This window comes from Christensenella intestinihominis (assembly GCF_001678845.1).
GTDB lineage: Bacteria > Bacillota > Clostridia > Christensenellales > Christensenellaceae > Christensenella > Christensenella intestinihominis.
This window is the reverse complement of record NZ_MAIQ01000005.1, coordinates 62,596-120,266: the sequence shown is the minus strand read 5'-3', so window position 1 is coordinate 120,266 and position 57,671 is coordinate 62,596. Positions and strand designations below refer to the sequence as shown.

The following is a 57,671-nucleotide window of genomic DNA, read 5'->3' as shown; positions in this document are numbered from 1 at the left end:
TGGCTTCTTCCCCGCCGTCCGCAGCGGGTCCTTCCGCTCCGCTTGCATCCTGCGAAGGAGCGTCCCCGGGTTTTTCCTGTCCATCATCGGGCAGCGGCATCCCCGTATCGGGCTCCATCTCGTCTTCCGAAAACTCCGTTTCCCCGCCTCCGGGCAGCGGGAAGTCCGGTTCTCCCTCGGGCGCCGGTGCTACAATGTCCGGTTCCATCTCGTCCGTGACCTCGAAGCCGCTGCGGTCCGCCAAAGCTCCCTGCCCAGAAACGCCGGAAGAGGTTTTTACCGCCTGCCCCGGCTCGTTTCCCGGCTTTGCACCAACGACGTCCGGCACCGCTCCCTCCGGGACCTGGTATCCGCCGTCTTCCTCCGGCTCCGAAAAGAAATCATTCGGCCGGTCTGCGTCGCCGCTGTCCGCAAAAGGCAATTCGTTTCCTATATCGCCGCCGTCTTCAAAGGGCGGCGCATCGCCCGGTTCGTTTCCTTCCGCCTTCTCCGGAAGTCCTAAATCCGACGCGCTGAGCACCCCGCTGTCCGTGAGGTTCTGCAATTCTTCCTTTGCCCAGTCCGGCACCCCGGCGAGGTCCGCCTCCGGCGGTGCGATTGCCTGCGCGTTTCCTTCCGGCGCGGGCAGCTTGCCAAAGGCCCGGCTGGCCACCACATACATCTTCAATCTTGTCGCAGGCTCGGATTCCTCCAGCCCTTCCAATACCGCCGCGCGGTCCGCGCCCGGATTATAATCATCCGCCGCTTTGATAAAGTAGTCCGCCAATTGTCCCAGCGTAACTACGCCGTTTTTTGTACCGCTTCCCGCGGCGGCAGGCGCCCTGCCCGCATCCTTATTTTGGAATGCGCAGGCCGTCAGCAGCATGACTGCCACCACCGCCGCGATCAATTTTATCATTGTTTTTTTACCCATTTCTGTCTCCTTTCAAGCATGCGCCGCTCCAGGGGCGGCGCAGGTACTATGGTTAGGATAACAGACGCTATGTTAGATTCTCGTTAGTTTTTTATACTTCCCAGGATATTATTCGGCGACGGGTATCCTGATTATATTTTGGCAACAGCGCTGTATGTGCACAGTAACAAAATTTCTCCAATACTGCGCTATGTGTATCAATTGTCCTTATGCCTTAAAACCGACTGCTTACAAAAAAATTTTTACAGAAGCGCCCTGTTGGTTGTGCTATCATAACGGTTGTGCTATCATAATAATAGTATTTATTCCGCACTGTCGCGCATATTCTTGTAAGCCCAGTATGGTTTTACAGAAATATGCGTTTTTCGTTGCGGGAAGATACGGTGAGCTGTTAGGGAAACATTCTGTTTTATTGTTCTCCGGATGGCTTAAAGATTATTTTTTTGGGGAGACAATAAATGCAAGCAACACCTTTTAAAGACCTTGGTATCTCAGATGATATCCAAACAAGCCTTCGTAACATGAATTTTGAAAAACCCACGCCGGTGCAGGAGCTGACGATCGGGTGTTTTCTGGAAGGAAACGATCTGCTGGTACAGGCGCCGACCGGAACGGGCAAAACGGGCGCGTTCGGCGTTCCTATCGTTCAGCAGATCGACCGGACGCAGCAAATTTCCCAGGCGCTTATCCTTTGCCCGACCAGGGAATTGGCGGTACAGGTTGCAGACGTACTTCGTAATCTTGCAAAAAGCAAACCCGGCATACGTATCGTCACTCTATATGGCGGCGAAAATATCAGGAAGCAGCTTGACCTGCTGCGCAAAACGCCGCATATCATTGTGGCCACACCCGGCCGCCTGATGGACCATATGCACCGTCAAACCGTTCAGCTCAAGAATATCCGCACCGTTGTGCTGGACGAAGCCGACCGTATGCTGGATATGGGTTTTCGCAAGGATATGGAAAAAATATTGCGCGCTACGCCGAAAGACAGGCAGACCGTCTTTTTTTCCGCGACCATCCCGCAAGAGATATATATGATCGCAAACCAATTCTTAAAAAAGGACGCGCGTGAAATCCGGGTTGAGCAGGAATCCCTGGCGGTGGAAACGGTCAAGCAATACTATACGATCATTCCTACCGGCTATAAAAACGATATTCTGGTGACACTGTTAAAGAACAATGATTTTCCTCTGACACTGATCTTTGTGAACATGAAACACAGGGCGGATAAGCTGGCGGCTCAATTACGCAAAAAGGGATTTAAGGCGGCCGCCCTGCATGGGGATATGAACCAGAACCAGCGTGACCGGGTGATGAAAGAATATCGATCGGGCAAGCTTGACATCCTCGTTGCTACAGACATCGCCGCCCGCGGCATTGATGTCAAGAATATCGACGCCGTCATCAATTATGACGCGCCTTTGGATGACGAAACTTATGTACACCGTATTGGACGCACGGGCCGCGCCGAGCAGGAAGGCATCGCCTATACGTTTATCAACCAGGATGAGGACGAAATCGACCGGCTGCGAAAGATGATCAAGAATTTGAATATCGATATATCCCCAACGGCAGATTCGCCCGCCCTTCCCGAACCCGTCAAGCGGGTATCGCATGGCCGGGTAAGCGGCCAATCGTTCCACAGCATCAATACCCGCCGCAGGGGGCGTGGCCGCAGGTGACAGGCAAAAGGTTTTGAGTGCAACGGAACTTGTCAATAGCGAACTGAATAAAGCCTCAAAACAAAAAGGGATTAATCCCGGGGTAAATCAAATTTTCAAGCAACTAAAGACTGCTGCATTTTCGATAGATAATACAGCGGTTTTTGTATAAGCGCATAGGCAAATGGGACCTCACCGAGAAGCCCAATGAAGTGAAACGGAATGGGTTCGGTGAGAAAAAGGATGCATGAACTTCCAATAGCGCAAGCGAAAGCGCGACGTCATTGGTAAAGTGAAGTATGCAGGGCTGGAGCAAGCGCGCGGATAGAGTTTTTCTTGCAAAGAAAAACGGAACAAAGCAAGCTTTGTTCCGACTAAAGATGAACCAAAATTGCTCCGCAATTTAGTTCTCCTCCCGTTTTCGCCATAATAAAAATGCCACGCTAACGCGTGAATCAACTTAAAACAGGGAGTTCTTTTTGCTTTGCAAAAAGAACCGCTGAACTGCAAAAAATCCACTGTCGCCTATGGCTCGGTGGATTTTCGCATTTCATGCGTGGTGGAGATGAGGGGAGTCCCGCGCTTCGCGCGGGCTAAAGACGAACCGAAATTGCTCCGCAATTTAGTTCTCCTCCCGTTTTCGCCATAATAAAAATGCCACGCTAACGCGCAGCATTTTTATTATGGTGGAGATGAGGGGAGTCGAACCCCTGTCCGAAAGCCTGCCCGGGCAACTTTCTACAAGCTTATTGGCCTTTGTTTATTTCCCTCTTCAAGGCCCCTGGCCACAAAAACCGGAAAAAGGTAGCTTCATAAATTCCGCGATTGCCGCAAAGCTTTGGCAAAGCAGTAGCCTGTTTTAAATTGGCTCCCGGTCCCCTCCCAAACAGGGAAAGAGAGGTCGGAAGGCTGCTATTTTAAATTAAGCAGCGAGCAGAGCGGGAGAACCCACCTCTGCCGTTTTGTTTGTTTTTGCGTTTATATTTAGATGAATCTTTTTAACGCAGAGTATTCAACTGCGGCTTGCTTATTACCCTCACAAATGCCCCCGTCGAAACCAGTACATCCCCATATTCAATTTTTGTCCGGCACCATAATGAATGCCGGCGCTTATATTAAAACGGATTCATATCCTCCGTTCCATATCACGTTTAATGGCCTTTTCCTTCAGGTCCTGCCGCTTGTCATACAGATGCTTGCCGCGGCACACGCCTACCTCAAGCTTCACCTTCCCGTGCTTCAGATACATCCTCAGCGGAATCAGCGTATAGCCTTTTTGCGCAGTCAGCCCAAGCAGTTTTGTAATCTCCTTCTTGTGTAGGAGCAACTTGCGGACGCGCAGCGGATCGCGGTTAAAGATATTTCCTTTTTCATACGGGCTGATGTGCATATTATTAACAAACGCTTCCGCATTCCTGATCTGCACATACGAATCGCGCAGGTTCACCTTCGCCATGCGGCACGATTTCACTTCCGTGCCCACGAGTTCGATTCCCGCCTCGTAAGAATCTTCTATGAAATATTCATGCCGCGCCTTTTTATTTTGCGCAAGCAGCTTTTCACCAGCCATACCGTTTCCCTTACTACTTCCTGTAAACACTATTATACTTTAATTATCCGCAAAGGTAAATTCAATTTTTGCAAGGGCGACATCCGCCGCCACAACCTTCACCTTTACCTTGTCCCCAAGCGTAATCCGTTTTTTCGTGTGTTCGCCGATCACGCAATATTCCTTCTCGTAATATACATAATAATCATCATCAAGCTGCGCCAGCGGAATCATCCCTTCGATGGTGTTATCGAGCTCGGCAAAGATGCCGAATTTTGTTACGCCCGATACCACGGCGGGAAACGTTTCCCCAATATGCTTCGACATATATTCCGTCATCTTAAGGTCCTGCACCGCCCGTTCCGCTTCAATCGCGTTCCGTTCCCGTGCGCTTGCCCGCGCCGCTACCTCCGGCAGTATTTTTTCCAGGTGCCGCTGGTAGCCGTCATCCATACGGCCGTCTAAAAGCGCCTTGATAATCCGATGCACCTGCAAGTCCGGGTAACGCCGTATAGGGGACGTGAAGTGGCAATACTGATCTGCCGCGAGTCCGAAATGCGAAATCGGCTCCGTCGCATACCGCGCCTTTTTCAGCGCGCGCAGCGTAACCGTATTAACGATCGTTTCCTCCGTAGTCCCGGCCACCTTTTCAAGTATTTCCTGGATTGCGTGCGGATGGACGTTCTGGAACCCTTTCAGGTGTATCCCGAAATTTCCAAGGAAAATTGCCAGTTCCTTCATGCGGTCCGCATCGGGCTGCTCGTGTATCCGGTATAAAAACGGCAATTCCATGAAATAATACTGCTCCGCTACCGTGATATTGGCACGAAGCATAAATTCTTCGATCAGCTTTTCCGCCTCACCCCGTTTCCGGACGGCTACCTCTACGGGGACGCCCTTCCTGTCGAGCATAATTTCCGGTTCGTCGATGTTGAAATCAATACTGCCCCTTTCAAACCGGCGCTTCCGCAATATTTTGGCAAGCTTGTTCATTTCCGCGAGCGTATCCGCAATGTCCGCATATTGCCTGCGCTCTTCCGCACCGCCTTCCAGCAAACGGTTCACGCCGTCGTAGGTCAGCCTGTGGGCAGACCGGATTACCGTATTTTCCACCCTCTGGGCCGCCACGTTTCCCTGCGCGTCAATTTCCATAATGCAGGAAAGCGTCAGCTTGTCTTCCCCGGCATTCAGCGAACAAAGGTTGTTGGAAAGCTCTTCAGGGAGCATCGGCACCACCCGGTCCACCATATAAACGCTCGTTCCCCGGTGAAGCGCTTCCTGATCGAGCGGCGAGCCCTCGCGCACATAATGGCTCACATCCGCAATATGAACGCCAAGTTCGTAATTCCCATTTTCCAGCATGCGGAGCGATACCGCGTCGTCAAGGTCCTTCGCGTCTGCTCCATCGATAGTGAACACCGTCTGGCTGCGCAGGTCAAGGCGCCCTTCAAAATCCGGCGTATCCTGCCCGAGGGCCTGCACCTGCCGCCTGCATGCGTCCGGGAACTCGGAAACAAGCCCAAAGCGCCGCGCATAAGCAAGGATGTCCACACCCGCTTCCCCGGCCCTTCCGAGGACTTCCATGACCTCTCCCTCCGGGCTTTTCCCTTTATAAGCGCGCTGCGTAACATTAACCACAACCTTCTGCCCGTTTTTTGCACCGCGCGCACGCTTCTTCGGAATATAAATATCGTCCATACCGGGCGAATCGCTGATAACGAACACCGTTCCGTTTTTCGCCTGCACCGTTCCCACCGTTTCCACCGGAAGCGGCGACAAAACCTTTATCACCTTACCTTCCAGATGTTTTCCGTCCTGCTGCCTCTTCGACAGCCTGACAAGGACATCCTCCCCGTTGAAGGCGCCGCCCTTGTGGGAAGGCGGGACAAATATATCTTCCATATCCTCCGGCGTACGCAAAAACGCGAAGCCGCCCTGTTTGCAGTCGAGCGTTCCCCGAAACAACCCCAGCGTGGACGCAAGCGCATATTTCCCACTTTTGGTCCGTGCCACACGGTATTCCCTTTCGAGCTCGTCAAGAACGCCCTTCAGCGCTCCCCTGGGCATATCCACCGCTTCCGCAAGCTCGTCGATATCAATATAAATCCGGTCCCCGACCACTTGTAAAACCTGTTCCGTTTTATCCAAATAAATTCTCCTGTCTTTCATAAAAAAAACACCCGCATATGTGTGGGTGTTTTTCCATTCTAAATCCGTATTTGCCTACATCCAATATTTTTGCATGATGACAAGCAGAACCGCGAGTACCATGAAACCGATTGCCGCAACCCTTGTAAGCCGCACCAAGGTCGCTTCCATACCACGCGCCTTTTTCTTTCCCCACATTGCTTCCGCGCCGCCGCCCACCGCGCCGGGCACGCCTGTCTTCGCACCGGACTGGAGCAGCACCACGACAATCAGGAAGCCTGAAAAAACAACCAATACTATTTTAATAATGAGAGCTAATATCTCCATAATAACCTCCGATTAAAATACATAACAGAAATATGATAGCATGTCACGCCGCAAATTGCAACCTATTTTTTCTGTAAACAGGACAGCAAGAGCTCCTCAAGCTGTGCATAGGTCTCCACCCTTACAACCTGCGCGCGCAGCTGCGCCGCCCCGGCCATGCCTTTTATGTAATGCGGGGCGTGCCCCCTCATCTGCTTTATGGCAAGCGTCTCCCCTTTCCTCTTTACGGCGATTTTCGCCTGCCTGAGGCACATGGAAATCCGTTCTTCCACCGTGGGGAACGTCTGCACGCTCCCCGTCCGCAGCAATTCATCGATTTGGGTAAACAGGAACGGATTGCCCTGCGCCCCCCGCGCGACCATCACGGCGTCGCATCCGGTCTCCCGGAACATATTTGCCGCATCCTGCGGGGTAAAAATATCTCCATTGCCGATCACCTTGACTTTCACAGCCTGTTTTACTTCGGCGATGATTCCCATATCCGCTTTTCCGCTGTAATATTGTTCGCGCGTCCTGCCGTGCACCGTAATTGCATCCGCGCCTGCGTCTTCCATCACCCGCGCGAAAGCGGCCGCGTTTTTGTCCCGTTCCGTGAAGCCTGCACGGAATTTGACGCTCACCGGGACGTTGACCGCTTTCTTAACCGCCGAAATGATCCTGCCTGCAAGCGCGGGTTCCCGCATAAGCGCGCTCCCCTCGCCGTTATTTACAATTTTAGGCGCGGGGCATCCCATGTTCACATCTATAATAAACAAACGGTTCTCCAATAAATCGCATATTTTTTCCGCCGTATCGGCAAGAATCTGCGGGTCGCGCCCAAAAAGCTGTACCCCGGCTTTTTCCTCCGCATCCGAAAGCTCGAGCAGCTCATGGGTGCGCACGTTTTGATAAGCGATTCCTTTGGCGCTTACCATTTCGGTAAAGGTCATCTGCGCGCCGCACGAAACGCAAACCTCGCGCATTGCCGCATCCGTCACCCCCGCCATCGGGGCCAGGTAAATCTTTGGTTCATCCATTCCTGTCTTCTTCCTTCAGCCAGCGCTTGTGCGTCGGACTGCTTATCCTTTACGCTTCCGGGCACACAGAGGGCAAGGGTTCGCCGGAACCGCCTCCCGCTTTCCATCCCCTTCAAAAAAAAGCGCGCTTCGCGGCGCGCTTTTTTCCTATTCTTCCGCTTCCGGGCTTCCCGCTGCATCCGACTGTGCCGCGGTTTCACCGGCTCCTGCGGATTCCTCTGCGGCCGGTGTTTCCGACGCTTCCGGCGGGGCCGCTTTCACAAGCTTCATCCCGTCAATCATCCAAACGTCCCCCACCTTCACCATGGAAAGCTCATATGTGCCGCTCATCCATTCCGGCGGTTTTTCATCGCTCTGGACGGTTCCTCCGCTTTCATCCACCGTGACCTTGTGCCCCGCAATTTCGGTGATAATATCATCCGCCGGTACGGTGACCTCCGTTTGCCACGGCCATACGATCGGGGGATTGATATCCGCCCGCTGATAATAATTCGTAATCTGGAAATTGCTGTAGGTCGTTCCCGTTAAAGCCGGATCGACCGCAAGAAAATGCTCTGTAAAAAAGCCCTGCAGCTGTGATGAATCCACCTTTTCTTCATCATGCACAAGCACGACCTCCGCGCGCAGCGAAAGCGCGTCCTTGGCCACCATCCGGATATTCATCGTATTCATCGCGGCATAAAAAGCGACGATTACGAGCGCGACAACGACAACAACGATTGCAAGCCGCGATAGTACGTATAAAATACCTCTGGCTGGCTTATTTCCGCCTTCTTTTGCCACCATAATTACCTCGTTTTAAGGATCAGAGCGTGTCCTTCGGCTTCATCGTGGGAAACAAAAGCACATCCCGGATGGAGAAGCAATCCGTGAGGAGCATGACCATACGGTCTACCCCGATGCCCATGCCGCCCGTCGGAGGCATTGCATACTCGAGCGCCGTGACAAAGTCTTCATCCATCATATTGGCTTCATCGTCGCCTTCCGCACGCTTCCTCGCCTGCTCCATAAAGCGTTCCCGCTGGTCGTCCGGATCATTGAGCTCGGAAAACGCATTCGCGAGTTCCCTGCCCGTGATAAACAGCTCAAACCGTTCCACCATCGAATCCGAGCCGGGCTTCTTCTTGGCAAGCGGCGAAACCTCGATGGGATAGTCGTAAATAAATGTCGGCTGGATCAGGTTTTCTTCCACCTTCTGCTCAAACGCCTCGTTAAGAAGCTCTCCGCGCGTCGGCTGGCCTTCAAAATGAATTCCCGCCGCTTTTGCCGCTTCGCGCGCCTGTTCGTCTGTCGCGCACGCGCCAAAGTCGGCGCCGGAATATTCCTTTACGGCCTCAATCATCGTCATCCGTTTCCAGGGCGAACCAAGATCAATCTCCGTTCCCTGGTAAGTGATTACATCACTGCCGTTTACCTGGCGCGAGCAATAACGGAACATCTTTTCACACAGGTCCATCATTCCCTTATAATCCGTATACGCCTGGTACAACTCCACCGTTGTAAACTCCGGGTTATGCTTGGGGTCCATTCCCTCGTTGCGGAAAATCCTGCCTATCTCGTAGACCCGCTCGAAGCCGCCCACAATAAGGCGCTTTAAGTGGAGTTCCGTCGCGATACGCAGGTACATATCGATATCGAGCGTGTTGTGGTGCGTCACAAACGGCCGCGCCGCCGCGCCGCCCGCGCTCGTCTGCAAAACAGGGGTTTCCACTTCAATAAAGCCCTGTTCGTCTAAAAAGTCACGAATGCCCCTGATGATCTTAGACCGCGCGTAAAACGTATCTTTAACGTCCGGGTTGACAATCAGGTCCACGTACCGCTGGCGGTAGCGTAAATCCGTATCCTTAAGGCCGTGCCATTTTTCAGGCAGCGGAAGGAGGGATTTTGACAGCAGGACCACTTCGTGGCTTTTTACGGAAATTTCCCCGGCATTCGTTTTGAATACCTCTCCCGTAACGCCTACAATATCCCCGATGTCAAATTTCTTATACTCCGCGTAAGGCTCGTCGCCCATTACGTCGCGGCGGGCATAAACCTGCAATTTTCCTTTTCCGTCAAGGATATGAAAAAAACTCGCCTTGCCCATCACACGCTTGGAAATAATCCTGCCGGCAACCGATACGGTGCTTCCTTCCATTTCATCGAAATGGTTCAGGATTTCATCCGAATTGTGCGTCTTCTCAAACGTCGTAATCTCATACGGGTCGCGGCCCGCTTCCTTCAGCGCCGCAAGCTTTTCCCTGCGTACCCGCAGAACCTCGCTTAACTCCTGCTGCTGTTCCTTCGTAGTGTTTGTGTTCTCGGCCATGCCCGCCTCCTTACCTGTGGATGTCCAGGATTTTCAGTTTCACAATCCCCCCGGGCGTTTCCACCTTGACAAGGTTGCCGACTTTTTTGCCGAGCAGGGCCCGGCCGACAGGCGATTCATTCGAGATTTTGTTTGTGCTGAGGTCCGCTTCCGCAGAACCGACGATCTTGTACTCGATCTCCTCGTCATATTCCTTATCCAGTACCTTTACCGTCGTGCCCACGTTCACGCGCTGTACGTCCACGTCTTCCTGGTCTACGACCGTTGCGTTCCTGAGCATGCTTTCGAGCATTACGATTTCGCCTTCGATCTTGGCCTGTTCGTTTTTCGCCTCGTCATACTCCGCATTCTCCGAAAGGTCTCCGAATGCCCTTGCCGTCTTAATTTCCTCTGCAATCTCAAGCCGCCTTACGGTCTTCAAATATTCAAGTTTCTGTTCCAGTTCCTTAACACCCTGATGTGTTAATACTACATCCTCGTTCGCCATTCGTTTACTCCTCGCTGTGCGCATGTGCGCACTCTTCCAATTTACATGTCATTTATTATATAGAAAATACGCGTTTTGTCAAGGCAAAGGCCTTATTTTCGGGCTTTTCGGCCTGCCCCGCCGCTGCTATCCACGCGCCCCGTTCTTGGCTTCGAGAAACTTGTCAATTTTCCCCTTGGCCCTTTGCAGGGCGTTATCGATCGACTTTTCATGCCGCCCCATAATTTTCGCGATTTGCTGGTAGGAAAGGCCGTGCAGGTAATACGTGAGCACCTGGTTTTCAAGGCTGGAGAGCATTCTCGAAATCTCTTCCTCCATGCTCGCATAGTCTTCCTGGTCAATCACGATTTCTTCCGGATTGGAGACCTTTGACGCCGCAATAATATCCACCAGCGTACGCTCCGATTCTTCGTCGTATACCGGTTTGTTAAGGGATACGTATGAATTAAGCGGCTGGTGCTTTTGCCGCGTCGCCGTTTTGATCGCCGTGATAATCTGCCGCGTAACGCACAGCTCCGCAAAGGCCCGGAAGGAAGCTTTTTTTTCCGCGTCATAATCGCGCACCGCTTTATAAAGGCCAATCATACCTTCCTGCACAATATCCTCCCGGTCCGCGCCAATCAGGAAATAAGACCGTGCTTTTGCGCGCACAAAATTTTTATATTTGTGCAGGATGTATTCGAGCGCCGGGCTTCCTTCTTCTTCATTTGCCATAATGACGATTTGCTCGTCCGTCATAAGCGCATATTTTTCAAAACCCGCATGCACGATGATTTCCCGCTCTTCTTCCAAATCCAGTTTTTCCGGCAGCTTCTGCCGCTCCTCTTCCGTCAATTGCTTTCCTTTCCTACCGGACCAATTCCTGCCGCCGCTTCTCATAAATCAGGATGCTTGCCGCGCACGAGGCGTTGAGCGAGCTGGTCTTGCCCCCCATTTCGATTTTCACGACAAGGTCGCACAGTTCCCTGGTATGTTTTGCCACGCCTTCGCCTTCCCCGCCGATCACGAGCGCCATCGCGCCTGTGAGGTCTGTGGTGGAAAGGGGCTGGCCGTCCATATCGGCTGCCGTGGTCCACACGTTCCGTTTCTTCAGTTCCTCAATCGTCTGGTTGATATTTGTCACCTTGACGACCGGGAGGTATTGCGCGGCCCCGCACGACACCTTGAACGCCGATGCGGTCAGCGACGCGGACCGGCGTTTCCCGATGATAACCCCGTGCGCCCCGAGCGCTTCCGCGCTGCGGATTACCGCGCCCAAATTATGGGGGTCCTGCACATTCTCCAGGATTACAATAAAGGGCTCTTCCCCGCGTACCTGGGCAAGCTCGAAAATGTCCTCCAGCTCGCTGTAGCGGAATGCCGGGATTTGCGCCGCAATTCCCTGGTGGTTCCCCGGGCGTCCGTCCGGCCCCATTCCCGCGCACATGCCGTCCAGCTTGGCGCGCGGCACCTCCGTCACAACGAGGCTGTTCTGCCGCGCCAGCATCAAAAGCTCGCGGATGCTCCCGTCTGTAAGCCCCTGCTGGACGAAAATACGGTCGATCTGCTCCCCGCTCTTAATCGTTTCGCGTACGCTGTTGCGCCCGATCACATATTCCCGTTCATTCATGTCCGCAGCCCTCCTTCAGCGCCCGGTGCCGGGCGCGCACTTCGTCCGCCCTGCCGCAGCACATTTTTCCTTCGCTGCACGCCCCGCATACGCAGGACGGCCCGGCATTTTTGAAAAGGGCCGGCGCTTTTTCCATCACCAGCGCAAGCATCTGCCACGCAAGCTCACGAATTTCCCACTGAGCCCGGTTGCAGCAGCGCAGTGCAAAAAAGTGCAGGAGTTCGCGCGCGTTCATGGTAACGATCATTTTTGTCTCGCATGCGTTCGGGAGGACAAAACGCGCGTCCTCGTTCGATTTTTCCCCGGCGTTTCCCAGCGCTTCCACCCACTGCTCGTACCAGCCCTGCATGGTCCGCATCTGCTCCTCGAATTTTTGAACCGCCTCCTGCCCCAGCGCTTCGATGCTGGGCGGAATCACATAGGAAAATTCGCCTTTTTTAGCGCTCTGGTTCACATACCGCTGCGACTGTACGGAAAAACTCGCCAGGCGGTGCCGCGTGATCTGCGCAAGCAGCGCGCGCGATACGCCTTCAATGCCAAAGGAAAAAGACGCGTGCTCGATGGGCGAAAGATGCCCCATTTGCGTCAGCCTGTCAATAAACTCCGGGCTTTTGGCCGTTTTTTCAAGGTCGGCAATATCCGCCTTGGAATAGCATAGCTTCGCCCCCATGGAAACAATCAGCTCCGGGTCGGGCGTGGCTGCCAGCAGCACTGTTTTCAGCTTTGTCTTTGGCATCTTCTTTTCCTCCCGCAAATCATACTTCAAAATCGAGCGTCCCGAGTATTTCATCGATGCGCCCGTCCTGCCCCGTCAGGAACAGGTATCCGATTACCGCCTCGAGGGCGGTCGCATATTTATAATCCGCAATGCTCATATTTTTGGGCGGCGAAGGGCTCTTCGCGTTCCTTCCCCGCCGGAAAATATCCGCTTCCGCTTCCGTAAACCGCTCCATCCACCGGTGCGCAAACGCCGCCTGCGCACGCGCGTTCACAAGCCGGATGCTCATGGAATGCAGCGCGCCCGCATTTTTAGAACACCCAAGCACATATTTTGTGCGCACATAGAGGTCAAATACGCTGTCGCCGATATAGGCGAGCGTAAGCGGCGGCATCTGCGACGCCTTTTCCTCCGTGAGCACTAAGTTTTCAGTGAGTCCGTTTAACATCCCGCAAGTCTTTCCAAGTAATAGCTGACCGGTAATACGTAATAGAGAATGTGCACGCTCCGCATACCGGTCATATTCATCGGCGAAGCCGGTTCCTATTATCTATTGCCCGTTACTTATTGCTTTTATAATATTTAATCCCGTCCACAATGGCGGCGACCACTTTATCCTGATATTCCCCCTGCTGGAGCTTTTCCTCCTCCGCGGGATTCGTGAAGAAACCGCATTCCACCGTCACGCTGGGCTGGCCGCCCGGCGCAAGTAGCCGGTACCGCCCGAAATTCACCTTGCGCGGCGTCTCGATTTCAAGCTCCTCGTTCATCACCGTTTGAATGCTTTCCGCGAGCTTTTTGCCTTCTGCGGAATCCGTATAATAGAATATTTGCGGGCCGTACGCGTCCGCGCTTTCAAAGCTGTTCTGGTGAACTCCTATGTACATATCTGCGTTCGCATCCCGGATAATCTGCTCCCGCTTTTGCATATCCGCTTCCTTGCGTTTCGCGATGTCCGTTTCTTCCGCCGCGGCAACCGGTTCGTCCGATTCGCGCGTCATGATTACCGTGACGCCCTCTTTTTCAAGCGCTTCCCGCAATTTCAGGCCGATTTCAAGGTTCACTTCCTTCTCATACCGCCCCGTTGAAACCCCGATGGTTCCCACATCCGTATCGCCGTGCCCCGGATCGACAATGATTTTCATTCCCTCGAGGCTGGCGGAAGCGTACGGATTCTGTCCCTCTTTTTCTTCCCCGCAGGCACATAACGCAAACAGCATAAGTCCCGCAAGCAGGACAAACAACCATTTTTTCAGCCTCATTTATTTCTCCTTAAAGCTCCATCACCGGCTGCGCGTTGAGGTCCAGCCCTGCGCGTTTTCCCTTCAGGAATTCGTAATATGCGCACGACGCAATCATCACCGCGTTATCCGTACAATAGCGGAGTTCCGGAAAATAAAGGGCTGCGCCCGCTTCCTCCGCTTTTTTCTCAAACGCCGCGCGGATTTGTTCGTTCGCGGAAACCCCGCCCGCTACCGCAATCACCCCGGCATCCGTCCTGCGCGCCGCTTCAAACGTATTTTTCACGAGCGTGTCCGCAACGTTTTTCAAAAACGACGCGGCAACGTCCTCTTTTTTATATTCCTGCCCCTGCTGGTCAAATTTATGCAGCAGGTTGATGACCGCCGTTTTAAGCCCGCTGAACGAAAAATCCAGATGATCCTCGCCGCGGAAGCTGTGCGGGAATTTATATTTCATTTCGTCCCCGCGCTTTGCAAGCTCCTGCAAATTCGGCCCACCGGGGTACGGCAGCCCCAGGACCCGCGCCACCTTATCGATCGCCTCGCCCGCCGCGTCGTCCCGCGTACGCCCCAGCGTTTCATATTCCGTATAGTCCTTTGCCCATACAATCTGGGTATGCCCGCCCGACGCCACAAGGCACAGGAAGGGCGGCTCGAGCTCCGGATGGGAAACATAATTCGCGCAAATGTGCCCGGCAATATGGTGCACAGGCACAAGCGGCCTGCCAAGCGTATACGCAAGCCCCTTGGCATAGGAGACGCCCGTGAGGAGCGCCCCCACAAGCCCCGGCCCGTTCGTTACGGCAATCGCATCAATCCGTTCAAAGCCGCCCGCGTCGCGTACTGCGGCCTCCACGACATGCGGAAGCTTCTTCACATGGTTGCGCGAGGCAATCTCGGGCACCACACCTCCATATTCCCTATGGATTTCAATCTGCGTATAAAGCGCCTGCGAAACGACCCTGCGGCCATTTTGCACAACCGCCGCCGCCGTCTCGTCGCACGAGGTTTCAATTGCGAGTATATTAAGGTCTTCCATGCTTTTTCATCCTTTGGTAAACAATTCCGGCCGCCGCCGCGGTTCCCACCGCGATTGCAAGGAACCACGCCAGTATCCTCGCCACCATCCCGGCAAAGAACGTTTCCGCAAACATACGTATCATACGCGACACCGCCGGGTCGAGCAGCCACAAATCATTGGTGAAAAACACATGATGAAAGCTGACCCAGAAATTGTTGAAATCTGCCGCCGCCCAGACGCCGATGCAGGCAAAAAAAGCAAGCACGCCCAGGGTCGCCCAGAAATAGCTGCGCAGCACAGGGGCAAGTGCATGTTTTTTCTTCCATACAAAGCATCCGGCAATCAGCGCCCCGCCCACGCAAAACCCAACCGTCATAAACAGGACGGCGTTTTGGTACAGCGCCTTTACGTCGACCATGTGGTCCTTTTCACGCTGGCTGTAATATTCCTCCCCGTTTTCCATGGCGAGGTCAAGGGAAGGCGCGGCCCCCTGTAAATAATCAAGCAGCGTATCGGTCGCCTGTTCCAAAACGGGATCAGTAACGCCCACATACGCCGCCGTATCCATCTTCCGGTATTCTTCACGGTAAAAGCTCTTGTCAAACGCCGCCCCGCTGATGCAGGCTACCGCAGCCGAAAGAACAACCAGCACCGTTCCAACGGCGGCCATAAGCCGTATCCAGCCGGAGCCATGCTCCCGCAGGCCTGTTTCACTCATTCCTCGTCCCACTCCTGAATAAGACATGCACGAATCGGCGAGCCGTCCGTATCAATTTTTAAAGGCAGCGCGCACAAAATATAGCTTCCCGGTTCCGCCTTGTCCAGCTTTAAGGACTCCAGCACCACAATCCCTTCCGAAAGCAAAATTTTATGAACCGCATCGTTCCCGATTGACTGCGCGTCCGTGCCGATCAGGCGGATGCCCGCATCCGCAAGGCTGCGCGCGCTCTTTTCCGTCAGGCGGCCTTCCGCCTCTTCCGTGCCCTTCAGGATGACGCGCTTTGTCCCGCGCGGGAGGCGAAAGTCCTTCTTGTTCACAAGGATTGCCTCGCCGATCAATGTGGATAGCGGCACCTCTTTGGTGGTTTTCCCGCCGATCACAACATGTGCGGGCGCGTCGATATGGGTTCCGCTGTGCGAGCCCATCGTCAGCTTTGTCACGGCATAGCCGTAATTGTCCACCGTGTAAAACTGCTCGAGACGTACGTGTGGGTCTCCCTCGTATACCTTCGTTTCACTGTTCAGTTCATGGGTAATATCGATTATCTTAATTTCAACCACCTCATATCCAAAGTTTAGCCTTACAATTCCGTAGTGTCTATTATAGTGATTTTCATCTGCTTTTTCAACCGCCGCGGGGATTATTCATAAAATCGCTAAAACTTTGCGTTCCCCTCCGCAAGGGCAGAAAAAAGCCCCAAACGCTTCCTTCGCAATATTTGGGGCATTTTACTAAATCAAATATTATTTTTGCAGTTCCTTTTCCAGAAGTCCTGCCGCACATTCCACAAGCTCCGCGCAGGGGCGTTTTTGATAATAGGCTTCCGTGCGTTTTTCAGGATCAGGCCCGCTCGTATGCTCCGCGAGCCCCAAAAGCTCCCTGCATACGATGGAACCGTTTTCGCCCCGGAATTTTTCCGCAAGCTTCTGCACGCGGGCGTATTGCGCTGCCTTCCCGCGGATATCCGCCGGGGAATCATAGCCGTCCACAAGGCCCAGCACAAGGAACATACCGCTCACCGCGCCGCACACCTCGCGCAGCCGGCCCATTCCCCCGCCGAAGGAAGACCCGAGCAGCGCAGCCGTTTTCCCGTCAAGCCCGGCCTCCGGCGCAAACGCAAGCACCACAGACTGGCAGCAATTATATCCTTCCCTGAAGTAACGCCCGGCAAGCCGCGCCTTTTCGCTCATAGCTTTTCCACTTGCTCCGCCGCTTCCTTAAGCCATTCCCCGGGAAGCGCCTCAATCCTGCCGTCATCGGCCGCGCGGGCAATTTCCGGATCGACCGGCACCTTGCCAAGGACCTTAAGCCCAAATTTTGCGGCCGTTTCTTCTACGTGGCTCTCGCCGAAAACCGGGATTTTCCTGCCGCAGTCCGGGCAGTTCAGGTAGCTCATGTTTTCCACAAGCCCCACAACGGGCACGTTCATCATATTAGCCATCTTGACGGCCTTGCCCACAATCATCGACACCAATTCCTGCGGCGATGTCACCACAATGATGCCGTCCACAGGTATGGACTGGAACACCGTAAGCGGCACGTCGCCCGTGCCCGGCGGCATATCCACAAACATTACGTCCACATCGGACCAGATCACGTCCTTCCAGAACTGCGTCACGGTCCCGGCGATCACCGGCCCGCGCCACACCACCGGGTCGCTCTCGTCCGGAAGGAGAAGGTTTACAGACATAATTTGGATTCCATCCTTGGTATACACCGGGAAGATCGCATCCTCCGTCCCGCGCGCTTTTTCCGTTATGCCGAACATTTTAGGGATGGACGGGCCTGTAATATCCGCATCGAGAATCGCGGTGTTAAGCCCTTTGCGGCGCAGTAAAACAGCCAGCATCGAGGTCACGAGGGATTTGCCTACGCCGCCCTTCCCGCTGACCACGCCGATCACTTTCCTGATGGTGCTCGCCTCGTTCGGCGCTTCCAGGAAATCCGCCGGGTTTTGCTCCCGCGAGCTGCAGTTTTCGGCGCAGCTTCCGCAGTCATGTGTACAATCTTCACTCATCTCATTTACTCCGTTTCTTTCTCTTTATCTTGTATTTTTTCCTGCTGTTCCGAATCCCTGATTTCTTTATTGAGGAAATAGGAGATAACGGTGCGGATTGCCACGATTGCGGCAAGCCGCAGGATATCCTCGAAGGTCGGTTTTGCGATAGAGTCGATAATATCCGCCACGATCAGCACTTCCAGCGCCAGCAGGATATATCCGCCGAGGCCGTTTTTCACATCGGCAAGCTTCCTCATCCGCTCCGCCTTTTTCATCCGCCTGAAGTGCGGGGCCAAAAAGTCTTTGAGGCATAAAACAAAGCCCCATAGAAGTATGGCGACCGAAACAAGGTACAGGACCGTTGTGATTATATTCAGATATGGCGCAAAAAATTCCATGCCCTTCCCCGCTTTCCACAATTTTATGATACCCGTTCCGGCTCAATGCAAACAGCCCGGCGGCGCTTTTGCCGCCGGACTTTTATTCGCCCTTGTAAGTTCTTTGTGCGCCGATTACCTTTTCGGTAAGTTTTTGCGCGGATCGCGCAGGTATTCCTTAAACTTCACACGGAAAATAATGAAATAGGCCACCACGCATGCGAGGATATAAACAATGCTGATGATGCTCCAGATCGACATTGCCTTGTCCGCACTCGTATATTCCAGTACGGACAGCACCAGCAGCGGTACGCCCGTAATCCAGCAAAAGGTGCGCAGGAGTTTCCTGTGCTCCGCCTGCATTTCCTCCGGATAATCGTTCTCATACGCTTTGCCCGACCCCTTGATTGCGTAGTATAACAGGTATACCGCAATGAAGATGTCGAAGATGATCATAAAATTAAAAGCGCCTTCCATATCTTTCTGTTTTCCCCCTAGATTTTATTGATTTTAACGCCGTCCGGCGTATCTTTCAGTTCATAGCCGCGGGCTTTCAGCTCGTCCCGCAGGCGGTCTGCCTCGGCCCAGTTCTTTTGCGCGCGGGCGGCCTGCCGCTCTTCCGCCATCTTTTTGACATCCTCCGGGATGCTCTCGTCCGCTTCCGGAAGTATGCCGAGCACATCCATAAGCGTATCGAGCTCCGCAAGCGCCGCTTTTGCATCCTCCGCGCGCCCGCCGTTTTCAAAAAGGGTGTTGACCTCCTTGATATATTCAAAAATCCCGCCGATGGCGTCCGCCGTATTGAGGTCGTCGTCCATCGCGGCGTTGAATTTTTCACCTGCCGACGTAACCGCCGGGGCAATATCCACCGGCTCGTCCTTCGGATGCTCCATAATAAATTTCAGGTTTTCGCGGCAATTGAGTATGCGGTCATAGGCCGTTTCCGACTGCGTAAGAAGCTCGCGCGAAAAGTTGATCGGATTGCGGTAATGGGCGCTCAGCATGAAAAGGCGCACCGCCGGGCCGCGGAACTCCTTTAGAATATCGCGGACAGTAAAGAAGTTCCCTTCCGACTTCGACATTTTCTTGTTGTCTATGTTGATATAGCCATTGTGCATCCAGTAATTCGCAAACGGTTTCCCCGTCGCGGCTTCGCTCTGGGCAATCTCGTTTTCATGGTGCGGGAATTTCAAATCCTGCCCGCCCCCATGGATGTCAAGCGTATCGCCGAGGTATTTCATGCTCATCGCCGAGCATTCGATATGCCAGCCCGGGCGTCCCGGCCCCCACGGGCTGTCCCACGCGGGCTCGCCTTCCTTTTTTGCTTTCCAAAGCGCAAAATCCATCGGGTTTTTCTTTTCTTCATTGATGTCGATACGCGCGCCCATCTCAAGCTCGGAAATATCCTGGCCGGAAAGCTTGCCGTAACCGGGGAAGCTCTGCGTATCAAAATACACGTCGCCGTGAAGCTCATAAGCGTGCCCCGTATCGACCAGCTTCTTCACCAGCGCAATAATGTCGCCGATGTGCTCCGTCGCCTTGGGATGCACGGTGGCGGGGCGAATGTTAAGCGCTTGCGCGTCCTTGAAATATTCCTCAATATAGCGGTCCCCAAGTTCCCCTACCGTGATGCCTTCCTCGTTTGCCACGCGGATCATTTTATCGTCCACGTCGGTAAAATTCTGTACAAATTTCACTTTGTAACCGCGGTATTCCAGATACCTGCGGAGCGTATCGAACACGATAAACGGGCGGGCGTTTCCAATGTGGAAATAGTTGTATACCGTCGGCCCGCACGCGTAAATATTAAACTGTCCCGGATGAAGCGGGTTCAATTCCTCTTTTTGACCCGTCATCGAATTGTAAATCTTCAAAAACCAAAACCCCTTATTCCGTTAAATTACCATACTCAGTTATTATAATATAAGCCGGCTGAATTCACAAGTGAATTATCATTTTACCCCTGCATGACAAAAGCGTTTTTCACTTGGAAAAACGCTTTTGTATCGGGAGGGTCATTATACGCCGTAGCCGGCAACCGGATAGTAGGCCATGTCTTTTCTCCGGTCCAGCCTGCCGAACACGGCCACCACCGGGACGTTCGAGGTGAGGATCACCGCATACTGCCCCTTGGGAATGCTGTAACCCTCTTCGCCGATGGGAAAATCCATCCGGAAGCAATTGACCCGTTTTGCAGGGACGGCGAGCCTGATTCCCTCCTTCGGTTCCTTGTCCTCAAACAGCAGGTCGAGCGTGATTTCGGCGGGTTCGCCGCAGTTGTTTACGACCATCAGCGCTTCATGCCCCAGCGGCTCGCTTTGGCCCTGCGGAGGCAGGTCTCCGTCTGCAAACACCCAAACTTTCTTTCCTAGCTCCATTTTCGTCCTCCCCTGTTCCTTATAGGTCTTCCATAAAAATTGCGTCCATTTCAGGGCTCAGCGGCTCGCAGCCGTCCTTTGTAATCAGGTAGCCCGTCTCGACGCGCGCGCCGTGCAGCGTCGGATGCCCGAAAAAGCTGACGTCGATGCACACCGTCATTCCTTCCTCCAGCTTATCGTCGCTGTTCGGCCCATAGAAGGGCCCTTCCGCTTCCATCAGCCCGATGGTGTGCACAAACGGGCATACCAGATATTCGATCAGCCCTTTTTCCTCGAAAAGCCTGCGCGCCGGAACGTCCAGCTCCCTGCCGCTCATGCCCGGCTTCAGGATTTCTTTTGTAATGCGCAGCGCTTTTCTCAGGGTGTTGACCGCGTCGCGCTGCTCGGGCGTATATTCTCCCGAAACCGGAAGCGTTTCGCCCATCGTTCCCGCATATCCGTTTGTACGCGGCGCAATGCCGATCATAACCCATTCGCCTGCTTTCATTTCCTTGTTGATCGCCGTGGGGACAACCGCATCCGAGCGCTCCCCGCTGCCCACGATTGTGGTGTAGGCGAAGCTGTTCGCGCCGTGCTTGCGGCAGATATATTCGCCCTCCGCCGCGACCTCATGTTCAAATGCGCCGGGCTTCACCGCGGCTTTCATGGCTTTAAACGCCTCGTAGCACATTCCAAAGGATTCCCTCACGTTCTCCGCTTCCCACGCGGATTTATGCGCCCGCAGCGCTTCATACTCGCCGGTGATGTCAACCAGCTCCGCGTCCCCGAAGCCTTCCCTGAACTGCGTGTATACCTGGTAAGGGATTGCGCTCGTCCCGACAACACCAACCTTCCGAAGCACGCAGTCTTTGGCTTTCAGTTCTTCCGCCAACCCGGCGAAGTCCATAATCGTTGCGTTCGGGTACTCTTCATCCGGCACCATGAAGGCCGAGAAATTGCGCGTTTCCTTGATCGCGCTGCTCATTTTTGCGAAGGGCTCGCTTTCCGGCCCGCCCAAAAGGAGCGCTTCGCCTTCCGTCGGCAGGAGCACCGCCCCCTTCTCGAACTGCGGGCACCATCCCGTAAGATACCAGCCGTTTGCAATGTTCAGCTCGTCATAATAGATGAGAGCCGCGTCAAGTCCCTTGTCCTTCAGGATTTCCTTTACCTTTGCAATCCTGTTTTTTGTTTCCTGTTCGTTGTAGTAAGACATATCATTTCTCCTTTTCCGTTTTTCGTTTTATGCCCATAGCCACCCGAGCGCTTCCACGCCCGCATAGATCGGTTCGTTGTCCTCCCGGTCGGGATAAAGGGCATTTGTAAGAATGCGCTTCATCTCGTGGTACGGGAAGCAGCAGGATTTTACCCCGGCTTCGGTCATCGGATTCACATCGAAATAGCTGCTGCGGATGATCTCGAATTCCTTTTCATTCAGCAGGTACATTTCTTCCAGGTGCTTCCGGCGTTCCTCCGGCGTCGGCGCATGATCGTATGCAATGGACGCGAGCGCCATATCGTAAATAACCCTCAGCCGCCGCATTGCGACCTCCCATTTTTGGAAATGCAGGTCGAAGTGGGCCGTCTTTTCATCCGCGCGGACGGATTCGCGAATCCTGCCGATCCTTTCCATCATATCCGGGTATTCTTCAATGGCCCGCCTGATGCGCGGAATATCCTGCTTTTCCACCTTATTGCGCGTCATGGGGAATTCAGCCGTATATATTTTCATCTGGCTTTCATGGATTGTCAGCATGTTCTTCATGACATACCATACGTCGTCCGCCGCTTCGCCAAAAGTCGCCTCGAGGGAATAACGGTAGAACTCCCCGGCTTCCATCGTTCCGCCCCATCCATAATAGGAATGGGCAAAGAGCGCCATAAAAAAGCCATACCATTCAAACTGGTATCCGTTGATCCCTTTTACCTTCATTTCTACGGAGCCCCTGTGCTGGCGGATGTCCTCTTCCACAAACTGCGTAATCGTCTCTTCCTCCGCCCGCAGCCCGTTCCACCGGAACGGCCGCAGGAGCCTGCCGAAGCACGCCGCAAAGCCGATTGCCTCCGTATCACGTCCCCATATCCGTTCCCTGCCAAAGGCGGCTATCCATTTGTGGAATTCCTCATCCGGCACATACTGGCCGGGGGCCCAGAACAGCACAATATCTTCCGGGATGCTTTTCACCATGCTGTCAATCAGTTCCCGGCTGCGGATGAGCGGCGGCTGGCGCCACGCCCTCAGGCCAACCACGCAATGCTCGGAGGTTTTCCTGATTTCCTCATAGAGGATTTTCAAAAGCGCCGTATTGGCCGCGTGGAGCGCTTCCTCGGGCGTATTCGCATCTTTCCAGAATGTTTTCCGGCACTGGTCGCAGTTGCAATACCAGAAGGCTTCCTCGCTTTCCTCGAAATCGATCCCGTCAAATCCCTGCTCTACAATTTTACGGATGCTTGCCTTCAAATATTCGATGGTATCCGGCTCGCTCAGGCACAGGCTGTCGAAATCGTTGATGAATTTGCTCCCCTTTTCTTTCTTCATCCGCTTTTCCGGGTGCCTGCACGCATATCCGCCGCTGTAGCTGTTGAGCCCCGTATATGCGAAAAATTTGATTCCAAGCCCGTGCCCATATTCGATGAGCTCCTTGAGGAACGGCTTTTCCACATTCGGATGCGTGTATTCGACGGTAATCCAGCCGTCGCTCTCCGGGTCGTATACCTGCATTTTCAGCCCCCGGAATACGGTCTCGGGATATTCCGGAAATTCAAACGGCCAAAAGCCGTACAGTACCATGTTGAGCTGGTTGATCCGGTAGTCGGAGCAGATGTCCAGAAACTGCTTCCACTGCCCGAAATTCCAAAGCTGGGAATCGAAGCCGATCCGCCCGTATCCGGCATACCACGTGAGGGGAATGGATATGCCCCTTACTTCCACGGAGGGGTAATCCTCGATATGTGCGCAATGGATCACATATCCGTTTTCGGTATGGGAAATCAATTGCTTCAGCGCGGCGGCCGCATAGGCAAGGCCCTGCTTTGTCGCGGCGTAAACCTCCGCCCCGTCCTGCTGCACGTGAAGGACATAACCCTGTTCATAAAACAATTTTTCACCGTTTTCGCAGTCCAGGTTATCGTTTAAACGGACAGGATAGCTGTCCGGACCGTCCGACAGCACGCTTTCCATATTCCAGAACCGTGCCCGGAACAAGTCCTCCGCGCCTTCCATATTTTTACAGTTTGAGCAGACGCGGATTCCCGGAAAAGTCCCCGTCCCCGGCGGAAGGTCTTTCATGACCTTGGGCTGTGGCATAATTTTCTTCATAACCGACTCCTTTTTGCCTCCGCTTCAATTTCTTCCCACCTGATATCCGTGCATGCGGGATACAGCCGCTCCGGCGCCCTCCTAAAATCGATTTGAGAAAAATCGTTTGTGCTTTGCCCGGGCGTAAGCGCCACCACGGCCTGCTCCGATATTTCCCACAGCCGTGGGAACAGGTATCCCATCTTCAGCACAATAATGCGGTAATCGTGCGGCTGAATCCCCATTTTTTCAAAATGGCGCAAGGTCGTAAACGCCGCGCGGGCGTTCGTAACCAGGATATCGAGGCCGCCGCTTTCTACGACGACTCCTTCGCCTACCTCGTCCCCGGCCCAGCCGCATACAATTCCGGAGCTTTTTACGATAACGTCGAGCCCTGTCTCGATCTCCTGTGCAGTGTGCCTGCCCCTGCACAATACGATGTGCCGTTTCTCCCCCGGCTTGCTTTGTAAAAGCTCACCCGTGACCTCCGAGTCAAAAATTCCGCATATAAGAACGCCGGACGCATTCTTCTCCAGATATTTACGCAGCATAAGCGTCCCCGCGCCCCATGCCCCGGCTGTCGTATTATCTCCCGAGTCGTCCACAAAGACCAGCCCGTCCCGCTGCGCAAGCGAATATTCGATCGCCTCGTCCGTGGGCATCGCGCCCTCGAAGACCGCGCCTTCCTTGTGCTCCCAGAATATTTTTGCAAGCCGCATCGCCTCTTCAAACGCCGTTTCGCCGTCCATATCCGCTACCACGGCGCAGGCCCCCGTATGCGGCGCGTCATACCATGCGTGGCCGTTGAAAAACGCGCACGAGATGACATGGTCTTCCGCATCGAGCCTCCTAAGCTCCTTTGTGACGGAGAGATAGGGCTCGTTTGCCGTAACGGATGCGTCCGCCCCCAGGAACGGAACCCTGACGCGCTGCAGCCCCGGCGTGATTTTCCGTTTCATGCATTCGATCAGCGACCGCGCCGCGCGCCGCTCCGTATCGTCATGGTCCGTGTGCGGCGCCGTGCGGAATCCGTTGACGGCATTCACATTCCTGTAAAACCGGTCCGACAGCGTCGCATGGAAATCACAAGCGGCTGAAATCGGTATTTTATCCCCGATTTCCCTGCGGATCGCCGTCGTAAGGAGCTCTTCCCCGCAGCCGTGCCCTTCCACATACATAGAACCGTGGAAATAGATATAAATTCCGTCGTAATCCTCCTGCTCCCTGATTTTCTCAAGGAATATCCGTTCAAAATAGCAATAGGCGGAATACGCGACTTCCCCGCTCGGCAGGGCGCTGGCAAACACCAGCGGTACGGCCTCTATGCCGTTTTCTTCAAAATATCGTGTCGCGGCAAGCTTTTGCGCCGCGTCGTTTCCAAAATGAACCTCAAAATCGTTTTCCGTTGCCACATCATCGCAAAACGAATTTGATTCGCACTGAAAGGAACCTGTTAAAACTTTCATCGGGCTATCTCCCTTTCCGCCGCAGGCCGCGGGGAAAGGCTTGCTTTCCCCGCCCCACGGCATTCCGCTTTCGTACTACTGTCTCTTTTCAAGCCATACCTTTGCTTCTTCAGCCGTCTTAACCGGCATATATTCCGCAAGGATTTTGCCCTTGGGTTCATTGCCGTTCAGGATGCTCACCATTTCTTCTACAGCAAGCTTTGATTCCGTTTCAACGTCGTCCACAACCGTTGCCGCCATCGTTCCGTCGATTACCGCCTGCAGCGCTTCCGCATCGCCGTCGATGCCGATGATCTTGATTTCCGGGCGGTTCGCGCTGATGCATGCGTTCATTGCGCCAAGGGCCATGCCGTCGTTGTGGGCAATGATGGCGTCGATTTCCCCTGCCGGGTATTTCGCGAGCCATGCCTCCGTTACGGACATTGCCTTATCCTTGGTGAATTCGCCGCTCTGCGATTCAACCAGCTCGATATCCGGGTATTTTTCCAGTGTTTCCGCAATGCCCGCGCCCCTGTTGATCTGCGCGGAGTGCCCCATAACGCCCTGGATTTCAAATACTTTTCCTTTGCCGCCGAGCATATCGGCCACCATTTCGCCCGCAAGGAGCCCCGAGGCCTTTACGTCCGTCCCGACGAATGTGTCGTAATCTTCATTTTCAGTCAGCGAGACAAGCTCGACGAGCGGAATCCCCGCGTTTTTCGCCGCGACGACCGCCTGGCTGCTGCCTTCCACGCTGTCCGCATTCAGGATAATACCGTCCACTCCCTGCGCGATCAGCGTATCGACGTCGTTCAGCTGTTTTTCAACAGAATCTTCGCTGTCAACGATCACGAGCTCCACATCGGGCATTGATTCGTCGATTGCCTGCAGGGCGTTGACCATGTTCTTCAGGAACTCATGCTCCCAGGACTGCGTTGAAATGCCGATCTTCCACACCTTCCCCGCGTCTTCCGCGGGCTGTGCTGCGGATTCACTGCTTTCCGCCGCCTTGGACGGGTCCGCAGACGCGGACGGCTCCGCCGTTCCCGAGCATCCCACTGCCACCATTGCCACCAAAAGGATGGCGAGTACTACCGCTGTCAGTTTTTTCATTTCATTTTTCCTCCTTAATTCCCTTTCTTGGTTTTCATATCAAGCAGCACTGCGACTGCAATAATGATACCTTTGATAATCTGCTGGTAGTAGGACGACACCCCCAGCAAAACAAGTCCGTTATTGAGGACCCCGATAATCAATGCGCCGATAATTGTCCCGCTGATTTTTCCGCTTCCGCCCGCCATACTGGTCCCGCCGATAATAACCGCCGTTATCGCGTCGAGCTCATAGCCTGTCGCCGCGTTTGGCTGGCCGGACGTAATGCGGGCCGCAAGCATCATGCCCGCGACACCGCAAAGGGCGCCGTTCAGGACGTAGGTCCAGAATTTTACCTTTACAACGTTTACGCCGGACGCTTCGGCCGCATTTTCATTTCCGCCGACCGCATAGATATAGCGCCCAAATTTTGTATTATACAGGATTACCGCCGTGATGACGGCCACTACGATCAGGATCAGTACCAGCACCGGAAAGCCGACGCCGCCCGTCGCCGCCGGGTCCCACAGGTATCCGTTGCCGATCTCGCTGTAGGCCGTATCCTTGATGGTATGGGGAATCCCGTCCGCAACGACGAGCGCAACCCCGCGCGCGATGGTCATGGTGGAAAGGGAAGCGATAAATGCGGCGATCCTCATTTTTGCCACCAATACCGCCGTCCACATGCTCATAAGGGCAGCCGCGCCGATTCCCACAATCAGCGCCACGGCCAGCATGTTCGGGTTGTTTTCCAGTATCATTGCCGATACCACGCCGGTGATCGCCATCAGCGAACCCACGGAAAGGTCGATCCCGCCGGTAATAATCACAAGGGTCATCCCGAGGGCCAGGACGCCGTTGATTGCAATCTGCCTGAATACGCCGACGATATTCGTGGGTTGCAGGAATGTCGGGGATGCAATTGCAAAAACCGCGCAAACGCCTAAAAATATGATTACCAGGGCATAGCTTCTCAGGTATTGCTTAAAGTTTTTCTGCCCGCTTAACGCCCCTTCTTTATTTCCTCCAAATGCCATCATTACTTTTTACCTCCCAATGCACATTTCAAAATGTCGTCCTGTGAATATTCGCCGATCTTAAATTCACCCCTGATTTTTCCTTCGCCCATCACAATAATCCTGTCGCTCATCCCGATAATTTCCGGCAATTCGGACGAGATCATTATGATCGCCATTCCGGCCTTCGCAAAATCCCCCATCAGGGAATGGATTTCCGCTTTTGCCCCTACGTCGATGCCGCGCGTGGGCTCGTCGAGAATCAAGAGCCGGGGATTTTTCATCATCCATTTGCACAAAACCACCTTTTGCTGGTTCCCCCCGGATAAATTTCCCGCTTCCTGGGAAAGCCCGCTCATTTTCACCGTCAGTTTCCCCGCAATTTCATCGCACTTTTTGTTTTCCTTCTCTTTATCAAGAAACGCCGCCCGGCAAAAATCCCCGAGGCTTGGGAGCGCGATGTTTTCGCGGATCGACCGGCACAGGACAAGCCCCGTATCCTTCCGGTCCTCCGTGACAAGGGCAATTCCGTTCGCTATCGCATCCTGCGGCTTTTTTATCCTGATCCTGCGCCCGTCCATCCATATTTCCCCGCAGTCGGCGCGGTCAAGCCCGAACAAGGCGCGCATCACTTCGCTTCTCCCCGCGCCCACCAGGCCATAGAACCCTACGATTTCCCCGGCGCGCACATGGAAGCTGATGTCTTCAAATACTCCCTTCCGCGTAATATGTTTCACTTCCAGTACGGTGCCGCCAATCTCAACCTCTTTTTTGGGAAAGATATTATCCAGCCTGCGGCCAACCATCATATTAATCAGCGAATCCCTGTCAAGCTCTCCTGCCTTTTTGCTGTCAATATATTTCCCGTCCCGCAGGACCGTGACCGTATCCGCTATCTGGAAAATTTCCTCCAGCCGGTGCGAAATATAGATCACCGCGACGTTATTCCGCTTTAGGTCGTGTATTGTCTGGAACAGGATTGTAATTTCCTCATCCGTGAGCGATGAAGTCGGTTCATCCATAACAATCAGCCTGGCCCCGGAGGATACCGCTTTGATAATCTCTATCATTTGCATCTGCGCGATGGAAAGCCCGCGCATATGGGTTTTGGCCCGGACCGGCATACCGAATTCCTCCAGCAGTTTGTCGGCCTCCGCCTCGGCTTTGCCTTTGTCGACAAATACGCTGTTTCCCCTGGTATATTCGCGCCCAAGGAAAATATTGTCTGCGATTGTCATGTCTTTGATGGGATTCAGTTCCTGGTAGATCATTGCGATTCCAAGCCCGAGGGCTTCGGACGGGCTGTGTATTTCCACCTTTTTGCCATCAAACTCTATGCTCCCTTCGTCCGGTTCAAGCAAACCGTTGAGTATCTTCATAAAGGTCGACTTCCCCGCCCCGTTTTCCCCCATCAGCGCATGCACTTCCCCGGCCCGCACTTCAATCGCGGCCCCGTCCAGCGCTTTTACACCGGGAAAACTCTTTGATATTCCCTCCATTTTTAATATCGCTTTTTCCAAATTTTTCACCTGCTTTTATCATTTTTTCGTTGCAAAAAATTATTTTAATGTTTCTGCAAACGTTTGCAGAAAACTGTTTTTTCCAACTCTGCCATACGGTTCAAAATATGCCAGGGTTCCATTCAATCATTTTTTTGCTTTTTGAAATAAGAGAGGTCTTTAGATTGTAAACAATTACCGGATGAAACTTTACTTTTTTCTACAGCTTTGTTTGATTTCAAGATAAGGGTCTAGGAGAATTTTCTGGCATTTCGCCTTTTGCCTGCTTTTTTTGTTGCCCTTCTGCTTCAGGCGCTTAATAAGGAGCTCTCCCGTTTTGGTGCCGATCAGGCTTTCCGGCTGGCGTATGGTGGTGATTCCCGGAACCACAAGCCCCGTTTTGTCATGTACGTCGAAGCCGATCAGGGAAATATCCTCCGGGATACGCAGGCCCCTGTCGTTAATTGCCTTGATTGCGCCGAAGGTCATCATTTCGGACGTTACATATACGGCTGTAAACGGCACTTCCCCGATCTGGTCGAGCAGGGCGCACATACATTCATAGCCTTTGTTTTCCTTGTAGTTGCCATAGGCGATCAGCCGTTCGTCGACAGGTATTCCCGCTTCCTCAAGCGCGCTTTTATAGCCCATCATTCTGTCATACCCGGTGGTTTCTTCAATCGAGCCGATAATGACTGCAATTTCCCGATGGTTGAGCCCGATCAGATGGCGCACGGCTATCCGGCTTGCTTCCGCATTGTCGATCATCACTGCGTCAATTTCCTGTTCGATTACGGGCAGGTTGTCGATGAACACTACGGGAATATCATGATCCAAAAATTGCAGGATTTTTTTTCCCTTCAATTCGACGGTCGCCAGCACAAGGGCATCCACCCTTTTTTGAAACAGCATTTCCAAATCGCGCGCTTCGTTCGTTTTGCTTTCCCCGGAATCAGACACGATAATGGTATAACCGGCCGGCGAGACAACCTCGTCGATTCCTTTGATAATCTGCCCGAAAAACATTTCACAGATATCCGGGATAATCACCCCGATTGTTTTTGTGGATTGTGATTTCAGTGACCGGGCAATCTCGTTCGGGACATAATGATATTCTTTCAGCGCCTGCAATACCTTTTGCCGTGTTTCTTCCTTGACATAGGATTTGTTGTTCACTGCCCGCGAAACGGTGGAAACGGAAACATTCAGTTTTTCTGCGATATCTTTTAACGTATTTGAATTGACCATGCGAGCAGTCTCCCATCCCCATAGGTTCTGCAAACGTTTTCTGCAATCGTTTGCAATAATCATAATATTTTTCTGCCCTTTTGTCAATATGTGCAATGAAATTTTTTTATATCGAAAGGGATGTTTTAATATTTAATCCAGCGCAACCCATTCCTCAAGCAGCTTTTCATGCCGTTCTTTCAATTCTTCCATCTCCGCGCAGCACTTGCCGACCAGCTCAAAATCCGCCGGATTTTCTGCAATCAGCCTACCAAGCTCCTCTTCGCGCGCTTCCGCCGCGGCGATTTCCTTTTCCAGCCGCGAAATACGTTCCCGCCGTTTCGCCTCTTCCGCGCGCCGCTGCCTGGGGTTTTTCATTTCCTGCGTCTTGCGGCCGGACGTCTGCGGCGCATCCTTTTGTTCCCTTTCCTGCTGTTCCTCCTGCTCCTTTACCTGCCGGTATTCATCGAACGTGCCGTCAAACCCGCGCACCCTTTGGTCCGATATCTCGTAGATTCTTTCGGCAAGCGCGTTGATAAAATAGCGGTCGTGCGATACAAAAAGCAGCGTGCCTTCATATTCCCTGAGCGCCGCCTCGAGGCTTTCCCGCGCGGGCAGGTCGAGGTGGTTGGTAGGTTCGTCGAGGAGCAGCACATTATACCCGCCGCACATCAGCAGGGCAAGCCCCACCTTCGCGCGTTCCCCGCCCGAAAGGTCGCCAATGTGTTTATAGACTTCTTCGCCCGTAATGAGCACCCGCCCCAGCATGGACCGCGCCCCATATTCCAGCAGCGATGGAAATGCGTCCCACACCTCCTGCACCACCGTTTTTTCCGGCGTCATGTTCTTGTTTTCCTGGTCGTAATACCCTACAAGCGTATTCTTTCCAAAAACAATTCCATCCTCCGGTTCCCTTGAGGCCGCGACAAGCCTTTTAACCAGCGTTGATTTTCCTGTCCCATTGTCCCCGATCACCGCCGCCTTCGCGCCGCGCTTCAGTTCGATGTTCACATCCCTCGCAAGCACCTTCTGCTCCCGGCCGACCGTAAGGTCCAGGTCACGCACCATAAGCACGTCGCTTACCGGGCGCTGGGAAAACGTAAAGCTGAAGGACGGGGTCTGCGCCTCTGTTTTCGGCTTCCTGATGCGCGTAAGCTTGCTCAGTTGCTTTACCCGGCTCTGCGCGCTTTTCGCTGTGGACGCGCGCGCTAAATTGCGCGCCACATAATCCTCCATGTGCGCAATTTGCCGGGATTGCTTTTCATATTCCTTCATTTGCCACGAAACATATTCCGCCTTGAGCTGTTTATATTGCGTATAATTACCCGTATATTCGGTAAGCTCCCCTTCATCCAGCTCCCAGATTTTTTTTGCCAGCTTATCGAGGAAATACCGGTCGTGCGATACGATCAGCACCGCGCCCTTATATCCGTTTAAATAATCCTCCAGCCACATCAGCGTTTTAAAATCCAAGTGGTTGGTCGGCTCGTCAAGGATCAGGAGCTCCGGGTCCGAAAGCAGGAGCCGCGCGATTGCCAGGCGGGTCTTTTCCCCCCCGGATAACGTGGCGATGTCCGTTTCATAAGCCTTATCCGAAAAGCCCATGCCGTTGAGTATTTTCCTGATTTCCACCTCGAAATCATAGCCGCCGCCCGCCTCAAACACGTTCTGGGCATGCGCATATTCCTTTTGGAGGGCGGTGTCGTCCGGGGCCTGCTCCATTTTTTTGGCAATTTGCTGCATTCTTTCGCGGGCGTTAAGCGCTTTCCGGAATACGCTGCGCATTTCCCCGATAATCGTGCTCGACGCGTCAAGCCCGCTGTTTTGCTCGAGGTAACCAACCGAAAGGTCCGCCTTGTGGGCCACGGCGCCTTCTTCCGGCCGTATCCGTTTCACCAGTGTGTTAAGCAGCGTCGTCTTTCCCGCGCCATTGGGCCCGATCAGGCCGATCCTGTCCCCCGCGTTGATGTTTGCGGTAACATTTTTTAAGATTTCCGTTTCCCCGTATGCGACGGTCACGTCCGTAAATGATGCAAGCATTTCCTGTTCTCCCGTTTACTAATTTTATTATTATAGCATATCGAACGGGGTAAATAATACCGGATCGGATAAAAAACAGGCGGGCTGTCACGCACCTCGCCCTCGTGAAAAAATGCCGCCTCCGGAAGTCGTCCTTCCGCGGCGGCATTTTTATTCTCCTGTTTGTTTTACATTTCAATCAGCGTCCCGCTTTTCCCTTCCAGCGCCAGCGGCGCTTTTTCAAGCGAACCGATGATCGCCTTGCGTCCTTCGCGGCTTTTTGCAAATTCGCATGCCGCCTGTACCTTGGGAAGCATGCTGCCCGGCGCAAACTGGTCCTGGGCGATATATTCGGCCGCCTCGTCCGGCGTCATGTGCAGGATTTCCTCCTGGTCCGGTTTTCCAAAGTTGATTGCTACGCGGTCCACCGCCGTCAGGATGAACAGGTAATCCGCATGCACCAGCTCCGCCAGCTTTTCCGCGGCAAAATCCTTGTCCACCACCGCCGCAACGCCATGATAGCCCGTTTCCGTCTTAATAACCGGGATTCCCCCGCCCCCGCCGGCAATAATAACCTCGCGGGCGCTGATGAGCGTATCGAGCGTCATGTATTCGTAAATGCTGACCGGCTTTGGCGACGCCACCACCCTCCGCCAGCCGCGTCCGGAGTCCTCGACATATTTGCAGCCCGTCTCTTCCATCAGCTTTTTGGCGGTTGCTTCGTCATAAAATCCGCCGATCGGCTTGGTTGGGTTTTTAAAGGCAGGGTCGTTTTCATCCACGATAACCTGCGTAAGCATTGTAATAACCGGCGTATCGTCGTTTCCGTTGGCGACAAGCTCGGCATCTATCGCCTGCTGGAGGTGGTAGCCGATGTATCCCTGGCTCATCGCCGTACACTCCGCAAGCGGCATCAATGGCGTATATCCGCCCTCGTATCCTTTTTCAAACGCAAGGTTAATCATCCCCACCTGCGGGCCGTTCCCGTGGCATATGATGATATCGTTCCCAGCCAGAATCAGCGGAACGATCGCTTTCGCCGCATATCTTGCATGTTCGAGCTGCTCCTCAGGCGTGTTGCCAAGCGCATTCCCGCCGAGTGCAATTACCATTCTACACATTGTTTTTTACCGCCTTTTCCCGGTATTTCCCTTTTGGGGATAACAGCTTTTAAAGTAACAATAACCATAAAACGAATCAAATATCCGTTTCCCTGCCTGTTTTTTGTTTTCCAAGGTGAATTCCACGGCTTCTTCCCGGGCGGGACGCGCCCGCCCGGTACTGCCGTTTCGTCAATCGATTTGCCCGCCCCCCCGCGAAACCTTTCGCGCGGGGCCCTTTATTGTTTTGTTTACCGTTGTTTCATCCGTGCCCGTCTCATATCGGCAGGAGCAACGGCCTGCCGCAAAGCGTGCACAGGTTGATGCATCTGCCGGTAAAAGCAACGGCCTGCCACGAAGCATGCACAGGTTGGATGCACCTGCCGGTAAAAGCAACGACCTGCCCCAAAGCGTGCACAGGATGGATGCAGTTCAAGGCAGGGCGAGCGACCCGCGGAGGCGTATTTAACATACGCCGCACAAGGGGAGCCGATGCCCTAACGCAGAAATGCGCCATACTGTGTGCGCGTCATTTGCCGGATGGCTGCTGCTGCGTAATACAATGAATATTGCCGCCGCCAAGAAGGATTTCACGGGCGGGAATCTGGACGATTTCCCTGTCCGGGAAGCACTCCTTCAAGGTCTGTACCGCTTTTGCGTCATTCGGGTCGTCGAAGCCCGGAACCACAATGCCGCCGTTTGCAATGTAGAAGTTTACATAGGAAGCAGCCAGCCTGTCGCCCTCGAGCCGCGGGAGCGTCCCGTCGACGGCGTCTACGCCTTCTTCTTCCTCTTTTGTGATCGTCACGGGGGAAGGAACGTACATTTTCACAATTTCAAGCTTACGGCCCCTGGCGTCGGTTGCAGCCGAAAGGATGTCATAGTTCTCCTTTGAAATTGCATATTGCGGATCACTCTCGTCGTCCGTCCACGCAAGCAACACCTTGCCCGGCTTTACAAAGCAGCAGATGTTATCCACATGTCCGTTCGTCTCATCGAGATAAATCCCGTTTTTCAGCCAGATCACCTTGTCGGCGCCGAGGTAATCGCACAACACCTGCGTAATCTCTTCCTTCGTAAGCTGCGGGTTGCGTCCCTCGGAAAGCAGGCATTCCTCGGTGACCATAACGGTTCCTTCGCCGTCGGAATGGATGCTGCCGCCCTCGAGCACGAAATCGTTCAGGCGGTAACGGCCCTTATATTCGATATCGCACATTTTGCGCGCCACTTCATCGTCAAGGTTCCACGGAAAATACAGCCCGTCCACAAGGCCGCCCCACGAATTGAACGTCCAGTCCACGCCGCGCACCTCGCCCGTTTCGTCGTTTACGACAAACGTTGCGCCGCAATCGCGAATCCATGAGTCGTCGTTGGACATTTCCACGACGCGGATATCTTCCGGGAGCATCCCGCGCGCGTTTTCATACTGGTCTTCGTTTACGCCGACCGTAACCGGCTCGAATTTGTTGATTGCCTTTGCAACCTCGACAAAAACCTTTTGCGCGGGTTTCCCGCCCATGCGCCAGTTATCGGGGCGCTGCGGCCATAAAATCCAGCAGCCGTCATGGTGTTCAAATTCGCCGGGCATCCTAAAGCCGTCGGCCTTTGGTTTGGAAGTATAATTTTTCATTGTAAACACACCTTTCAATATCCATTTTTGCGGCGGCATTTCCGCCGCCGCATTTTACCTTATTCCTTTCGCGCCGTTTCCTTCGGCGCTTTCTTCGTCGTCACCGCGGCAATAATCTCGCCGAGCACTACGGAAATAATTACGCCGATGATGAGTATGATATCCGGCTCAAGCATCCCCGTATCCGCGTTGTACGGGAACAGCAGGAACACAATCGCCAGGATCAGCAGCGCAAACGGCACCCACGTCATAATGCCGATCATGCCTTTTCCGCCCGGCACCTTATACGGCCGCTCACGGTCCGCATCCACCTTCCGCAGCTTCTGGAATGCCGGGAACATGAAAATGTAGGAGGCGAGGAGCGTTACCACGTTGAGGGCAAAAAGCGTCCAGAAGGCGTCCACCGCGTCGGGGTTGACCTGCCCGAGTATTGCCGCAACAATTACAATCACCGTTGCGACAACGCCGTTGATAATGTTTGCGCTCGACGGAACCTCGTCCTTATTCTCTTTTTCAAACACCTTGGGCATCGCATGGTCGCGCGCCGCATACATTGCAACGTAGTTGACGCCGAACGACCACGAGGAAAGGTTCGCGATCAGCGAGAACATAAACAGGATGCCGATAATTGAGAGGATAATGCCCGGCGCCCCCATCAGCAGGATGCCCGCGGCGTCCATGAAGCCGCTGTCCACCGACAGCTCATTGTACGGAATCGCCGCCGAAACGCCGAATGCGCCAAACAGGTAGAAAATCGCAATCAGGATGCCGCCCACGACGATCGCCTTGGGAATTTCTTTTTTCGGGTTCTGCATATCGCCCGCAAAGGTCGTCACAACCTCAAAGCCCATAAAGTTGAAAAGGATAATCGATATGAACGAAATACCCATCAGCGGCGAAATATCCGCGAGAGACCCGGAATTTGCGAAGCCGTTCACGACCGCCCCGTAGATACCGAGGCCGCCCATTGCCACGATCAGGATTACTTTGACGATGGTGCCGATATTAATCAGCCATTTACTCTGGCTGACACGGTAATTGCTGATCAGGATTACGACCCAGATGAATGCAAGCTGGATCACAAGCGTCAGTATCCAGTTAATCTCCACGCCGGTAATCGCGAGCAGGATGTCGGTGAAGAGCACGGCGAGGGACGCCATCCACAGCGGGAAATTAACCCAGTAGTACCATGCGACGCGCGATCCGTTCCTGCGCCCGAAAGCGCGCTTCACCCAGTCGTACAGGCCGCCTTCATCGTCGTACGTGGTGCCGAGTTCCGCAGAGATCATGCCGTACGGCAGGAAAAACGCAACGAGCATAATCGCCCACCAGATATACTGCCACGGGCCGATTGCAGCCGCAGGGGCGACCGCCTCGACAACGAGGACGATACACACTGCCGCCAGCACGGCGTCGAACAGTTTAAACTTTTTCTTTGTAGCCATCTGCCATTCCTCCTCTTTCTCTTGATTAAACAGAATTATTCCATTTTGCATCGGCCGCCCGCCCCGGCGGGCGGGCATGGCCTCCGCATATGTTCAAAGGGCGGTACCGCCCCAATTGACAGGATTTTGGTCAGATCAGGCCTTTTTCCTTCATGTAAGCCTCAAGCCCTGCTTTGGAAGCATCGCGCTCCACAATGTCGACGGGTTTTTCAGGATACATGAAATATACGAGCAGCGCGCGCATGGCGGTAAGCCTGTTCTCCGCTTCGTCCGTGGTGATGGAGCGCGGCCCGTCGAGCACCTCGTCCGTCACTTCCTCGCCGCGCGTCGCGGGCAGGCAGTGCATAAATTTCACCTCCGGGGAAGCCTTTGCCAGCATCGCGTCGTCCACCTGGTATTTCGGATAGAAAATGCGCATGCGGTCTTCCTTGGAAAGCTCCGCTTCATAGAGACCGTACCATACGTCCGTATAAACGAAATCCGCATCCTTCATCGCTTCGTCTTCGTCTTCCGTAATCAGGAACGAACCGCCGGAAACCTTGCAGTTTTCTTCCGCAATCTTTTGGAAGTTTTCCTTGAGCTGGAAGCCCTTGGGCCCAAACTGTACAAAGCTCATGCCGAGCTTGGTCGTCAGCATCATCAGGGATGCGCATACCTGCGTCGCGTCGCCCACGAATACAACCTTCAGGTCCTCCATCTTTTTCCCTTTCGGAAGATGTTCCTTGATGGTAATCGCGTCGCCCATTTCCTGGGTCGGATGGTTATAGTCGCTCATGCCGTTGATAACCGGAATGGCGGCTCCCTTGGCCATATCCACAACGGTCTGGTGCCGCTCCACGCGGGCCATCAGGATATCGACCAGGCGCGAAAGCACGCGCACCGTGTCTCCCACGGATTCATGCTTTCCCATCTGAATCTGGCCCGGGGCCAAATACTGCGCATGGCCGCCCATCTGCGCCATTGCCGTTTCAAACGAAACCCTTGTGCGCGTCGAGGACTGCTCGAAAATCATCCCCAGAACCTTATTTTTCATCAGCTGCGGATAATACCCAAGTTTAATACATTTTTTGATTGCGATTCCGAGGTCGATGATCTCCATCAGTTCCTTTTTTGTAAAATCAGTCGTGTCGATAAAATCTTTGATACGGGCCATAGTGGCTTCCTCCTTGGAAATTAAAGTAATGGTTCAGACCGAATAAATTCGGCAAACGACATTTTGTTACAAAGTTGCTCTTTTAAATGTTCTCCGGATGCCTTTATCTTAATGAAACCGGAGACGCAAGTCCAGTGTTTAAAGCGTTTTTGAAAGAATCGTACCCCAGTTGACAGTTTGTTTCACTTATGTGAACAAACCGTCATTCCCCTTCGTTGTTTTTCCGGGCGAGGCGCGCCTGGCGGCGTTTGAGGGCCCGTTCATATTCCTGCTTTTCCGTTTCCGTCTGCGGCGTAAACGGCGGAACCTCGTGCGGCTTCCCGTCATATCCGAGCGCTACGAACACGAGATAAGCGGTATTGGTGCGTTTTTTGTCCGCGCAATTGGCTTTTTCGCTGTACACGTCCACCCGTACCTCGAGCGACGTGCGGCCCGTCCACGTTACCACGGCGCGCAGCGTTACGATTGCCCCCAGGGGCACCGGGTGCTTAAAATCCATGCTGTCGAGCGCCGCCGTTGTCACCGTGCTGTGCGCATGCCGCGTCGCCGCCACCGCGCCTATAATATCTACCCACTGCATCAGCGTTCCGCCGTGCAGGTTCCCAAGCTGGTTGATGTCCTCCGACATCACGATATGCGTCGTTTCCGCATATGCGGTTTTACATTGTTCCATCATACATTCCCCCTCGTATAACTATTGATACCCACAAAGTTTTTGATTAAGCAAAAAATATCCGGTTATGAGAAAAGCAGCAGTTTATCAATAGTTTTGACGTCAGGTAGTTCTCTCTTAACAGGAAACAGGGTTATGAAAAAGATTTCATTTATGCAGCTTATTTTCCTTACGATGGCCTATTTCGCTTCCGTAAGGCGTATTCCGAATATCGCGTATGCCGGCTGGGAATCCGTATTCTTTATGATTTTTGCCGTGCTGATGTTCGTGATACCAATTTCGTTTGTGTCGGCGGAGCTTGCGACGGCAATGCCCGAGGACGGCGGCCTTTCCGTATGGATCAGCCGCGCCCTTTCGCCGCGCTTCGGGTTCCTTGCCGCATGGCTCGTATGGATTCAAATGTGTTTTGGAATGGTGACCGTGGGGGCGGCCTTTGCCGATATGATCGCCACCATCGTGGGCGCAAAGAGCCTGCTTTCAAATGATTTTTTCATTGGCATCATTGTCATTTCCATCTTCTGGCTGATTACATTCCTGATCATTAAGGGGGTTCCCATTACCGCAATCAGCACCTACGGCACAATTATCGGCCTTTTTATTCCGCTGGCAGTCCTGCTCATTTTCGGAACGGTCTTTGCGTTTACGCATAATCCCGGGGTTTTTACACCGCCTACGGCGGATAAAATTTTCCCCGACCTTTCCGACCTCGGAACGCTTTCAAAGCTGTCCGGCATTATTTTCCTGTTCGCCGGGATGGAGCAGGCCTCAAACTTCGCCAACCGGATCGATAAACCGCGCAAAAATTATCCGCGCGCCATTATCCTTGCCACCTGCCTCACCGCCGGGCTGTTTACCTATGCCGGCCTCGTAACCGACGCGCTGGTCGCGGAAGGCAGCATCGCCCTTGCCGATCCGGCACAGGTTTTCTCCGTTATGTTCAGCGGATGGAATCTCCCGTGGGTCACCGCCGTGATCGCGGGCATGATCGCCCTTTCGTGCATCACCGAAATTTCGGCCTGGACCGTCGGCCCTTCCCGCGGCATGCTGCGCTGCGCGCGCGAGGGCACCCTTCCGCCCGTGTTCCAGAAAACGAACAGGCACGATATTCCCGTCGCGCTGATGATCCTGCAGGCGGTTATCGTGACGGGCATCGCCCTCATTTTCGTGTTTATCCCGGGCACCAACGGCGTGTTCAACACAATCCTCACAATGGCTGTCGCCCTGTATTGTATCGTATATATCTTTATTATTCTGTCCGGCATTATTTACCGCAAACGCCATCCCAATGAAAAACGCGCATTCCAGATTCCGGGAGGCAAATTCGGGATGTGGCTTACTTCAATCGTAGGGCTCGTCGGGATTGCCTTCGTCATTTTTACAAGCTTTATCCCGCCGGAATCCTTAAAGCCCTCCGAATATCCCACTTACATCCTGTTCATGCTGCTCGGCATCATCGTGCTGGTTGCCATTCCGTTGGTCATCTACCGGCTGCGCAAGCCTTCATGGAAGCAGGAAGCGCCCGCGCCCGCCGCCGGTACGGCGGCACAGGCGGGAACATCCGGCCGGTCGTCATAATCATCCGTACACAAAAAATCCATTCCGCGCGCGCGGGATGGATTTTTATTTGCCTTACAATTTACTTTATTACTTTCCCTGCTCCGGGTTCCTGGCCAGTATGGTCCTGAAATTATCGGCCACAAGCTGGAAGGTCTCTACAAGCACCGGGGAAAACGAATGGAATAATCCGTCGTGGATGCGCTCCACCGCCTGCTCGTGGGAATATCCCTTCGACACCACCAGCCGGTCGTAATCATGCGCCAGGGCCACCGCCTGTGCGCAGATTGGAATATCGTCCCCGACAAGCCTGTCCGGGAAGCCCGAGCCGTCCCATTTTTCGTGGTGATACCTGCAAATATTATAGCAATACCTGATATAGTCCTTATTTTCGATGTTCCTGAGGGGCTCGATCAGCTGGCAGCCTTTTACGGTATGCTGCTGCCAGACCAATTGCTCCTCGTCCGTCAGTTCACTTGAATTTTTTCGCAAAATTGCTTCCGGGATCAACAGCTCTCCAATATCGTGCAGCACGGACGCAATGCAAATCGTTTCAATCGTCTGCGGGGTCAGGCCGTTCTTGTCGTCGCTGTGCTCGTATACAAATTTGAGCAGCTCGCGCGTATATAGCCGGACGCGCTGGATATGCTCCCTCGACTCCGCGGTCTTCGTCTCGAGTACGGAGGTGAGAACCGCAACGATAATTTCGTTCACGTTGGACAGCGTTTCCGCTTTTTGCTCCAACACTTCCTCGAGTCCGTTTTGATAGCGGTACAATTCCACCACGTTTTTAACCCGCCGCTTGACAACGTCGGTTACATACGGCTTGCGCACAAAGTCCATCGCGCCCATCCGCAGGCACTTTTCTTCATCCTCGGCCGAATCCGCCGCCGTAACCATAATAACGGGCGTCCGTTTGAGGGTTCCGTTAAAATTCATGCTTTCGAGGACCTCATACCCGTTCATATCCGGCATCATAACATCGAGAAGCACCAACGCCAGATTATCGCGTTCACGATCCATGATTTCTATTGCTTCCCTGCCCCCGCAGGCGCAAACCGTATCATATTCGGGCGAAAGCAGTTCTTCCAGAACGGCACGGTTCAGCTCGGCGTCGTCGACAATCAGCACCTTTTCTTTCATTGCAGGCCTCTTTCTACTCCATGTCCCCAATCGCTTTAACCACGGCGTCATAACGGCTGTATATCGCATTCACATCAAAATCAGCCTCTTGGTTCCTGATCTTTTTGCACATTGCGTCACAGCTGTCCGCAAGGTCGTACATCCCCAGCGTCCCGCTCGTACCCTTCAGCGTATGAACCGCTTCATACACCCCTTCCATATCGCCTTCCGAAAGGCAGTCCTTCAGGCGGACGATGCTCTCGTCCTGCAGGAACTTTTTCAGGAATTTCCGATACAGCGCTTCATTGCCGCTCATGCGCCGCAGGCCATCCTTGTAGTTGATTCCGGCGCGGTTCAGCGTTTCCATTTCCATACCCTTTTCCCCCTATCATGATTTGTCCTTTTTATCATACAAAAATTTATATAATGCTGCAAATATTGCCTCCGGTTCAATCGGTTTTGCAAGATGCTCGTTCATCCCGCTTTTAATTGCCTCCGCGGCGTCTTCATAAAATGCATTTGCGGTCATTGCAATAATGGCGACCGTATGGGCGTCTTTCCGTTTCAGCCCCCTGATCGTACGCGCCGCCTGATTCCCGTTCATAATGGGCATGTGGACGTCCATCAGGATTGCGTCGTAATAGCCTTCCGGGGATTTCCGGAACATCTCGACCGCCTCTTTCCCATTGTATGCGTTTTCGACCTTAAAGCCCACATGCTCGCACAGCCCCTGCGCAACCTCCATATTAATCTCGTTATCTTCTGCAATCAGCACCCTTTTTCCGGTGAAATCATAACTTTTTGCCTTCTCTTCCCCGTTTGCCGCAGGGGAAAGCTCGCCGCTCAGGCGCTGCAGGATACGGTAAATATCCGCCCGCATAACCGGTTTGGTCAGGAAATCGTCCACGCCTGCCGCAAGCGCTTCCTGCTCGACGTTTTTATGGTCATAAGCCGACATAAGTACGATATAAACGTCTTTTCCCGCCTCCGACCGAATCCATTCGGCAGTATGGATGCCGTCCACATCAGGCATATAAAGGTCAAGCAGGCACAGGTCAAAGCGTTCCCCGGATTCCTTCATATACTTAACCGCTTCAATACCGGAGGACACCGCAACCGCCTCTACCCCAAGCTGGCTGCACTGGAGCTTCAGGTGCTCGCGCATCTCTTCGTCGTCCTCTACAATCAGCACATAGAGGCTTTTGACCTCGTCGGAGATTTTAATGGAAATTCCTTCCGCGTCCGCAATTTCGAGCCACAGGCTGAAGGAAAAAACGCTGCCCATATCCGGCACGCTTTCCACCTCAATTTCGCCGCCCATGGATTCCACAAGTGTCTTGGAAAGCGCCATCCCGAGGCCCGTTCCGCCATATTTGCGGTATGTGGAGCCCTGTTCCTGTTCGAACGGTTCAAACAAATGTTCCAAAAATTCCTCGTGCATCCCGATGCCGGTATCCCGGACTTCAAATTTCAGGCAGGCCTGGTTGCCCCTCCGGTCCATTTCTTCCACGGACATCCTGATTTTTCCATGTTCCGGCGTGAACTTGATCGCATTGGAAAGGAAATTCAAAAGCACCTGCTTGATCCGCATATCATCGCCCTTGACCATATCGCAGGTCGCATTTTTCAGCAGTACGTCAAACGCCTGCTTGCTTTCTTCCGCCTTGGGCTGCATAATATCCGTAATTTCGCTGAGCATGGCGTTCAAACTGAATTCCCGCACCTCGATTTTCATTTTTCCGCTTTCTATTTTCGACATATCGAGAATATCGTTAATCAGGTCCAGCAGGTGCATGGTAGACATATTAAGCTTGCGCAGATGCTCTTTCATTTTCTCTGGCTCGGTAATATCATAGCCCATATTGCGGATCATACCCGTCATTGCGTTCATAGGCGTACGGATTTCATGGCTCATACGCGACAGGAATTCCCGTTTTGCAGTATTTGCGTTTTCCGCGCGTTCGAGGGCGGAGCGCAGCATACTCTGCGCGCGGTTTACATCCGTAAGGTCGCTCGTCACGAATACAAACTTCGTTACCCTTCCGTTCTCCGTAATCGGATAACGCCTGCTGCAAAGCTCTTTTTCATGCCCTGTCTTCGGGTCGGTCATGATGAATTCGTATTGCTCGATTTCGCCGATATTCGGTTCCATGAAGCCCTTGGAAAGCCTTTGGAAGGTTTCGTCGTCAAGGTAAGCCCGCGCGATCCAAAGGTTATTTTTTAGGCTTTCCGCTGAAATTCCAAGGATGCGTTCCACATTATCGCTAATATATTCCACACGGTTTTCCAGGAGATCGTAAATCATAAATACATCGTCAACATTTTCCGAAATAATGTGGAACAGCGCATTGTTATGGAAAATATCTTCATTGCGCTTTGTGATCGCATGCACGCTGACGGTTGAAGCCAAAACGGCAAGCGCAAGCAGGGCCGAGCCCCATACGATTGCCATCATGTTGGTCTTTTCATTCAGTTCATGGGCCTGTTTCACATACCTATCGATCGCCGTACTCGAATTATTCGTAATTTCCCTCACAGTATCATCCGCCCGGAGATAGAGTGGGTAAGCGTCCTCATACAAAAGCGTCTTCGCTTCCTCCTGCTTTCCATCCCTGATCAGCTGGATACAGCGGTCATGGATCGACAGGAGTTCGTTTACATCCGAGACCAATTGGTCAACGGTTTCAGGGTTCCCCTCATATTGCGACTCCAGCGTTTCCTCAAGCACGGCTATGTTATCCCGCATTGCATACATCACATTCAGTTCCGCCGTCTGGCTTTCGGGATAGTCATCCCCCGAAAGCAGGTTGAGCATTGTGCTGCGCGCAAATAAAATCTGCGTACGCAGCTTCCACGCCGCATTATTCACAGAAAAAGGCCGCTTATAAATTTCGTCCGTATAAACGGCAAGGTTATCCGTATTCATAATTGTCACGCCGGCGAACGCCGCCACACCAATACAAATGACAACCACCACCACCGCAATCAGCAATGCATTGATGTTTTTTACCTTCCGGTCTTTTTTGCGCTTCATAGTGATCTGATTTCCTTTATCTCCAATCGGGAACCGTGAGAAAACAATTGCTGCCCCGGATGCGGCGCCGCATCGATCGCTTTTCCTCTTCCGGAGGTTTTACCAAAAAAATCGCACGACATAAACAAAAGCTGCCCACTAAGTATGCCGCCCTGCCTGCCGTGCCCGGTAATAATTTTTCATTCAATCCCCCTCTGCCAAAAGCCAAAAGTAATCCGCTTTATTAATAAACCGAAATACGGGAACAATAACTGCTTTTTCCCCACATTTTTATTCGTGAAAATTCGAGTTTCGCATAGTCGAAGAGGCGGGGCCTTTGCCCCGCCCCTTCCGGACAGATAGCTGCTCTTTTACGCGCATACGCGCGCTCCGCTCGGCGGAATTTCCCCAAAACAGGTCTCTCGGCCGGGTTCCAGAGGAATGGCGCGGCAGCAAAATGCGCCCTGGTTTCTTATTATACTATAAAATGACCCGCCCGGCTATTCTTCATCCACAATCGTGATTTCTTCGCGCACATCCCTGAGGTTCGCAAAGCGTTTACGATAGCTGATCTCCCGCGCAGATTTTCCCCCCGGAATTTTCCTGCCCGTTTTCATATCCTTCACCGCCTTTTCCGCATAGCGGAAAAAGTCCCGGATGCCCTCCTGCGTCGGCTGCGCCATGTAGAAAAGGCCGAGGATATCATTGTGGATCAGGAGGCCTTCGCCCGTGTGTCTGGCATAAAACAAAAGCGCCGTTCCATTATATTTCAAAAGGCGGCGCGCGGCATTGAGCGGCCCCGTTTTCCCGATTTCACCGGCAAACCCGCACTTCACGCATAAGAGCCTTCCGCCGGGGAAGCGGTTCTTTTGCGTGTTCGCGCCACACCGGGGACAAGCGGTGAAAATTCCCCGTGCGCTGACGAATACGGGCTTTTTCAGGCCCTTCATCTCCGCTTTATAGGCAACCATTGACACCAGGCGGTTAAACTGTCCCGCGGTAAGCTTTGCCGTTTCGCCGCCGCTGGTCAGTTTGTCCCCAATATTCCCCATCCGATAGGTTATGATAGCGCTTCGGTTTTTCCGCGCAATCTCCACAAGCTCGTTTGCCGCCGCATGCATCCCGTTTTTTGTGCAGGTATCCTGCCGGAAAGGAATTCCCCCTTCCGCCAGCGGCTTTCCCTTAAGGTCCGTCACCGCGTATCCCACCGCGTCCCTGAGGCTGCGGGTGATTCCCATATAGGTTTTGCTTTTTTCCGCCTGTTCGCATTCGCACGCCACGTTTACGGAAAGATAATATTCCCCTTTTTTCTTAAGCAGGCGCGCCGTTTTAAATATACGCGGGTTTTTAAGGCCCTCGCGGAGCACGGTTTCCTGTGTCTTGCCGAAGGAAAGCGGCACGACAATATACCGTTCGCGTTTATTGTCCTGCTCAAGCGGTTCATGTCCGTCCGAAACATACCGCAATTTCGCATTGCCGCGCGGGATTCCCCCGCGGCGGTTTTCGTCCCTGACGCTTAAAAGATAGAGCTTGGCATAAAACCTGCCGCGCTCTTCATCATACAGCAGGCAATAATCCCTGTTTTTTGCATATCGCCCAAAGAGCAGGGGTTTTCTTACCCTAAGGCCGTTATAAAGGCGTTCAATCCGCAGATGCAGCTCTTCCCGGCTGATTCCGCCCGCGTCAAACGCATCAAGGGCAGAGAAAAACTGCCCGTCAAAATTTTCTTCATCCAACAATTGCGGATAGCGAGCCCCCTTCTGCGCTTTGCGCAGGGACAGCCACGCGACCATCGCCATCGCATAATCCAGCTTCAGGGCGTCTTTAAACGGCTGTACGCCGAACCGGTTGAGCCGGTCCATCACATCTTTTCCGAGAAGTCCGGTAATGCGGCGCGTAAGATAGGCCCCGCCCTCCTGCATTTCCCGCATGATCGGTTCAACGTTCTCTTTGGTATGCTCAAACAAATAGGAAAGCGCACGGTTATAGCGGGAAACCGCCTGGTCGATCAGCTCCCGCTTTGCCGCCGAAGGTTTATGCAGTTTTAGAACAAGCGTCCTTACCACCATATCAGCAATACTCGATCTCCACGTCCTTGCCCATCTGCCGGAGAATTTTGGCAATATCCTTCACCATGCGCAATTTAAGGCTCAGGTCTATGGGAAGGTCCGGGTTCTGGTGCGCGGGATTGGCCGCGCGTCCCACGGTGAAATGCACGCTCGTACAGTCTTCCAGAAGCAACCGCGCCAGCCGCGACGCGCCGTCCTGCTTGAAGATATCGAACAATTCCTCCATGTCGCTTCCTTCCGACATATATTTCTGCATAATTTCATATGCCCTGGCCAGCGTCACAACGCCCTCGGTCACAAGGTCGATTCCTTCGATCATCCCCGTAGGCGGCACGCCCGTATCTTTATAATCGATCTTAACGCGGAGCTCCCTTCCCGAAACACGGCTCACGATCTGCGACGTCGTACCGCCGCACACCACCTTGATTCCCTCCGCATCCATCAGTTTGCCGACCAGCTCCTGATCGCGCGACGAATCCACCGGAGGCCCCACCATAATAAACGCCGGCTGCGCATGCCGTATTTTCGTCGTCACAAACGTCGTATCGTCGCCCGGGCGGCCGTCGTACAACGAATTGCACGCGGAAAGCAGCAGCTTCGTCATCGCGCGCGCGGGCATTTCCTTGCGGTAAGCGCGGCACGCATACTCCACGATATTATCCCGCTGCCATCCGAAATTCAGGGTCTGGCCCACGCCTGCGTGGATCGCCCCGTCCGAAAAGGCGACGCACATATCGTCCTCCTGCATAAAGAAACGGCTTTCTAAAACCTTTTTATCGCCAATTTCAATTTCTGTTTTTTTGACCGGGACTTCCCTTCCGCCGCGCAGGATAATGGCCTGCGGGTTATCGAATTCCACCATATGGGCCTTCCCGGCCGTATTAACGCGCAGGATGGTAAACGTGCAATACGCAAGCCCGCGTTCCGAACACACGGGCAGCGTGGACGCAACCGTCTCCACCGTTTCATAGATGTCCGCACCCTCTGAAAGCATAGTCGCGGCAATCTTACTGGTCAGCGTCGAAAGGATATTCGCCTTTACGCCGCTCCCGAGCCCATCCGCGAGGACGATCGTCGTCACATCCCCCTTGCGCACAATCTCCACCTTGTCCCCGCACAGTTCCTCCCCGTACTTGAACAGGCTCTCATTGTTCGTCTCAATAAATACGCTCATCTTCGCTCTCCTGGATATACTTTTTGAGGTTTGTGAGCGCAAGCTTTGTTTCCGCGGTCGTTTCCCCAAGCAGGCTTGCAATCTCCTGCGCCACGCGCATCTGTTTGTTGATGACCTCCTGCGTAACCTCCATGGTTTCCGCACGCATTTCGTTGATTCTTTTCTGCTGGTGTTCGTCCTCCGTAATATCCTTAATCAGCAGCAGGTACATTGAATTTTCTCTGATGAAAATCGTGGACTGCTTAACCGTGATTCCAAGGTCCTGATAGAACACCTTGCGGTCGAGGATATTTTCCCCCGTTTCCCGTACTTCGTCGATATCGTCACAATCGATAATCATCGACACCGGCCGTCCGACATAATTCCTTTCGTTCAAGTGGAACAGTTCCGCCGCCGCCTTGTTGTATTCCATCAGGTTGAAATCGCTGTCCAGGATAACAATTGCATTCGGCGTATTATCCAGCACCACATTGGAAATGCTCTCGGCCTTTTCGCGCATAAACGGCAGGCACATCCTGATATCCGCCTTGCCCTGCAAAACGGCGATCGCCTTGTCGCGGCAGGTCGGATATCCGCAGCCGCCGCAATTGAGGATTTTGTCCTCGCTTGTCTTGCCCATGCGCACAAACACCTGCTGTATTTCTTCGTCGCCGGGGATACGGCGGTGGAGGGAGCGGTCGCGGTACTGCCGCCCGATTCCCGTTTTCGCATCCTCCGTCAGGGGCGCTCCGCACGCGGTGCGGTTTTTCGCGTATTGCAGCGTACGGTCCTTGATGTGCAGGAACGGAATATCGATTTCCTTTGCGCCCGGCCCGCCGAGGCAGCTGCCCGGGCAGGCGTTCATTTCCAAAAAGAAATTTTCCAGCTCTCCCGATTTCAGCGAATCCAGCACCTCCGCGCAGCGGTCGATTCCATCCACGGCGACGCATTTATAGGACTGGCGGACAGGTTTGTCGATCGTCTGGATAATTCCGCCGGGAATCGGATACAGGCGGTTTACGGTCGCTTTCATTTCACGAACATCCGGGTCCTCTGCCTCGAGGTCCACACCCTCTTCCTTAAGCCACTGCATCAATTCGTCGAACAGCACCACCGCGTCGATGGCCCCGTCCGATTCCTGCGCTTCGTGTATTTTCGAGATACACGGACCGACAAAAACGGTTTTGATGCGCGGACCATATACCTCCTTCATCATTTTGCCGTGCGCCGTCATGGGCGCGTCCACCGGCGCAAGGTAAGGGATTAATTCGGGATAATATTTTTCCACCAGCAGCACGAGCGTCGGGCAACAGGTGGTAATGATATTTTTCATCTTATGCTCACGCATAAGCTCCATAAAATTCTGCGATACCTTCGCCGCACCAATCGAGGTTTCCTCCACGCCCGTGAAACCAAGCTTTTTCAGCGCCGAGGAAATTTTCGGGAAAGTTGCGTTCCGGTAGCAACTCGCAAAAGACGGCGCAACCGAAACATATACCTTGTCTCCATTTTTGATAAATCCCTTGACCTTGTCGAGGCTGCTGTTTACGTATTTCGCATTCTGGGGGCAGGCCAAAAAGCAATGCCCGCACAAAATGCATTCTTTTTCCGTAATCTCCGCCTGTTCGTTTTTGAAGGCGATTGATTTCACCTGGCAGCTTCTGATACATTTATAACAATTTTTACAGTTTGCTTCCTTAAACTGTATGATACTCATACCTTATAACGCTCCTTTCAGTCGCTTCGCGGGCGGACATTGCATTTCCCCCGCGCGCCCCCTTTGCTTAAAGTTGTTTCCCTTTCGGGCAAAACCTCGCTTACAGGCGGTTTCTCTCCCCCTACGAAACTCATTGCGCTTCGCAGCTTTGCATACCTTCGCTTTTGCCAATCGCATTCTGCTCCTGGAAGCTCAGGCATTCACTCGGGTTCCGCGGAGGGCCGTTTAAAATACACAGATGCGCAAAGCGCGCCGGCCTACGCCGCCGCGCTGATGCACGTTCATCATTCCAACCCGTTCCCGTCAAATTTTTGCCAGCACCTGGTTTTTGAAAAACTCCCCGACATTATCCGTATTTACGGAAAAAATTTCATCGCCAACCTGCACGGAAACCGCGTCTGTGCAGTGCCCGAGGCAAAATACGCCCGTAAGCTCCACTTGGTCGCCCAGCTTATTTTCCTCGATCATTTCCTGCAGCTCGCTTACCACGTTATAAGACCCCTTCAAATGGCACGCGCTTCCAATACAAATGTTGATTGTCATCATTTTGCGTTCTCCTCCCCTTTACTATAATCCACATGCAGCAACTCATGGATTTTATTCTTCAAAATCCCGCCGTAAAGGCCCATCATCACCGGGTTTTCCTCCGAGCGCTTCACCTGCGACAGCTTATCCGCATCGTAAAGCCCCTTCGCACGGTCTTCTTTTCCTTCCCGGCGCGTAAACGGCTGTCCCGCCCCGGCGATACATCCGCCCGGGCACGCCATGACCTCTACAAAATCATATTCCGCCTCGCCGATTTCAATCTGCTCGATCAATTTTTCCGCGTTCGCGAGGCCGTTTACCACGGCAATCTTCACGCGGCCGTCTCCATACGGGATGCTCGCTTCCTTAATGCCTTCCATACCGCGTACGCCCGTATATGCTATATTATGCAGCATATTATTGCTTTTGTCATCCACAACCCTGCGGATCACCGCTTCCGCCACGCCGCCCGTCACACCAAAAATCACGCCCGCGCCGGTCGTAATGCCAAACGGCATATCCGCGGCCTCGGGGTCGATGTCCTCGAACACGATGCCCGCCTGCTTCAGGATGCTTGCAAACTCCTGCGTGGTAATTACGCCGTCCGTATCCCGCGAGCCGTCCCCATGCAGGAATTCGGGGCGCACCTGCTCGTCCTTTTTCGCCGTACAGGGCATGATGGCAAACACAACCGTTTCCTTGCCGTCCACCTCCTGCACCTGTTTAAAATGTTCTTTGATGACCGCCGAAAAAATCTGCATCGGCGATTTACAGGTGGAAATTTGTTCTACCAGCTCCGGATGCGCATGCTCCGCATATTTCACCCAGGCCGGGCAGCACGACGTGAACAGCGGCAGCTTGGTCCCCGACTTGTATTTTTTGACAAATTCCTTGGATTCCTCCATCACGGTAAGGTCGGCGCCCATGGTGGTGTCGTAAACCTCGTCCACGCCCATTTTACGAAGCGCGCCTACAATTTTCCCCGCGACGTTGGTGCCCGGCTCGAGGCCGAACTCGTCGCCGAGGGCCACGCGCACGGCGGGCGCAAACTGCACCACCACACGCTTGGTGTCGTCGTAAATGGCGTCCCAGAATTTCTGCGTACAATTACGGATCACAATGGCCCCCGTCGGGCATACCGACGCGCACTGTCCGCAGTTCACGCAGTTCGTCTCCGTAAGGGGCTTGTTAAACGCCGTCGAAACCGTCATGTTCGATCCGCGGTACGCAAAATCAATCGCGCCCACATTCTGAATCTCGCTGCACATGCGCACGCAGTCGCCGCAAAGAATGCACTTGGAGGAATCACGAATGATGGAGAGCGCGGAGTCGTCGATCTCCTCCTGCTTTTTCGTGTTTTCAAAGCGTACGTTATCGATGCCGAAGCGAAGCGCCAATTCCTGCAGGCGGCATTTCCCGTTTTTCGCGCATGTCGTACAATCGCGGCAATGGCTCGCCAGCAGCAGCTCCAAAATCATTTTCCGGTAACGGAAAAGCTGCGGCGTATTGGTCTTTATTTTCATCTTGTCACGCGGGGGCGTGGAACACGAGGCGATAATGCCTCCCCATTCATCTTCCACCACGCACATACGGCACGCGCCGTAAATCGAAAGCTCCGAATAGTAACAGAAGGTGGGCAGGTCGATCCCCGCCTTGCGGATTACCGCGAGAATATTTTGTTCTTCGTCAAAATTGACGATCTGCCCGTCTATAATCATGTGTTTCTTATCAGTCATACCACTAAATTCCTTTCCTTAGAACTGCTCCGCGACCGCGCCAAAACTGCACGCCTCTTCGCAGGCGCCGCATTTGATACACTTTTCCGCATCGATCACAAACGGTTTTTTGATTTCCCCGCTGATTGCGTTCACCGGGCACTGGCGCGCGCACTTGCTGCACCCCTTGCATTTTTCCTCCACGATCACAAACTGCTTCATCGCCTGGCAGTTCTTCGCGGGGCATTTCTTGTCAACCACGTGCGCAAGGTATTCGTCCCGGAAATACTTCATCGTGCTGATGACGGGCGACGGAGCGGTTTTCCCGAGGCCGCACAGCGCGGTCTTGGAGATCATATCCGCAAGCTCCTCCAGCATATCGAGGTCCTCCTGCTCTCCCTTGCCCGCGACAATGCGTTCAAGGATTTCAAGCATGCGGAGCGTGCCTTCGCGGCACGGAACGCATTTCCCGCACGATTCGTTTTGCGTAAAATTCATAAAGAAGCGCGCCACCTCAACCATGCAGTTGTCTTCGTCCATCACCACAAGGCCGCCGGACCCGATCATCGCGCCTTTTTTCTTCAGGGAATCGAAATCCATCGGCATATCGAGGTGCTCTTCCGTCATGCATCCGCCCGACGGCCCGCCGATCTGTACCGCCTTGAATTTCTTGCCGTTTTTGATGCCGCCCCCGATGTCAAAAATAACCTCCCGCAGCGTCGTGCCCATCGGCACTTCGATGAGGCCGGTGTTGTTGACATTTCCCGTGAGGGCGAAGGCCTTGGTGCCCGGGCTGTTTTCCGTTCCCATGCTGCGGAACCAGCCCGAACCGTTCAATATAATCATCGGAATATTCGCATAGGTCTCCACGTTTGAAAGCACCGTCGGCTTGCCGAACAGCCCCTGTTCCACCGTACGCGGCGGTTTTACCCGCGGCATCCCGCGGTTGCCCTCGATGGAGGCGGTGAGCGCGCTGCCCTCGCCGCATACGAATGCGCCCGCGCCCTGGTTGATTTTCAGCGTGAAATCAAAGCCGCTGTCCAAAATATTGTCCCCCAGGAGTCCCTGCTTTTCCGCGGCGGCAATCGCCGTCTGCAAACGCTTGACGGCCAGCGGATATTCCGCACGGACATAGATATAGCCTTCATGCGCGCCCGTTGCGATACCCGCGATCATCATGCCTTCGATCATCTTGTGCGGATCGCCTTCCATGATGCTCCGGTCCATAAACGCGCCCGGGTCGCCCTCGTCGCCATTGCACACGACAAATTTCCTGACTTCCTTTTGTTTGGCCACCTGCTGGAGCTTCCTGCCCGTGGGGAAGCCGCCGCCCCCGCGCCCGCGGAGCCCGGAATCCATCACTTCCCCGACAATATCGTCCGTCTTCATATCAAACAGCGCCTTTGCAACGGCCTGGTAGCCGCCGCGCGCAATATATTCCTCGATTGCTTCCGCGTCCGTATGCCCGCAGTTTGAAAGGACCATACGCGTTTGCTTTTTGTAAAACGGGATTTCTTCCTCCGCGGCGTACGCCTTACCGTCTTGGTGGAATAAAAGGCGTTCCACCGGTTCGTCGCCCTTGAGGCTCTTTTCAAGGATTTCCTCGCAGTCCTCCGGCTTTACCTTCACATACAGCCAGCCAAACGGCTCGATCCGCAAGAGCGGCCCCATTTCGCAAAAGCCGTGGCATCCGCTCTTTTTGAAAGCGATTTCTTCATGCGGCTCTTCTTTCAGCTCCACCGATACGGGAAGCCCCGCCGCTTCCGCAAGCTCCTTCAGGCGGCTGAATATTTCAAGCGAGCCGCCCGCGACACAGCCGGTCCCCGCGCAGACCAATACTTTTTTGTACTGCGCTTCCATAGATTTCTTGTATTGATTCTTAAATTTATTTAATTCCTTTACGTTATGTATCATAATCCGTTCCTTCCGTAATTGATGGTAACAGCATCCGGGTCCACAAATCCATACAGGCAAGCCGACCTTGCCTTATTTCAGTGTGTCGATTAATTCGCATGCTGAATCAGGTGTCATCGTCGGGTATACTTTGTCGTTCACCGTAAGCACCGGGGCAAGCCCGCATGCCCCGAGGCATGAAACCGTCTCGACCGTGTAAAGCATATCGTCCGTCGTTTTCTTCTGTTCGGAAAGCCCGAGTTTCTTACGGAGGGCTTCAAGGATCGGGATCGACTTGCGGACATGGCATGCCGTCCCGTCACATATCTTAATTACATATTTCCCCTTCGGTTCAAGGGAAAAATTTTCGTAAAAAGTTGCGATGGAATATATTTTCGCTTCGCCGACATGCAGCTTTTCGGCCACATAGCAAAGCGCTTCTTCGGGAAGATAGCGGTATTCCTTCTGTACCGCCTGTAAAATAGGAATGATTTCCGATTTTTTGGGATGCTCCTTAAGAATCCCGTCCAAAGTCTGCTTCATCTCTTCGTTGTCCAAATCCAAGACCTCCTGATTTTCATTTCGCCCCCCGGCGCTGACATTGTTAAATATTTAACATGTTCTTTTATTGTACCGTTTTTCATATAAAATATCAATCTCTATTTGGGATTTTTTAAGAATATTTTGTAAAAAAACCATGAAGGAATAGGATATGGAAAAATCCTTTCTGTTAAACGCTTTTTAAGCCGTTTCCCGTTCCTGCCCGCGCCGCTCGTATTGTCCTTACAAACTGACAAATTGCACAAAACCGCCGCCGGTGTCCTGCATACGAAATCAAAAAACCTTCTGTTCCCGCCTTATTTTCCTTGACATATATAGACCGTCTATATATATTATATATAGATCATCTATATATAAAGGAGGATAAACCGATGACAGTCGATAAGGGCCTTTTGGCGGGCAGCACGGCAATGCTGGTTCTCAGGCTGCTGGAACAGGAAGATATGTATGGATACCAGATGATTGAAACCCTGAGGCGGGAATCCGAAAATGTATTTGAATTGAAAGCGGGGACGCTCTATCCCCTGCTCCATTCCCTCGAGCGGAAGGGATTGCTTGAATCTTACGAGCAGGAAGCGGGCGGTGCGCGCATCCGCAAATACTACAGGATCACACAAAAAGGAATTGGTTTTTACCGGGAAAAACACCGTGAATGGAAAAAATATTCCTCTGCCGTAAACCGCGTGATGGGAGGTGCCCATTGTGAAGCAACCTGATGCATTCAACCGGTATATTGACGAGGTCTGCGGCCAGGTGCGCTGCAAAAAGGCCCGGCCGGATATCGCCGGGGAGCTGGCCGCCCACATGGACGACCAGCAGGCGGCTTACGAGGTGATGGGGCTTTCCGAAACGGAAGCCCGGCGGGAAACCGTGCGGCAGATGGGCGATCCTGTAACCGTGGGAATGGCGCTCGACCGGACGCACCGGCCAACGCCCGACATTGCCACGCTCCTGGCCGTCATGGCGCTGGTATTGCTGGGCGTATACCTCCAATCCATCGTGCTTGGCGGCTCGTGGTCGGAATATCATTACCTCCCCCACTTTGCGGAAGCGGCGGCAGTCGGCGCCGCCGTCATGGCCGCGGCCTACCTGCTCGATTTTACCTTACTGGCAAAATATCCCCTGCGTTTTTACCTGATCGCCGCCTTGTTCTTTTTCCTGTGGCCGGCTGTCGCGTTTCCCGCGCACCAGCCGTGGTTTACCGGATACTTCGGCTATACCCTTCTTTTGTTCGTTCCCCTGTATTGCGGCGTGATCTATGCGTTCAAAGACAAGGGCCGCCGCGGCGTCCTTTGCTGCGGACTGCTTGCGTTGCTTCCGTCCGGGCTTGCGTTCCTCCAGCCCGCTCCCACGGCAATGCTGATCCTCGGCGGTTCCTGCTGTACTGTCCTTTGTGCCGCCGTCCTGCGCGGGTGGTTTGGGCGTCAGGATAAATATGCCTTCCTGCTTGCCGTCATACCGCTCGTCGGCGCGGCGGTGCTCTTCGCGGTTTTGCTGTGGTGGCAAAGCCTCCTGAACGCCGCCACCGCCACCGGAATCATGCCCGGCGACAGCAGGGCCATATTCCTCGACAGCATCATGCGCTATAACACGGTGTCCCACACCGGAATGAACGCGGAACTGAATTGGGAAAATATACAGGATGTATTCGCAAACGCGCGCCTGGCCGGGCAGATGTCCGTTCCGCCTTCCGGCATGCAGCCGGGCAATATCAATTTCTTCCAGAGCGATTTTATGCTGCTTTATATCATTGCAAAATACGGCTGGGGGCCCGGCCTCCTGGTGATCGGTGGAATTGCCGCACTGGTTGCCCGTATGTTCGCGCTCGCATTCCGCCAGCGCAACAGACTCGCGTTCTTCGTACTGCTGGGGATATCGTCCGTATTCGCAATCCAAAGCGCGATTTTTTTCCTCACCAATTTCGGCATCCTCACAATACGGTCCTTTTCCCTGCCGCTGGTCCTGTGCACGGGCTGGGGGCTTGTCGTCAGTATGTGCCTTATCGGGCTTTTCCTTTCGGTATATAAATACAAAGGAATTATAAGCGAACGCGCCATGCGCAAAGCGGCCGGATAAAAGAACCGCTCCAAGAATCCCATACGGCGTTCCGCCAGGCGAAAGCGGCCGGACGTCAAACGGCCCGGGCAATCATCCCGGGCCGTTTTTTCTATTTGCAGTAATGGGCGATGGCCTTGCTCATGAATTCCGCAAGTCCCTTGCCATAGCGGTCAATATTTTTCGCGAACCGCCGGTCCGCAATATACATCTTTCCCAGTCCCGCAAGGATTTCATCGGTGCATTCATAATAATTTCGGGTGATATGCTGCTGCCATTCCCGAACCAGCGCCTGCACCGCTCCATCCTCCGGCGGGAATTCCATCGCTTCCGCAAAGCGGCGGAACAGGCCTTCCATTTCCGCGTCGAGGCGCGCCCAATCGCCCTTTCCGTATCCTGCCGTCCTTTCCTCGCTTTGCCGGTACGCCTCGGTTTCTCCCCAGCGTTCCCTGGCTTCACGGGCATATTCCCTCCGCATCTCTTCCAGCCTGCTTTCGTCAAATTCTTCAAAGCTCATATGCTTGTCTCCTTTCAGCGTTTTGTCAATCAGGCGCATCAACCCCGAAAGCCGTTCCTGCTTTAATTCCAGGAGCTTCCGCTGTTTCAAAAGCGCCTCTTTTTCATCGAAGGACGGATTTTCCATAATGCTCCTGATTTCCTTCAGCGGAAAACCAAGCTCCCGGAAAAACAGGATTTGCTGCAGCCGCACAAGTTCCTTTTCCCCGTAAATCCGGTAGCCCGCCTCCGTCACCGTTCCCGGACGCAGGAGGCCGATCTCATCGTAATAATGCAGTGTGCGCACACTGACGCCTGCGATGCGGGACATTTCTTTTACCGTCATTCCGTCACCTTCCTTCGATAGATTCATCATAAACTATTACGCAACGTTAGGGTCAAGCATTTCAGCAAAAAAATACGGACGCATTTCTGCGCCCGCATAACTGCTCAATTATCCCCGCCTGCCGCCTCCGGCGGATAAAGTTCATACGGCACATCGATCGGCCCCAGGACTCCAAGCTCGATCATCATGCCAAGGTCTTCCCGCGTATCGGGATAGGCATGGAAATCCCCGTCTACCCAGCCGGTCTGCAAAATCGGGTTCCCATTTGCTTCGAAATATTGCACCATTTCCCCCACCTCTTCCTTTTCAATCGGAAGCTTCACATGGTGCAGTCCTTCGCCCTTTTCCTCCAAAAACCTGAAATAGCAGTTCGGTCCCTTGATCGGCTGGATAATTTCAAATTCCACCCGGCCAACCTGGCAGATTGCGATATGGAAATCAAACTCTTCCTCCACCGGCTTGCCGTCCACCTTATAATCCTTCACAATTTCATTTGTGAAATGCCGCAGCTTCCACGGCCCGATTCCGAGCTTCTCCCAATAATTCCTTACATATTTCCTGAGGTCTTTTACCACAATACATACCTGCATGATATCCCATTCTTTTTTCATAGGGCATCCCTCCGCTTCTATTTTGCCTTCATGGTAACACACCGCTTCTCCGCCGCGCAATTGTTTTGATTTTTTTCATTATATTTTCATTGTTTCAACAGATTTTAGCGGTACGTCCTTCCCGCGCGCACATAAAAACGGCGCGGCTTTTCGCCGCGCCGTTCGTTTCCGTATTGTTACCGGATGGGTCAGTCGATCGGTTTTGCATTCGCCAGCAGATAGCGTTCCGCTTCCGCCGACCACAGTCCGTGTGATTCTTCCACAATTTTCGCAAGCTCCGCAAACATCGGGTCTGTTTTTCCAAGCTCCGCAAAATCGTCAATTGCCGTAAGCGGCATATCGATCTGCGTATAAACAAGCTTCTTGCCGCCCGGGATATCGTGCAGCTTAAGGGTTACCTCGGGCACGCAGTTGAGGCCGCCGACATGCGTAATCATGACCGAAGGCTCAAGCTGCCCTTCGCCCATCATCTTCAGCACCTCGCGCATATCCTGCGTATTTCCGCCGGAATTGCTGCATACGTGCGTCGCCGCGTAATGGACGTCGTAGAAATTAAATTCCGCTTTGAACTCCGTATTCGTCGGGCCCGCAAAGAAATTGAGGCAGCCGTCCATGCCGAGGAGGTTATCGCCCATTTCCACAACCGGCTTCACCGGGGCCATCACATATACGTCGTCATAGCCCGTGCCGCCCGAAAGGCCCATCACATACGCCTCGTCTTTTTCCGCCGTATTTACATAATGCAGTTCAACGCCCTGCTTTTTCGCCTCCTCCACCGTGAAGATGGATTCCG

At 53.4% G+C, this 57,671-nt stretch carries 53 protein-coding genes and 1 other RNA gene (2 of these 54 only partly in view); 5 read left to right on the top strand and 49 right to left on the bottom strand.

Annotated features, from left to right (window positions below):
• Window positions 1-913 carry the 5' end (the start) of a M13-type metalloendopeptidase gene (locus tag BBD38_RS08430; RefSeq protein ID WP_066686738.1) on the bottom strand. It extends 1,967 nt beyond the left edge of the window, so the window shows 913 of its 2,880 coding nt (coding positions 1-913); the start codon lies at window positions 911-913; its stop codon lies beyond the left edge, outside the window.
• 458 nt (window positions 914-1,371) lie between these two features.
• On the opposite strand from BBD38_RS08430, the gene BBD38_RS08425 reads away from it, so the two are divergent.
• On the top strand, window positions 1,372-2,598 hold the full coding sequence (locus BBD38_RS08425) for a DEAD/DEAH box helicase (RefSeq protein WP_066686719.1): 1,227 nt from the start codon (window positions 1,372-1,374) through the stop codon (window positions 2,596-2,598).
• A 663-nt stretch (window positions 2,599-3,261) separates the two neighbouring features.
• On the opposite strand, the gene ssrA is transcribed toward BBD38_RS08425, so the two are convergent.
• The 35 genes from ssrA to BBD38_RS08250 form a co-directional block, all read right to left on the bottom strand.
• Window positions 3,262-3,647, bottom strand: a transfer-messenger RNA (tmRNA) gene (gene ssrA, locus BBD38_RS08420).
• Between the two features lie 56 nt (window positions 3,648-3,703).
• The gene (smpB, locus tag BBD38_RS08415) at window positions 3,704-4,147 is read right to left on the bottom strand and encodes an SsrA-binding protein SmpB (protein ID WP_066686717.1); all 444 of its coding nucleotides are present in this window, start codon (window positions 4,145-4,147) and stop codon (window positions 3,704-3,706) included.
• A gap of 39 nt (window positions 4,148-4,186) precedes the next feature.
• Window positions 4,187-6,274, bottom strand: coding sequence for a ribonuclease R (gene rnr, locus BBD38_RS08410; protein ID WP_172807803.1), 2,088 nt, complete (start codon window positions 6,272-6,274; stop codon window positions 4,187-4,189).
• A 75-nt stretch (window positions 6,275-6,349) separates the two neighbouring features.
• The gene (gene secG / locus BBD38_RS08405; protein ID WP_066686712.1) at window positions 6,350-6,601 is read right to left on the bottom strand and encodes a preprotein translocase subunit SecG; all 252 of its coding nucleotides are present in this window, start codon (window positions 6,599-6,601) and stop codon (window positions 6,350-6,352) included.
• 62 nt (window positions 6,602-6,663) lie between these two features.
• Window positions 6,664-7,617 (bottom strand): tRNA dihydrouridine synthase DusB, encoded by a 954-nt coding sequence (dusB, locus tag BBD38_RS08400; RefSeq protein ID WP_066686709.1) that lies wholly within the window; start codon window positions 7,615-7,617, stop codon window positions 6,664-6,666.
• A 147-nt stretch (window positions 7,618-7,764) separates the two neighbouring features.
• Window positions 7,765-8,403: a hypothetical protein gene (locus BBD38_RS08395; RefSeq protein WP_066686707.1), complete on the bottom strand. Its 639-nt coding sequence runs from the start codon at window positions 8,401-8,403 to the stop codon at window positions 7,765-7,767.
• A 19-nt stretch (window positions 8,404-8,422) separates the two neighbouring features.
• Window positions 8,423-9,925, bottom strand: a complete 1,503-nt coding sequence (gene lysS / locus BBD38_RS08390; RefSeq protein WP_066686705.1) for a lysine--tRNA ligase — start codon at window positions 9,923-9,925, stop codon at window positions 8,423-8,425.
• A 10-nt stretch (window positions 9,926-9,935) separates the two neighbouring features.
• Complete coding sequence (greA, locus tag BBD38_RS08385; protein ID WP_066686703.1) at window positions 9,936-10,412, bottom strand: transcription elongation factor GreA; 477 nt, start codon at window positions 10,410-10,412, stop codon at window positions 9,936-9,938.
• A gap of 126 nt (window positions 10,413-10,538) precedes the next feature.
• Window positions 10,539-11,210 carry an RNA polymerase sporulation sigma factor SigH gene (sigH, locus tag BBD38_RS08380; protein ID WP_066687041.1) on the bottom strand — a complete coding sequence of 224 codons (672 nt, stop codon included), beginning with the start codon at window positions 11,208-11,210 and terminating at the stop codon, window positions 10,539-10,541.
• A 49-nt stretch (window positions 11,211-11,259) separates the two neighbouring features.
• The gene (gene rlmB / locus BBD38_RS08375; RefSeq protein WP_066686701.1) at window positions 11,260-12,021 is read right to left on the bottom strand and encodes a 23S rRNA (guanosine(2251)-2'-O)-methyltransferase RlmB; all 762 of its coding nucleotides are present in this window, start codon (window positions 12,019-12,021) and stop codon (window positions 11,260-11,262) included.
• Window positions 12,014-12,757 (bottom strand): FAD-dependent thymidylate synthase, encoded by a 744-nt coding sequence (thyX, locus tag BBD38_RS08370; protein ID WP_066686699.1) that lies wholly within the window; start codon window positions 12,755-12,757, stop codon window positions 12,014-12,016. Before thyX ends, rlmB begins: the two co-directional genes overlap by 8 nt.
• Before the next feature lie 19 nt (window positions 12,758-12,776).
• Entirely contained in the window at window positions 12,777-13,187 is a 411-nt protein-coding gene (locus BBD38_RS08365) for a Mini-ribonuclease 3 (RefSeq protein WP_066686697.1), read from the bottom strand.
• A 112-nt stretch (window positions 13,188-13,299) separates the two neighbouring features.
• A complete protein-coding gene (locus tag BBD38_RS08360) occupies window positions 13,300-14,001 on the bottom strand; it encodes an N-acetylmuramoyl-L-alanine amidase (protein WP_066686695.1) in 702 nt (233 codons plus the stop codon).
• A gap of 10 nt (window positions 14,002-14,011) precedes the next feature.
• The gene (gene tsaD / locus BBD38_RS08355) at window positions 14,012-15,019 is read right to left on the bottom strand and encodes a tRNA (adenosine(37)-N6)-threonylcarbamoyltransferase complex transferase subunit TsaD (protein WP_066686693.1); all 1,008 of its coding nucleotides are present in this window, start codon (window positions 15,017-15,019) and stop codon (window positions 14,012-14,014) included.
• Window positions 15,006-15,719 (bottom strand): TIGR01906 family membrane protein, encoded by a 714-nt coding sequence (locus BBD38_RS08350; protein WP_066686677.1) that lies wholly within the window; start codon window positions 15,717-15,719, stop codon window positions 15,006-15,008. Before BBD38_RS08350 ends, tsaD begins: the two co-directional genes overlap by 14 nt.
• Window positions 15,716-16,282 (bottom strand): cyclase family protein, encoded by a 567-nt coding sequence (locus BBD38_RS08345; RefSeq protein WP_172807802.1) that lies wholly within the window; start codon window positions 16,280-16,282, stop codon window positions 15,716-15,718. Before BBD38_RS08345 ends, BBD38_RS08350 begins: the two co-directional genes overlap by 4 nt.
• A 183-nt stretch (window positions 16,283-16,465) precedes the next feature.
• Window positions 16,466-16,912 (bottom strand): C-GCAxxG-C-C family protein, encoded by a 447-nt coding sequence (locus tag BBD38_RS08340; RefSeq protein ID WP_066686674.1) that lies wholly within the window; start codon window positions 16,910-16,912, stop codon window positions 16,466-16,468.
• Window positions 16,909-17,739 carry an Mrp/NBP35 family ATP-binding protein gene (locus tag BBD38_RS08335; RefSeq protein ID WP_066686661.1) on the bottom strand — a complete coding sequence of 277 codons (831 nt, stop codon included), beginning with the start codon at window positions 17,737-17,739 and terminating at the stop codon, window positions 16,909-16,911. The genes BBD38_RS08340 and BBD38_RS08335 overlap by 4 nt, the downstream gene beginning before the upstream one ends.
• A gap of 5 nt (window positions 17,740-17,744) precedes the next feature.
• Window positions 17,745-18,119, bottom strand: a complete 375-nt coding sequence (locus BBD38_RS08330) for a DUF1622 domain-containing protein (RefSeq protein WP_066686658.1) — start codon at window positions 18,117-18,119, stop codon at window positions 17,745-17,747.
• Between the two features lie 114 nt (window positions 18,120-18,233).
• Window positions 18,234-18,554: a hypothetical protein gene (locus BBD38_RS08325; protein ID WP_147568123.1), complete on the bottom strand. Its 321-nt coding sequence runs from the start codon at window positions 18,552-18,554 to the stop codon at window positions 18,234-18,236.
• 38 nt (window positions 18,555-18,592) lie between these two features.
• Window positions 18,593-19,972, bottom strand: coding sequence for a cysteine--tRNA ligase (gene cysS / locus BBD38_RS08320; RefSeq protein WP_066686648.1), 1,380 nt, complete (start codon window positions 19,970-19,972; stop codon window positions 18,593-18,595).
• Window positions 19,973-20,116: 144 nt separating this feature from the next.
• Window positions 20,117-20,476, bottom strand: coding sequence for a sensory rhodopsin transducer (locus tag BBD38_RS08315; RefSeq protein ID WP_066686646.1), 360 nt, complete (start codon window positions 20,474-20,476; stop codon window positions 20,117-20,119).
• A 19-nt stretch (window positions 20,477-20,495) separates the two neighbouring features.
• Window positions 20,496-21,668, bottom strand: a complete 1,173-nt coding sequence (locus BBD38_RS08310) for a M24 family metallopeptidase (RefSeq protein ID WP_066686643.1) — start codon at window positions 21,666-21,668, stop codon at window positions 20,496-20,498.
• Between the two features lie 27 nt (window positions 21,669-21,695).
• Window positions 21,696-23,771 carry a glycoside hydrolase family 20 zincin-like fold domain-containing protein gene (locus tag BBD38_RS08305; RefSeq protein ID WP_066686641.1) on the bottom strand — a complete coding sequence of 692 codons (2,076 nt, stop codon included), beginning with the start codon at window positions 23,769-23,771 and terminating at the stop codon, window positions 21,696-21,698.
• Window positions 23,768-25,216 carry a M81 family metallopeptidase gene (locus tag BBD38_RS08300; RefSeq protein ID WP_172807801.1) on the bottom strand — a complete coding sequence of 483 codons (1,449 nt, stop codon included), beginning with the start codon at window positions 25,214-25,216 and terminating at the stop codon, window positions 23,768-23,770. Before BBD38_RS08300 ends, BBD38_RS08305 begins: the two co-directional genes overlap by 4 nt.
• 75 nt (window positions 25,217-25,291) lie before the next feature.
• Entirely contained in the window at window positions 25,292-26,308 is a 1,017-nt protein-coding gene (locus tag BBD38_RS08295) for a substrate-binding domain-containing protein (RefSeq protein ID WP_066686635.1), read from the bottom strand.
• Window positions 26,309-26,322: 14 nt separating this feature from the next.
• The gene (locus BBD38_RS08290; protein ID WP_235829117.1) at window positions 26,323-27,327 is read right to left on the bottom strand and encodes an ABC transporter permease; all 1,005 of its coding nucleotides are present in this window, start codon (window positions 27,325-27,327) and stop codon (window positions 26,323-26,325) included.
• Entirely contained in the window at window positions 27,327-28,823 is a 1,497-nt protein-coding gene (locus BBD38_RS08285) for a sugar ABC transporter ATP-binding protein (protein ID WP_147568122.1), read from the bottom strand. Before BBD38_RS08285 ends, BBD38_RS08290 begins: the two co-directional genes overlap by 1 nt.
• 189 nt (window positions 28,824-29,012) lie before the next feature.
• Window positions 29,013-30,050 (bottom strand): LacI family DNA-binding transcriptional regulator, encoded by a 1,038-nt coding sequence (locus BBD38_RS08280; RefSeq protein ID WP_066686632.1) that lies wholly within the window; start codon window positions 30,048-30,050, stop codon window positions 29,013-29,015.
• A 132-nt stretch (window positions 30,051-30,182) separates the two neighbouring features.
• Window positions 30,183-32,069, bottom strand: coding sequence for an ABC-F family ATP-binding cassette domain-containing protein (locus BBD38_RS08275; protein ID WP_066686631.1), 1,887 nt, complete (start codon window positions 32,067-32,069; stop codon window positions 30,183-30,185).
• A gap of 167 nt (window positions 32,070-32,236) precedes the next feature.
• On the bottom strand, window positions 32,237-33,169 hold the full coding sequence (gene arcC, locus BBD38_RS08270) for a carbamate kinase (RefSeq protein ID WP_066686624.1): 933 nt from the start codon (window positions 33,167-33,169) through the stop codon (window positions 32,237-32,239).
• A 508-nt stretch (window positions 33,170-33,677) separates the two neighbouring features.
• Window positions 33,678-34,778, bottom strand: a complete 1,101-nt coding sequence (gene aguA / locus BBD38_RS08265; RefSeq protein WP_066687028.1) for an agmatine deiminase — start codon at window positions 34,776-34,778, stop codon at window positions 33,678-33,680.
• 59 nt (window positions 34,779-34,837) lie between these two features.
• Window positions 34,838-36,223, bottom strand: a complete 1,386-nt coding sequence (locus BBD38_RS08260; protein WP_066687025.1) for an APC family permease — start codon at window positions 36,221-36,223, stop codon at window positions 34,838-34,840.
• Window positions 36,224-36,353: 130 nt separating this feature from the next.
• A complete protein-coding gene (gene ptcA, locus BBD38_RS08255; protein ID WP_066686623.1) occupies window positions 36,354-37,376 on the bottom strand; it encodes a putrescine carbamoyltransferase in 1,023 nt (340 codons plus the stop codon).
• Window positions 37,377-37,578: 202 nt separating this feature from the next.
• Window positions 37,579-38,052 (bottom strand): acyl-CoA thioesterase, encoded by a 474-nt coding sequence (locus tag BBD38_RS08250; protein WP_066686622.1) that lies wholly within the window; start codon window positions 38,050-38,052, stop codon window positions 37,579-37,581.
• A 132-nt stretch (window positions 38,053-38,184) separates the two neighbouring features.
• Here BBD38_RS08250 and BBD38_RS08245 point away from each other — a divergent pair, with 132 nt between their 5' ends.
• Entirely contained in the window at window positions 38,185-39,624 is a 1,440-nt protein-coding gene (locus BBD38_RS08245; protein WP_066686621.1) for an amino acid permease, read from the top strand.
• Window positions 39,625-39,693: 69 nt separating this feature from the next.
• On the opposite strand, the gene BBD38_RS08240 is transcribed toward BBD38_RS08245, so the two are convergent.
• The 3 genes from BBD38_RS08240 to BBD38_RS08230 are packed head-to-tail and all read right to left on the bottom strand — an operon-like array spanning window position 39,694 to window position 43,759.
• Complete coding sequence (locus tag BBD38_RS08240) at window positions 39,694-40,746, bottom strand: response regulator (RefSeq protein WP_172807800.1); 1,053 nt, start codon at window positions 40,744-40,746, stop codon at window positions 39,694-39,696.
• 13 nt (window positions 40,747-40,759) lie between these two features.
• Window positions 40,760-41,098 carry an Hpt domain-containing protein gene (locus BBD38_RS08235; protein ID WP_066686619.1) on the bottom strand — a complete coding sequence of 113 codons (339 nt, stop codon included), beginning with the start codon at window positions 41,096-41,098 and terminating at the stop codon, window positions 40,760-40,762.
• Window positions 41,099-41,113: 15 nt separating this feature from the next.
• Window positions 41,114-43,759, bottom strand: a complete 2,646-nt coding sequence (locus tag BBD38_RS08230) for a hybrid sensor histidine kinase/response regulator (RefSeq protein WP_066686618.1) — start codon at window positions 43,757-43,759, stop codon at window positions 41,114-41,116.
• 35 nt (window positions 43,760-43,794) lie between these two features.
• Here BBD38_RS08230 and BBD38_RS14685 point away from each other — a divergent pair, with 35 nt between their 5' ends.
• Window positions 43,795-43,986, top strand: a complete 192-nt coding sequence (locus BBD38_RS14685; protein ID WP_172807799.1) for a hypothetical protein — start codon at window positions 43,795-43,797, stop codon at window positions 43,984-43,986.
• A gap of 252 nt (window positions 43,987-44,238) precedes the next feature.
• On the opposite strand, the gene BBD38_RS08225 is transcribed toward BBD38_RS14685, so the two are convergent.
• From BBD38_RS08225 to BBD38_RS08195, 7 genes are all read right to left on the bottom strand, one after another.
• On the bottom strand, window positions 44,239-45,807 hold the full coding sequence (locus BBD38_RS08225; protein WP_066686613.1) for a hypothetical protein: 1,569 nt from the start codon (window positions 45,805-45,807) through the stop codon (window positions 44,239-44,241).
• 1 nt (window position 45,808) lies between these two features.
• Window positions 45,809-46,981: a SpoIIE family protein phosphatase gene (locus BBD38_RS08220; protein WP_066686611.1), complete on the bottom strand. Its 1,173-nt coding sequence runs from the start codon at window positions 46,979-46,981 to the stop codon at window positions 45,809-45,811.
• Window positions 46,965-48,677 carry a [Fe-Fe] hydrogenase large subunit C-terminal domain-containing protein gene (locus tag BBD38_RS08215; RefSeq protein ID WP_066686608.1) on the bottom strand — a complete coding sequence of 571 codons (1,713 nt, stop codon included), beginning with the start codon at window positions 48,675-48,677 and terminating at the stop codon, window positions 46,965-46,967. The genes BBD38_RS08220 and BBD38_RS08215 overlap by 17 nt, the downstream gene beginning before the upstream one ends.
• Before the next feature lie 303 nt (window positions 48,678-48,980).
• A complete protein-coding gene (locus tag BBD38_RS08210) occupies window positions 48,981-49,223 on the bottom strand; it encodes a (2Fe-2S) ferredoxin domain-containing protein (protein ID WP_066686606.1) in 243 nt (80 codons plus the stop codon).
• Entirely contained in the window at window positions 49,220-50,938 is a 1,719-nt protein-coding gene (locus tag BBD38_RS08205; RefSeq protein ID WP_066686604.1) for a [FeFe] hydrogenase, group A, read from the bottom strand. The genes BBD38_RS08210 and BBD38_RS08205 overlap by 4 nt, the downstream gene beginning before the upstream one ends.
• Before the next feature lie 18 nt (window positions 50,939-50,956).
• Window positions 50,957-52,831 (bottom strand): NADH-quinone oxidoreductase subunit NuoF, encoded by a 1,875-nt coding sequence (locus BBD38_RS08200; protein WP_066686602.1) that lies wholly within the window; start codon window positions 52,829-52,831, stop codon window positions 50,957-50,959.
• Window positions 52,832-52,903: 72 nt separating this feature from the next.
• Window positions 52,904-53,353, bottom strand: a complete 450-nt coding sequence (locus BBD38_RS08195) for a complex I 24 kDa subunit family protein (RefSeq protein ID WP_066687022.1) — start codon at window positions 53,351-53,353, stop codon at window positions 52,904-52,906.
• Window positions 53,354-53,742: 389 nt separating this feature from the next.
• On the opposite strand from BBD38_RS08195, the gene BBD38_RS08190 reads away from it, so the two are divergent.
• Both BBD38_RS08190 and BBD38_RS08185 read left to right on the top strand, forming a co-directional pair.
• On the top strand, window positions 53,743-54,087 hold the full coding sequence (locus tag BBD38_RS08190; protein ID WP_066686600.1) for a PadR family transcriptional regulator: 345 nt from the start codon (window positions 53,743-53,745) through the stop codon (window positions 54,085-54,087).
• Window positions 54,074-55,447 carry a permease prefix domain 1-containing protein gene (locus BBD38_RS08185; RefSeq protein ID WP_066686598.1) on the top strand — a complete coding sequence of 458 codons (1,374 nt, stop codon included), beginning with the start codon at window positions 54,074-54,076 and terminating at the stop codon, window positions 55,445-55,447. Before BBD38_RS08190 ends, BBD38_RS08185 begins: the two co-directional genes overlap by 14 nt.
• A 91-nt stretch (window positions 55,448-55,538) precedes the next feature.
• Here the strand turns inward: BBD38_RS08185 and BBD38_RS08180 are convergent, their stop codons facing one another.
• The 3 genes from BBD38_RS08180 to BBD38_RS08170 all read right to left on the bottom strand — a co-directional run.
• Entirely contained in the window at window positions 55,539-56,267 is a 729-nt protein-coding gene (locus tag BBD38_RS08180; protein WP_066686596.1) for a MerR family transcriptional regulator, read from the bottom strand.
• 104 nt (window positions 56,268-56,371) lie between these two features.
• On the bottom strand, window positions 56,372-56,878 hold the full coding sequence (locus BBD38_RS08175; protein WP_066686595.1) for a VOC family protein: 507 nt from the start codon (window positions 56,876-56,878) through the stop codon (window positions 56,372-56,374).
• A gap of 188 nt (window positions 56,879-57,066) precedes the next feature.
• On the bottom strand, window positions 57,067-57,671 hold the 3' end of the coding sequence (locus BBD38_RS08170) for a zinc-binding dehydrogenase (RefSeq protein WP_066686593.1). 655 nt of this gene lie beyond the right edge of the window; 605 of the gene's 1,260 nt are visible here — the last part of the coding sequence; the start codon falls outside the window, past its right edge; it ends in the stop codon at window positions 57,067-57,069.

Coding starts and splice junctions, on each gene's coding strand:
- BBD38_RS08425 (WP_066686719.1), top strand. CDS start 1,372: ATGCAAGCAACACCTTTTAAAGACCTTGGTATCTCAGATGATATCCAA.
- smpB (WP_066686717.1), bottom strand. CDS start 4,147: ATGGCTGGTGAAAAGCTGCTTGCGCAAAATAAAAAGGCGCGGCATGAA.
- secG (WP_066686712.1), bottom strand. CDS start 6,601: ATGGAGATATTAGCTCTCATTATTAAAATAGTATTGGTTGTTTTTTCA.
- dusB (WP_066686709.1), bottom strand. CDS start 7,617: ATGGATGAACCAAAGATTTACCTGGCCCCGATGGCGGGGGTGACGGAT.
- BBD38_RS08395 (WP_066686707.1), bottom strand. CDS start 8,403: ATGGTGGCAAAAGAAGGCGGAAATAAGCCAGCCAGAGGTATTTTATAC.
- lysS (WP_066686705.1), bottom strand. CDS start 9,925: ATGGCCGAGAACACAAACACTACGAAGGAACAGCAGCAGGAGTTAAGC.
- greA (WP_066686703.1), bottom strand. CDS start 10,412: ATGGCGAACGAGGATGTAGTATTAACACATCAGGGTGTTAAGGAACTG.
- rlmB (WP_066686701.1), bottom strand. CDS start 12,021: ATGAATGAACGGGAATATGTGATCGGGCGCAACAGCGTACGCGAAACG.
- thyX (WP_066686699.1), bottom strand. CDS start 12,757: ATGCCAAAGACAAAGCTGAAAACAGTGCTGCTGGCAGCCACGCCCGAC.
- BBD38_RS08365 (WP_066686697.1), bottom strand. CDS start 13,187: ATGTTAAACGGACTCACTGAAAACTTAGTGCTCACGGAGGAAAAGGCG.
- BBD38_RS08360 (WP_066686695.1), bottom strand. CDS start 14,001: ATGAGGCTGAAAAAATGGTTGTTTGTCCTGCTTGCGGGACTTATGCTG.
- tsaD (WP_066686693.1), bottom strand. CDS start 15,019: ATGGAAGACCTTAATATACTCGCAATTGAAACCTCGTGCGACGAGACG.
- BBD38_RS08350 (WP_066686677.1), bottom strand. CDS start 15,719: ATGAGTGAAACAGGCCTGCGGGAGCATGGCTCCGGCTGGATACGGCTT.
- BBD38_RS08340 (WP_066686674.1), bottom strand. CDS start 16,912: ATGAGCGAAAAGGCGCGGCTTGCCGGGCGTTACTTCAGGGAAGGATAT.
- BBD38_RS08335 (WP_066686661.1), bottom strand. CDS start 17,739: ATGAGTGAAGATTGTACACATGACTGCGGAAGCTGCGCCGAAAACTGC.
- BBD38_RS08330 (WP_066686658.1), bottom strand. CDS start 18,119: ATGGAATTTTTTGCGCCATATCTGAATATAATCACAACGGTCCTGTAC.
- BBD38_RS08325 (WP_147568123.1), bottom strand. CDS start 18,554: ATGATCATCTTCGACATCTTCATTGCGGTATACCTGTTATACTACGCA.
- BBD38_RS08315 (WP_066686646.1), bottom strand. CDS start 20,476: ATGGAGCTAGGAAAGAAAGTTTGGGTGTTTGCAGACGGAGACCTGCCT.
- BBD38_RS08310 (WP_066686643.1), bottom strand. CDS start 21,668: ATGTCTTACTACAACGAACAGGAAACAAAAAACAGGATTGCAAAGGTA.
- BBD38_RS08305 (WP_066686641.1), bottom strand. CDS start 23,771: ATGAAGAAAATTATGCCACAGCCCAAGGTCATGAAAGACCTTCCGCCG.
- BBD38_RS08300 (WP_172807801.1), bottom strand. CDS start 25,216: ATGAAAGTTTTAACAGGTTCCTTTCAGTGCGAATCAAATTCGTTTTGC.
- BBD38_RS08295 (WP_066686635.1), bottom strand. CDS start 26,308: ATGAAAAAACTGACAGCGGTAGTACTCGCCATCCTTTTGGTGGCAATG.
- BBD38_RS08290 (WP_235829117.1), bottom strand. CDS start 27,327: ATGATGGCATTTGGAGGAAATAAAGAAGGGGCGTTAAGCGGGCAGAAA.
- BBD38_RS08280 (WP_066686632.1), bottom strand. CDS start 30,050: ATGGTCAATTCAAATACGTTAAAAGATATCGCAGAAAAACTGAATGTT.
- BBD38_RS08275 (WP_066686631.1), bottom strand. CDS start 32,069: ATGCTTGCATCATTTACGGACGTGACCGTCGCATACGGGGAAACGGAA.
- arcC (WP_066686624.1), bottom strand. CDS start 33,169: ATGTGTAGAATGGTAATTGCACTCGGCGGGAATGCGCTTGGCAACACG.
- aguA (WP_066687028.1), bottom strand. CDS start 34,778: ATGAAAAATTATACTTCCAAACCAAAGGCCGACGGCTTTAGGATGCCC.
- BBD38_RS08260 (WP_066687025.1), bottom strand. CDS start 36,223: ATGGCTACAAAGAAAAAGTTTAAACTGTTCGACGCCGTGCTGGCGGCA.
- ptcA (WP_066686623.1), bottom strand. CDS start 37,376: ATGGCCCGTATCAAAGATTTTATCGACACGACTGATTTTACAAAAAAG.
- BBD38_RS08250 (WP_066686622.1), bottom strand. CDS start 38,052: ATGATGGAACAATGTAAAACCGCATATGCGGAAACGACGCATATCGTG.
- BBD38_RS08245 (WP_066686621.1), top strand. CDS start 38,185: ATGAAAAAGATTTCATTTATGCAGCTTATTTTCCTTACGATGGCCTAT.
- BBD38_RS08240 (WP_172807800.1), bottom strand. CDS start 40,746: ATGAAAGAAAAGGTGCTGATTGTCGACGACGCCGAGCTGAACCGTGCC.
- BBD38_RS08235 (WP_066686619.1), bottom strand. CDS start 41,098: ATGGAAATGGAAACGCTGAACCGCGCCGGAATCAACTACAAGGATGGC.
- BBD38_RS08230 (WP_066686618.1), bottom strand. CDS start 43,759: ATGAAGCGCAAAAAAGACCGGAAGGTAAAAAACATCAATGCATTGCTG.
- BBD38_RS08225 (WP_066686613.1), bottom strand. CDS start 45,807: ATGGTGGTAAGGACGCTTGTTCTAAAACTGCATAAACCTTCGGCGGCA.
- BBD38_RS08220 (WP_066686611.1), bottom strand. CDS start 46,981: ATGAGCGTATTTATTGAGACGAACAATGAGAGCCTGTTCAAGTACGGG.
- BBD38_RS08215 (WP_066686608.1), bottom strand. CDS start 48,677: ATGAGTATCATACAGTTTAAGGAAGCAAACTGTAAAAATTGTTATAAA.
- BBD38_RS08210 (WP_066686606.1), bottom strand. CDS start 49,223: ATGATGACAATCAACATTTGTATTGGAAGCGCGTGCCATTTGAAGGGG.
- BBD38_RS08205 (WP_066686604.1), bottom strand. CDS start 50,938: ATGACTGATAAGAAACACATGATTATAGACGGGCAGATCGTCAATTTT.
- BBD38_RS08200 (WP_066686602.1), bottom strand. CDS start 52,831: ATGATACATAACGTAAAGGAATTAAATAAATTTAAGAATCAATACAAG.
- BBD38_RS08195 (WP_066687022.1), bottom strand. CDS start 53,353: ATGAAGCAGACTTTGGACGGGATTCTTAAGGAGCATCCCAAAAAATCG.
- BBD38_RS08190 (WP_066686600.1), top strand. CDS start 53,743: ATGACAGTCGATAAGGGCCTTTTGGCGGGCAGCACGGCAATGCTGGTT.
- BBD38_RS08180 (WP_066686596.1), bottom strand. CDS start 56,267: ATGACGGTAAAAGAAATGTCCCGCATCGCAGGCGTCAGTGTGCGCACA.
- BBD38_RS08175 (WP_066686595.1), bottom strand. CDS start 56,878: ATGAAAAAAGAATGGGATATCATGCAGGTATGTATTGTGGTAAAAGAC.